General features: G+C 65.0%; 62 protein-coding genes (1 of these 62 only partly in view). 17 read left to right on the top strand and 45 right to left on the bottom strand.

Going from position 1 to position 53,556, the window contains the following annotated elements:
- Nucleotides 1-282, bottom strand: partial view of a DODA-type extradiol aromatic ring-opening family dioxygenase gene (locus B1C78_RS06200; RefSeq protein WP_217698010.1) — the 5' portion only. 525 nt of this gene lie to the left of the window's left edge; the window shows 282 of its 807 coding nt (coding positions 1-282); its start codon is at nt 280-282; the stop codon falls past the left edge of the window.
- A gap of 17 nt (nt 283-299) precedes the next feature.
- Nucleotides 300-1,034: a ParA family protein gene (locus B1C78_RS06195; RefSeq protein WP_077278277.1), complete on the bottom strand. Its 735-nt coding sequence runs from the start codon at nt 1,032-1,034 to the stop codon at nt 300-302.
- Nucleotides 1,035-1,357: 323 nt separating this feature from the next.
- Between B1C78_RS06195 and B1C78_RS06190 the strand changes: the two genes are divergently transcribed.
- Both B1C78_RS06190 and B1C78_RS06185 read left to right on the top strand, forming a co-directional pair.
- Nucleotides 1,358-1,567 (top strand): dodecin, encoded by a 210-nt coding sequence (locus B1C78_RS06190; RefSeq protein WP_077278276.1) that lies wholly within the window; start codon nt 1,358-1,360, stop codon nt 1,565-1,567.
- Nucleotides 1,568-1,836: 269 nt separating this feature from the next.
- Nucleotides 1,837-2,241 (top strand): hypothetical protein, encoded by a 405-nt coding sequence (locus B1C78_RS06185; RefSeq protein WP_077278275.1) that lies wholly within the window; start codon nt 1,837-1,839, stop codon nt 2,239-2,241.
- Between the two features lie 61 nt (nt 2,242-2,302).
- Here B1C78_RS06185 and ccmI read toward each other — a convergent pair whose 3' ends face one another.
- The 18 genes from ccmI to cobA all read right to left on the bottom strand — a co-directional run bounded on the left by ccmI (nt 2,303) and on the right by cobA (nt 16,731).
- Nucleotides 2,303-3,211: a c-type cytochrome biogenesis protein CcmI gene (gene ccmI / locus B1C78_RS06180; protein ID WP_077278274.1), complete on the bottom strand. Its 909-nt coding sequence runs from the start codon at nt 3,209-3,211 to the stop codon at nt 2,303-2,305.
- Nucleotides 3,212-3,229: 18 nt separating this feature from the next.
- Nucleotides 3,230-3,691 carry a cytochrome c-type biogenesis protein gene (locus tag B1C78_RS06175; protein WP_139349824.1) on the bottom strand — a complete coding sequence of 154 codons (462 nt, stop codon included), beginning with the start codon at nt 3,689-3,691 and terminating at the stop codon, nt 3,230-3,232.
- A gap of 62 nt (nt 3,692-3,753) precedes the next feature.
- Nucleotides 3,754-4,290: a DsbE family thiol:disulfide interchange protein gene (locus B1C78_RS06170; RefSeq protein ID WP_077278272.1), complete on the bottom strand. Its 537-nt coding sequence runs from the start codon at nt 4,288-4,290 to the stop codon at nt 3,754-3,756.
- Nucleotides 4,287-6,293: a heme lyase CcmF/NrfE family subunit gene (locus B1C78_RS06165; protein ID WP_077278271.1), complete on the bottom strand. Its 2,007-nt coding sequence runs from the start codon at nt 6,291-6,293 to the stop codon at nt 4,287-4,289. The genes B1C78_RS06170 and B1C78_RS06165 overlap by 4 nt, the downstream gene beginning before the upstream one ends.
- 3 nt (nt 6,294-6,296) lie before the next feature.
- The gene (gene ccmE / locus B1C78_RS06160; protein ID WP_077278270.1) at nt 6,297-6,746 is read right to left on the bottom strand and encodes a cytochrome c maturation protein CcmE; all 450 of its coding nucleotides are present in this window, start codon (nt 6,744-6,746) and stop codon (nt 6,297-6,299) included.
- Nucleotides 6,743-6,910 carry a heme exporter protein CcmD gene (gene ccmD / locus B1C78_RS06155; protein ID WP_245795338.1) on the bottom strand — a complete coding sequence of 56 codons (168 nt, stop codon included), beginning with the start codon at nt 6,908-6,910 and terminating at the stop codon, nt 6,743-6,745. Before ccmD ends, ccmE begins: the two co-directional genes overlap by 4 nt.
- A 29-nt stretch (nt 6,911-6,939) precedes the next feature.
- Nucleotides 6,940-7,749 carry a heme ABC transporter permease gene (locus tag B1C78_RS06150; RefSeq protein ID WP_077278307.1) on the bottom strand — a complete coding sequence of 270 codons (810 nt, stop codon included), beginning with the start codon at nt 7,747-7,749 and terminating at the stop codon, nt 6,940-6,942.
- 46 nt (nt 7,750-7,795) lie between these two features.
- On the bottom strand, nt 7,796-8,464 hold the full coding sequence (gene ccmB / locus B1C78_RS06145; protein ID WP_077278268.1) for a heme exporter protein CcmB: 669 nt from the start codon (nt 8,462-8,464) through the stop codon (nt 7,796-7,798).
- Nucleotides 8,465-8,728: 264 nt separating this feature from the next.
- Entirely contained in the window at nt 8,729-9,340 is a 612-nt protein-coding gene (gene ccmA / locus B1C78_RS06140) for a cytochrome c biogenesis heme-transporting ATPase CcmA (protein ID WP_077278267.1), read from the bottom strand.
- 219 nt (nt 9,341-9,559) lie between these two features.
- Nucleotides 9,560-11,095 carry a nitrite reductase gene (locus B1C78_RS06135; protein WP_077278266.1) on the bottom strand — a complete coding sequence of 512 codons (1,536 nt, stop codon included), beginning with the start codon at nt 11,093-11,095 and terminating at the stop codon, nt 9,560-9,562.
- Between the two features lie 43 nt (nt 11,096-11,138).
- Nucleotides 11,139-12,365 (bottom strand): heme d1 biosynthesis radical SAM protein NirJ, encoded by a 1,227-nt coding sequence (nirJ, locus tag B1C78_RS06130; protein ID WP_077278265.1) that lies wholly within the window; start codon nt 12,363-12,365, stop codon nt 11,139-11,141.
- Between the two features lie 9 nt (nt 12,366-12,374).
- On the bottom strand, nt 12,375-12,914 hold the full coding sequence (ahbB, locus tag B1C78_RS06125; RefSeq protein ID WP_077278264.1) for a siroheme decarboxylase subunit beta: 540 nt from the start codon (nt 12,912-12,914) through the stop codon (nt 12,375-12,377).
- The gene (locus B1C78_RS06120; protein ID WP_077278263.1) at nt 12,911-13,384 is read right to left on the bottom strand and encodes an Lrp/AsnC family transcriptional regulator; all 474 of its coding nucleotides are present in this window, start codon (nt 13,382-13,384) and stop codon (nt 12,911-12,913) included. Before B1C78_RS06120 ends, ahbB (B1C78_RS06125) begins: the two co-directional genes overlap by 4 nt.
- Entirely contained in the window at nt 13,374-13,949 is a 576-nt protein-coding gene (gene ahbB / locus B1C78_RS06115) for a siroheme decarboxylase subunit beta (protein ID WP_077278262.1), read from the bottom strand. The genes B1C78_RS06120 and ahbB (B1C78_RS06115) overlap by 11 nt, the downstream gene beginning before the upstream one ends.
- Nucleotides 13,946-14,401 (bottom strand): AsnC family transcriptional regulator, encoded by a 456-nt coding sequence (locus B1C78_RS06110; protein WP_077278306.1) that lies wholly within the window; start codon nt 14,399-14,401, stop codon nt 13,946-13,948. Before B1C78_RS06110 ends, ahbB (B1C78_RS06115) begins: the two co-directional genes overlap by 4 nt.
- Nucleotides 14,402-14,409: 8 nt before the next feature.
- A complete protein-coding gene (locus tag B1C78_RS06105; RefSeq protein ID WP_139349823.1) occupies nt 14,410-15,600 on the bottom strand; it encodes a cytochrome D1 domain-containing protein in 1,191 nt (396 codons plus the stop codon).
- The gene (locus tag B1C78_RS06100; RefSeq protein WP_281250596.1) at nt 15,600-15,935 is read right to left on the bottom strand and encodes a c-type cytochrome; all 336 of its coding nucleotides are present in this window, start codon (nt 15,933-15,935) and stop codon (nt 15,600-15,602) included. The genes B1C78_RS06105 and B1C78_RS06100 overlap by 1 nt, the downstream gene beginning before the upstream one ends.
- A 4-nt stretch (nt 15,936-15,939) precedes the next feature.
- Complete coding sequence (gene cobA, locus B1C78_RS06095) at nt 15,940-16,731, bottom strand: uroporphyrinogen-III C-methyltransferase (protein WP_077278261.1); 792 nt, start codon at nt 16,729-16,731, stop codon at nt 15,940-15,942.
- Between the two features lie 425 nt (nt 16,732-17,156).
- On the opposite strand from cobA, the gene B1C78_RS06090 reads away from it, so the two are divergent.
- The gene (locus B1C78_RS06090; RefSeq protein WP_077278260.1) at nt 17,157-17,522 is read left to right on the top strand and encodes a hypothetical protein; all 366 of its coding nucleotides are present in this window, start codon (nt 17,157-17,159) and stop codon (nt 17,520-17,522) included.
- A gap of 115 nt (nt 17,523-17,637) precedes the next feature.
- On the opposite strand, the gene B1C78_RS06085 is transcribed toward B1C78_RS06090, so the two are convergent.
- The 7 genes from B1C78_RS06085 to B1C78_RS06055 form a co-directional block, all read right to left on the bottom strand.
- Complete coding sequence (locus tag B1C78_RS06085; protein WP_139349825.1) at nt 17,638-18,087, bottom strand: DUF302 domain-containing protein; 450 nt, start codon at nt 18,085-18,087, stop codon at nt 17,638-17,640.
- A gap of 324 nt (nt 18,088-18,411) precedes the next feature.
- Complete coding sequence (locus tag B1C78_RS06080) at nt 18,412-19,311, bottom strand: mechanosensitive ion channel family protein (protein ID WP_077278258.1); 900 nt, start codon at nt 19,309-19,311, stop codon at nt 18,412-18,414.
- A gap of 128 nt (nt 19,312-19,439) precedes the next feature.
- On the bottom strand, nt 19,440-21,458 hold the full coding sequence (asnB, locus tag B1C78_RS06075) for an asparagine synthase (glutamine-hydrolyzing) (protein ID WP_077278257.1): 2,019 nt from the start codon (nt 21,456-21,458) through the stop codon (nt 19,440-19,442).
- A gap of 248 nt (nt 21,459-21,706) precedes the next feature.
- Complete coding sequence (locus B1C78_RS06070; RefSeq protein WP_077278256.1) at nt 21,707-22,795, bottom strand: aspartate/ornithine carbamoyltransferase family protein; 1,089 nt, start codon at nt 22,793-22,795, stop codon at nt 21,707-21,709.
- Between the two features lie 93 nt (nt 22,796-22,888).
- Entirely contained in the window at nt 22,889-23,635 is a 747-nt protein-coding gene (locus B1C78_RS06065; protein ID WP_077278255.1) for a cysteine hydrolase family protein, read from the bottom strand.
- Nucleotides 23,632-24,918 carry a Zn-dependent hydrolase gene (locus B1C78_RS06060; protein WP_077278254.1) on the bottom strand — a complete coding sequence of 429 codons (1,287 nt, stop codon included), beginning with the start codon at nt 24,916-24,918 and terminating at the stop codon, nt 23,632-23,634. The genes B1C78_RS06065 and B1C78_RS06060 overlap by 4 nt, the downstream gene beginning before the upstream one ends.
- 84 nt (nt 24,919-25,002) lie before the next feature.
- Nucleotides 25,003-25,509 (bottom strand): MarR family winged helix-turn-helix transcriptional regulator, encoded by a 507-nt coding sequence (locus B1C78_RS06055; protein WP_077278253.1) that lies wholly within the window; start codon nt 25,507-25,509, stop codon nt 25,003-25,005.
- A 113-nt stretch (nt 25,510-25,622) separates the two neighbouring features.
- Between B1C78_RS06055 and B1C78_RS06050 the strand changes: the two genes are divergently transcribed.
- From B1C78_RS06050 to B1C78_RS06035, 4 genes are all read left to right on the top strand, one after another.
- On the top strand, nt 25,623-28,001 hold the full coding sequence (locus tag B1C78_RS06050; RefSeq protein ID WP_077278252.1) for a sucrose synthase: 2,379 nt from the start codon (nt 25,623-25,625) through the stop codon (nt 27,999-28,001).
- Nucleotides 28,002-28,694: 693 nt separating this feature from the next.
- Nucleotides 28,695-30,641, top strand: a complete 1,947-nt coding sequence (locus tag B1C78_RS06045; protein WP_077278251.1) for a PrkA family serine protein kinase — start codon at nt 28,695-28,697, stop codon at nt 30,639-30,641.
- Between the two features lie 25 nt (nt 30,642-30,666).
- A complete protein-coding gene (locus B1C78_RS06040) occupies nt 30,667-31,950 on the top strand; it encodes a YeaH/YhbH family protein (protein ID WP_077278250.1) in 1,284 nt (427 codons plus the stop codon).
- A 1-nt stretch (nt 31,951) separates the two neighbouring features.
- Nucleotides 31,952-33,508 carry a SpoVR family protein gene (locus tag B1C78_RS06035; RefSeq protein ID WP_077278249.1) on the top strand — a complete coding sequence of 519 codons (1,557 nt, stop codon included), beginning with the start codon at nt 31,952-31,954 and terminating at the stop codon, nt 33,506-33,508.
- 166 nt (nt 33,509-33,674) lie between these two features.
- On the opposite strand, the gene B1C78_RS06030 is transcribed toward B1C78_RS06035, so the two are convergent.
- Nucleotides 33,675-34,607 (bottom strand): carbohydrate kinase family protein, encoded by a 933-nt coding sequence (locus B1C78_RS06030; protein ID WP_077278248.1) that lies wholly within the window; start codon nt 34,605-34,607, stop codon nt 33,675-33,677.
- Between the two features lie 12 nt (nt 34,608-34,619).
- On the opposite strand from B1C78_RS06030, the gene B1C78_RS17600 reads away from it, so the two are divergent.
- Nucleotides 34,620-34,772, top strand: a complete 153-nt coding sequence (locus tag B1C78_RS17600) for a hypothetical protein (protein ID WP_175628245.1) — start codon at nt 34,620-34,622, stop codon at nt 34,770-34,772.
- Nucleotides 34,773-34,863: 91 nt separating this feature from the next.
- Here the strand turns inward: B1C78_RS17600 and cspE are convergent, their stop codons facing one another.
- Nucleotides 34,864-35,067, bottom strand: coding sequence for a transcription antiterminator/RNA stability regulator CspE (cspE, locus tag B1C78_RS06025; RefSeq protein WP_012636760.1), 204 nt, complete (start codon nt 35,065-35,067; stop codon nt 34,864-34,866).
- Between the two features lie 397 nt (nt 35,068-35,464).
- Between cspE and B1C78_RS06020 the strand changes: the two genes are divergently transcribed.
- On the top strand, nt 35,465-36,667 hold the full coding sequence (locus tag B1C78_RS06020) for an alkaline phosphatase family protein (protein WP_077278247.1): 1,203 nt from the start codon (nt 35,465-35,467) through the stop codon (nt 36,665-36,667).
- Between the two features lie 33 nt (nt 36,668-36,700).
- Nucleotides 36,701-37,000: a hypothetical protein gene (locus B1C78_RS06015; protein ID WP_077278246.1), complete on the top strand. Its 300-nt coding sequence runs from the start codon at nt 36,701-36,703 to the stop codon at nt 36,998-37,000.
- A gap of 161 nt (nt 37,001-37,161) precedes the next feature.
- Here B1C78_RS06015 and B1C78_RS06010 read toward each other — a convergent pair whose 3' ends face one another.
- From B1C78_RS06010 to B1C78_RS05985, 6 genes are all read right to left on the bottom strand, one after another.
- Nucleotides 37,162-37,527, bottom strand: a complete 366-nt coding sequence (locus B1C78_RS06010; protein ID WP_077278245.1) for a hypothetical protein — start codon at nt 37,525-37,527, stop codon at nt 37,162-37,164.
- Nucleotides 37,528-37,686: 159 nt separating this feature from the next.
- The gene (locus tag B1C78_RS06005; RefSeq protein WP_077278244.1) at nt 37,687-38,964 is read right to left on the bottom strand and encodes an ATP-binding protein; all 1,278 of its coding nucleotides are present in this window, start codon (nt 38,962-38,964) and stop codon (nt 37,687-37,689) included.
- Nucleotides 38,961-39,647, bottom strand: a complete 687-nt coding sequence (locus B1C78_RS06000; protein ID WP_077278243.1) for a response regulator transcription factor — start codon at nt 39,645-39,647, stop codon at nt 38,961-38,963. Before B1C78_RS06000 ends, B1C78_RS06005 begins: the two co-directional genes overlap by 4 nt.
- Nucleotides 39,647-39,967, bottom strand: a complete 321-nt coding sequence (locus tag B1C78_RS17795; protein WP_245795335.1) for a PepSY domain-containing protein — start codon at nt 39,965-39,967, stop codon at nt 39,647-39,649. Before B1C78_RS17795 ends, B1C78_RS06000 begins: the two co-directional genes overlap by 1 nt.
- Before the next feature lie 54 nt (nt 39,968-40,021).
- The gene (locus B1C78_RS05990; protein WP_077278242.1) at nt 40,022-40,558 is read right to left on the bottom strand and encodes a glycine zipper 2TM domain-containing protein; all 537 of its coding nucleotides are present in this window, start codon (nt 40,556-40,558) and stop codon (nt 40,022-40,024) included.
- Nucleotides 40,559-40,641: 83 nt separating this feature from the next.
- Nucleotides 40,642-40,986, bottom strand: coding sequence for a hypothetical protein (locus B1C78_RS05985; RefSeq protein WP_077278241.1), 345 nt, complete (start codon nt 40,984-40,986; stop codon nt 40,642-40,644).
- A 156-nt stretch (nt 40,987-41,142) separates the two neighbouring features.
- Between B1C78_RS05985 and B1C78_RS05980 the strand changes: the two genes are divergently transcribed.
- From B1C78_RS05980 to B1C78_RS05970, 3 genes are all read left to right on the top strand, one after another.
- Nucleotides 41,143-41,577 (top strand): thioredoxin family protein, encoded by a 435-nt coding sequence (locus B1C78_RS05980; protein WP_077278240.1) that lies wholly within the window; start codon nt 41,143-41,145, stop codon nt 41,575-41,577.
- A gap of 108 nt (nt 41,578-41,685) precedes the next feature.
- Nucleotides 41,686-41,982 (top strand): DUF2288 domain-containing protein, encoded by a 297-nt coding sequence (locus B1C78_RS05975; protein ID WP_077278239.1) that lies wholly within the window; start codon nt 41,686-41,688, stop codon nt 41,980-41,982.
- Between the two features lie 102 nt (nt 41,983-42,084).
- Nucleotides 42,085-42,471: a DUF3775 domain-containing protein gene (locus tag B1C78_RS05970; RefSeq protein ID WP_077278238.1), complete on the top strand. Its 387-nt coding sequence runs from the start codon at nt 42,085-42,087 to the stop codon at nt 42,469-42,471.
- 271 nt (nt 42,472-42,742) lie between these two features.
- Here B1C78_RS05970 and B1C78_RS05965 read toward each other — a convergent pair whose 3' ends face one another.
- Nucleotides 42,743-43,543, bottom strand: a complete 801-nt coding sequence (locus B1C78_RS05965) for an ABC transporter permease (protein WP_077278237.1) — start codon at nt 43,541-43,543, stop codon at nt 42,743-42,745.
- 314 nt (nt 43,544-43,857) lie between these two features.
- On the opposite strand from B1C78_RS05965, the gene B1C78_RS05960 reads away from it, so the two are divergent.
- Complete coding sequence (locus B1C78_RS05960) at nt 43,858-44,730, top strand: hypothetical protein (RefSeq protein ID WP_077278236.1); 873 nt, start codon at nt 43,858-43,860, stop codon at nt 44,728-44,730.
- Between the two features lie 63 nt (nt 44,731-44,793).
- Here B1C78_RS05960 and B1C78_RS17790 read toward each other — a convergent pair whose 3' ends face one another.
- From B1C78_RS17790 to B1C78_RS05945, 3 genes are all read right to left on the bottom strand, one after another.
- Nucleotides 44,794-45,438, bottom strand: a complete 645-nt coding sequence (locus B1C78_RS17790) for a hypothetical protein (RefSeq protein WP_245795334.1) — start codon at nt 45,436-45,438, stop codon at nt 44,794-44,796.
- A gap of 212 nt (nt 45,439-45,650) precedes the next feature.
- The gene (locus B1C78_RS05950; protein WP_077278235.1) at nt 45,651-46,037 is read right to left on the bottom strand and encodes a cupin domain-containing protein; all 387 of its coding nucleotides are present in this window, start codon (nt 46,035-46,037) and stop codon (nt 45,651-45,653) included.
- A 171-nt stretch (nt 46,038-46,208) separates the two neighbouring features.
- Nucleotides 46,209-46,781, bottom strand: coding sequence for a TetR/AcrR family transcriptional regulator (locus B1C78_RS05945; protein WP_077278301.1), 573 nt, complete (start codon nt 46,779-46,781; stop codon nt 46,209-46,211).
- Nucleotides 46,782-46,955: 174 nt separating this feature from the next.
- Between B1C78_RS05945 and B1C78_RS05940 the strand changes: the two genes are divergently transcribed.
- Nucleotides 46,956-47,558 carry a DUF502 domain-containing protein gene (locus B1C78_RS05940; RefSeq protein ID WP_077278234.1) on the top strand — a complete coding sequence of 201 codons (603 nt, stop codon included), beginning with the start codon at nt 46,956-46,958 and terminating at the stop codon, nt 47,556-47,558.
- 3 nt (nt 47,559-47,561) lie between these two features.
- On the opposite strand, the gene B1C78_RS05935 is transcribed toward B1C78_RS05940, so the two are convergent.
- The 3 genes from B1C78_RS05935 to B1C78_RS05925 form a co-directional block, all read right to left on the bottom strand.
- On the bottom strand, nt 47,562-48,437 hold the full coding sequence (locus tag B1C78_RS05935; protein ID WP_175628244.1) for a TraB/GumN family protein: 876 nt from the start codon (nt 48,435-48,437) through the stop codon (nt 47,562-47,564).
- Nucleotides 48,438-48,563: 126 nt separating this feature from the next.
- Entirely contained in the window at nt 48,564-49,679 is a 1,116-nt protein-coding gene (locus B1C78_RS05930; protein WP_245795333.1) for a hypothetical protein, read from the bottom strand.
- Complete coding sequence (locus B1C78_RS05925) at nt 49,642-50,487, bottom strand: hypothetical protein (RefSeq protein WP_245795332.1); 846 nt, start codon at nt 50,485-50,487, stop codon at nt 49,642-49,644. Before B1C78_RS05925 ends, B1C78_RS05930 begins: the two co-directional genes overlap by 38 nt.
- 115 nt (nt 50,488-50,602) lie before the next feature.
- On the opposite strand from B1C78_RS05925, the gene B1C78_RS05920 reads away from it, so the two are divergent.
- Nucleotides 50,603-51,001: a PA2779 family protein gene (locus B1C78_RS05920; protein ID WP_139349822.1), complete on the top strand. Its 399-nt coding sequence runs from the start codon at nt 50,603-50,605 to the stop codon at nt 50,999-51,001.
- A gap of 25 nt (nt 51,002-51,026) precedes the next feature.
- Nucleotides 51,027-51,737, top strand: coding sequence for a glutathione S-transferase (locus B1C78_RS05915; RefSeq protein ID WP_077278231.1), 711 nt, complete (start codon nt 51,027-51,029; stop codon nt 51,735-51,737).
- Nucleotides 51,738-51,923: 186 nt separating this feature from the next.
- Here the strand turns inward: B1C78_RS05915 and B1C78_RS05910 are convergent, their stop codons facing one another.
- From B1C78_RS05910 to B1C78_RS05900, 3 genes are all read right to left on the bottom strand, one after another.
- Nucleotides 51,924-52,196 carry a DUF4242 domain-containing protein gene (locus tag B1C78_RS05910; protein ID WP_077278230.1) on the bottom strand — a complete coding sequence of 91 codons (273 nt, stop codon included), beginning with the start codon at nt 52,194-52,196 and terminating at the stop codon, nt 51,924-51,926.
- 30 nt (nt 52,197-52,226) lie between these two features.
- Complete coding sequence (locus tag B1C78_RS05905) at nt 52,227-52,589, bottom strand: group I truncated hemoglobin (RefSeq protein WP_077278229.1); 363 nt, start codon at nt 52,587-52,589, stop codon at nt 52,227-52,229.
- Between the two features lie 192 nt (nt 52,590-52,781).
- Nucleotides 52,782-53,556 (bottom strand): tetratricopeptide repeat protein (locus tag B1C78_RS05900; protein WP_217698009.1); only part of this gene is annotated, 775 nt, incomplete at its 5' end.

Raw genomic sequence — 53,556 nt, 5'->3', positions numbered from 1 at the left:
ACCGGCCAGTTGCGGGTCGCCCGGTGCCGGATAGTGGACGCGGTAGGCCTCTTCGGGGAATCCGTAGTAGTCGTAGATCAGTCCGGGTCGCCCGGCACCGGTGAGCATGGGGACATCGGTCTCCCAGTGCGCACTGATCACGACAATGGCGGAGGGCGTTTCCAGCGTGGACGACACGGCGCGCAGGAAGGCCGCCAGCTCGCGATGTCCGGGATCGCCCATCAGGGGCAACGGGCCCCCGCCATGGGGAATGTAGAGGATCGGAGCGGACCGGCGCGACATCCGTACAGCCTGCGGCCTCAGGCGTGCTCAGGCTCTGCCGTACGCCGGTCCGGATCTTCCCAGAGGGCGTCCGCCGGGGGCACGCGGCCCTCCTCCAGCCAGTCCAGCACACTCACCCACTGGTCAACGTCCTTGGCCTGAGTACCGCCGCGCAACTCGTGAACACCCAGACCCGCTTCAAAGGCGCGCACGTAGTTCTGGGAATCCCGCAACACCCCCACCACCGGGATCTCCAGGGAGGTAAGAAAACGCATCAGCGCCCTGAACACCAGGGTGTTGCGCTTGACGCGGTTGGCCACCACGGCGATGCGGTTGTCGGTGCGCGGAATCTTCGCCAGCAGCAGCAGGTCGGCCACGCAGCGGGTGGCCGCATGGATGTCGATGTCCGAGGGCAGGACGGGAATGAGAATGCGATCGGCATCCTTCGTGACCTCGCGCAGGTCCTCCTTGGGCAGCGCCGCCGGCGTGTCCACCACCAGGCGCCGGGTATCCAGCGGCGGCTGCAGCGCGAAACTGCGGGTGACATTGACCGGCAGGTCGAAGGCCTTGATGGGGTGAATGCCGGGCGACTCGTCGTGCCGCTTGCCCAGCCAGCGCAGGCTGGAACCCTGCATGTCCATGTCCATGAGCGCGGGCTGGATGCCCCGAACGGCATAGCAGGCAGCCAGGTTGGTGGCCAGCGTCGTCTTGCCCGACCCGCCCTTTGGATTGAGGATCAGGACCTTGCGCAGACCCGTGTGCTCCCGATGCATGGCCCAAGCATACCCAATTCACGCCTGGCCCGCATATTTCACCAAGGGATCGGCGGCTTGCTCGTGGCTCGTGCCCCGAATAGGGCGCAATCACAGCCGGCAGTCCCAACAGCCTGCACTGGCTGATGCGCTGCGCTTAACTGTCCCACGACGCTTGCAGGGGAAGCGTCCGTAGGTCGGCCTTCAGGCCGACAGCCCGATCTGCCCCGATGGACCGGCGAAACGGCCACGCATCCGCTACGCTCAGGATGTACTGCATCGGTAAAGGCTCCGTCATGCCGGAGCAACAGTTTGAATCCAACAACGTCCTAAGGAGTCCCACAATGGCAGACCACATCTACAAGACCCTGGAACTCACGGGCTCATCCACCACCGGCACCGACGATGCCGTCGCCAAGGCCATCGCCCGGGCCTCGAAGACCGTGCGCAACATGGACTGGTTCGAGGTGGTGGAAACCCGCGGACACATCGAAAACGGCAAGATCGCCCACTGGCAGGTGTCCCTGAAGATCGGCTTCCGTCTCGAGGAGTGAGGCACCGCCGGGCGGCGGCGTCTGCGGGGAACCGGCATGGTGACGGTCAACGCGGGCGAGGCCTGCCCGGGCATGCTCCCATGGCTCCGGCCACGCGTCGCGGGGCATACCGGAACCCTCCGGTGGGCTCCTTGTCTCAGGGACCGGGGTTGCTATAGTTGGCACCACCACGGCCATCTACGGCGGGAAGACCATCATGGAGAAGCAGCATGCCCAAAGGTAAGCAGGCGCCGGCGACGTTCCCACGCTGGGCACGTTGGACACTCTCAATGGGTATTCTGATCGTATCAGCGGTGCTGATCGTGGGGTTCCTGCCACGGGGAGGCATCAGTACGGATCTGTCACAGATTGGCCAGGGCCAGCGTGTGGCCGTCCTGACACATGAAACGGCCAGCCCGGTCAGCATGGCGCTGATGGATCTGGTCAACCAGTTTCGCGCCGAGTCCGACATCGGCATCGAGTTTCTCGTCGCGCATCTGGGCTCACCTGATGGAGACCGGTTCGCACGCGAGCACAACACCTGGGAGCCCGGTCTGCTGATATTCTTCACGCCCGAAGGCGAGCCCTACGCCATGTTGCGCCAACCGCAAACCCAACGCGCCATCCGCGAGGCCGCCGCAGCCACCAGACCGATGCACGACGCCCCGCACGGGGCCGGACAACCACACCACTAGGGTTGTTCCCCGGGGTGAGCTGCTGGCAGNNGCTACGAACGGTGGTGAGATGATATGCGGGCTACCCGTCTCCACCCGCCGCGATCCGCTCGAGGTTGGATCGCACGATGGAGGCAGACTCGGAATCCGGCGGCAGGACGGACAGCAGTCGTTCCCAGTAGTGGCGCGCACCATCGTAATCCGCGGCAAAATAGTCGGCACTGCCGGCCAGCCAGAGAGCCTGCGGATGGTCCGGAGCCAGTTCGAGTGCCTTGTCGATCAGTTCCTTCGGCTCCCCCTCAAGGCCGCCCCTCACCTCGGCGAGCACGTCGGCGTACTGGACGAGCAGGTCCGGATCACGATAGCCGTCCAGGGCAACTGCCGTCGCGAACGCCTCGCTGCTTTCCTCGATACGATCCAGGACCACCAGGGTCCGACCGAGCAGCGCCCAACCCACGCGGTCTTCCGGATTCTCGGCAAGTCGGGCGCGCAGGCGATCGGCAAGGACTGCGAGATTCTCGACGTCGTCCGGACCGGTCGGCATACGGACGGCTCCGTCCGACGGTGACTGTCCACCGCGAGCCATACTCTGTGCCCCGCCTGTGGGCACCGCATCTACGAAGCCGACATTGCCGTACAGGGCAAGGGCCAGCAGCGGCACACCCAGCGCGGCGACCGCCCCGGAGCCGACCAGCAGCAGGCGTTGCCCGGATTTCCTGCCCGACGCATTGTCCTCGGGGTCCAGGGCGCCGCTCTGGACCAACTCCTCCTCCAGGTCAGCCACCGCCGCATCATACTGCTGCCGGGTCAGCGTCCCATGGGCCATGTCGTAGTCCAGTTCCGCCAGTCGATCACGGTAGATGGCTGCGTTCACGTCGCGCCGGGTACGCCGTTTGGCACCCGGACGGGCACTCCTGAGCAGCGGGTAAACCACAAAGCCCACGGCCCCGACAATGAAGGCCGCCAGCGCGATCACAAACGCCGCATTCATTCCTCGAACCTCACTGAATCATTCTCCATGACGAAACCGCTCAAGGGCGGCACGTTCGTCCGCGGTCAACCCCGCACGCGTCAGCGCACGGCGGCGCTGGCGCACCGCCTGCAGCCAGATCAATGTCCCCGCCACCAGGATCAGGAATGGGCTGACCCACAGCAGAGCCGTGTTCGCCTGAAATGCGGGCCGGTAGCGGACGTAGTCGCCGTAGCGTTGGACGAGAAAGTCGATGATCTCCTGTTCAGAGGCACCCGCGACCGTCATCTCATAGACACGCCGGCGCATGTCACCGGCCAGGGCTGCATTCGACTCGTAGATGGTCTCGCTCTGACAGACCGTGCAGCGCAGCTCCCGAACCAGTTTCTGGTACTGCGCCTCCTGCTCCGGCGTTGCAAAGTCCACCGGACTCATCATCGGTTTGGCAGCGCCGGGAGTCGCCGCGAAGGCGGCGAGGACCAGGGTGGCCAGCAAGGCCATGGTCCCAAGTGCACCCGGGCACGTCCAGTGGCGTTGCACGCAATTCTTGAATGCACTCCCCGTCATGGCTTCTCTGCCTCGAGACGGGCGATCAGCGGCAGGACCTCCTCCTCGAGGATTTTCGCGTTGAGTGGGCCAATGCGCTTGTAACGAATCATGCCACGCGCATCGAGCACATACGTTTCCGGGGTGGCGTATACGCCCCACTCCAGCCCCGCGTCGCCATCCGGATCGAAGGCGATCGTTGTATAGGGGTTGTTGTCCCTGGAGAGATAGCGCATGGCGTCGGCGCGCGTATCCCTGTAGTTGAAGCTGTGAATCGTGATGCCCTGCCGGGCCAGTTCCATCAGGAGCGGTTTCTCCCGCAGGCAGGTCACGCACCAGGAGGCCCAGACGTTCACGAGGGCCACCTCGCCGATGAAGTCCGCTTCCGTGATGGTCACCTCGGGATCGAAGAAGGATTCGAGCTCGAAGGCCGGCGCGGGCTTGCCCACCAGCGGAGACGGCAACTCCCGCGCGTCCATGCCCAGCCCCACATAGAACAGCCCGAGTATGGCCAGAACAGCAACCAGCGGAAGCAGGACGCGTCTCAGTTTCATTCCAACACCTCCCGCCCGACGGGCCGCTTCGGCGGTGCGAGCCCTTCCTCGGTGATGAAAGCACGGTCACGCGCAAGACGGTAGCGGCGGTCCGCGGCGGCCAGGAACCCGCCGAAGGCCATCAGCAGGCCGCCGGTCCACATCCAGAACATGTAGGGCTTGTAGTGAAGACGTACCAGCCATGCCTCGCCCTCCAGCCGCTCACCCAGGGACACGTACACATCGCGGGTGGGTCGCCGATTGAGCGAGGCCTGGAGCATGGGGTTTTCGGGCTGAGAATCGTAGTATCGGCGCTGCGGCGTCAGCACGGCCACATGCGCCTCGTTGCGTGTCACGATGATCGTTGCCTGGTCGGCATCGTAGTTGGGGCCCCTGACCGGCTCAACGCCCATCAGGGTGAACTCGAAGCCGCCGGCCGACGCGGTCTCACCGGGTCCCAGCCGCACATCCCGGTCGACCTCGTAGCTGTTCACCATGGAGATGGCCACCACCACGATGGCCAGGCCGGCGTGGGCGAGGTGCATGCCGAAGAAGCTCGGGCGCAGGGACCGCACCATGCTGCCGATCCCCTGGGAGCGCCGGCGCATCATGCGATTGCGGATGTCCAGGGCGGCCGTGAGCAGAATCCACGCGGCCAGCCCCAGCCCCAGTGCGGTCAACGGCTTCCAGAGGCCCATGGTGAGGGGCCAGACGACGCTGATCGCCAGGGCCGCCAGGAACGCCCATCGCAGCTGCCTGGCCGTCTCGACCGGATCCGCCAGCTTCCAGGCCACTTGCGGGGCAATCCCGACCAGAAACAGCAGGGGTATCATCAGGGGCAGGAAGACGGAATCGAAGTAAGGCGGACCCACCGAGATCTTGCCGAGCCCGAACGCATCGAGCGCCAGCGGATAGAACGTGCCGACGAACACCGCCGCACAGGCCACCGCCAGGAGCACGTTGTTGCCCAGCAACAGGGACTCGCGGGAGTACCAGCCGAATCCGCCGCCGAAACCCACGCGCGGGGCGCGCAGGGCGTAGAGCAGGAGCGCGCCCAGCAGCGTCACGGCCAGCATGCCAAGGAGGAAAATGCCGCGGTCCGGATCGGCCGCAAACGAGTGCACCGAGGTGATCACACCCGAGCGCACGATAAAGGCCCCGAGAATGGTCAGGGCGAAGGCCAGTATGGCCAGCATCAGCGTCCAGACCTTGAAGCCGCCGCGCTTTTCCGTGACGGCCAGGGAATGGATCAGTGCGGTGGCGACGAGCCAGGGCATGAACGAGGCGTTTTCCACCGGATCCCAGAACCACCAGCCGCCCCAGCCCAGCTCATAGTAGGCCCACCAGGAACCGACCCCGATGCCGAGCGTCATGAAGCACCAGGCCACGGTGGTCCAGGGCCGGGACCAGCGGGCCCAGGCCGCATCGAGCCGCCCGCTGATCAGGGCGGCAATGGCGAAGGCGAAGACGACCGACATACCCACATAACCCATGTAGAGCAGCGGCGGATGGACGATCATCCCGGGGTCTTGCAGGAGCGGGTTGAGGTCGGCTCCGTCGGCGGGGACCCGAAGCAACCGGTTGAACGGGTTGGAGGTCAGCACCGTGAAAGCCAGAAAGCCGACCGACACCATGCCCAGCACGCCCATCACGCGCGCCAGCATCTCCCGGGGCAGCGCCTTGCTGAAGGCGGCCACCGCCACGCCCCAGGCAGCGAGGATCGTGACCCACATGAGCAGGGATCCCTCGTGGCCGCCCCAGACGGCCGTGATCTTGTACTGCATGGGGAGGGCGAGATTGGAGTTACGGGCCACGTACTCCACGGAGAAGTCGCTCACCACAAACGCCCAGGTGAGGGCGAAATAGGAGAACACGAGGAAGACGAACTGGCCTACGGCGAGCGAGCGCCCCGTGCGCATCAGGGGTTCATTGCCGGTACTTGCACCGATCAGTGGCAGCACGCTCTGGGCAATGGCCAGACAGAGGGCGAGGACGAGTGCGAAATTTCCAAGTTCCGGCAACATGATTCAGTACCCCTTCCCGGCGCCCGGGGGATGTCCCGCCCGCTCGATGGCCGCCTGGGCCTCGGCCGGCATGTACTCTTCATCGTGGCGCGCCAGCACCTTGTCGGCGTGGAAGACGCCCTGCGAATCGATCCGGCCCTCGGCGACCACACCCTGACCCTCCCGGAACAGATCGGGCAGGATTCCTTCGAAAGTGACGGGGACACTGACAGCGGTATCGGTGACCCGAAACGTGACCTGGACGGTTTGCTGGTCGCGCACGACACTGCCGGCCTCCACCAGCCCGCCGATGCGGAATTTGCGTTCCGGCATCTCGGTCATGGCCATCACCTCCGAGGGTGTCACAAAGAACACCATGGCATCGCGAAAGGCGTTGAGGATCAGCCCTGTGGCGATGGCCACCCCCGCCAGCACCCCGAGCACCAGAGTGAGCCGTTTCTGTCGCTTCGTCATGTCCCCGTCCCTTGATGTGTTCGTGTGGAGCCTGTGCGTCGGAACCGCCGGTTCAGGACGGTCCGGGTTCGGCGGTGGCGATGGCGTTGCAACAGCAACTCCGCAGCGAGCAGGAGGGCAAACAGCCCGTAAGACCCCCACACGTAGGGCCAATGGCCGCCCATCGCAAGAAAGTCACCGATTCCATCCCACATTACGAATGCCCCTCTTCACGAATAGTTCCCGCCGGATCCTCCGCCGTGCGCGCGGACTCCGCTGTCGGCGGCTGCAGCAGATCCCGAACCCACTGGGCATCCGCCTCATCTTCCAGAACCTGCACCTGGGCGCGGCGCAACGTGATTGCAGCGCAATAGAGCCAGCAGGCACCCGTCATCAGGAGCAATGCGGCGAACATGGATGGCGCCATGGTGGGGGCGCTGGTCAGGGTCACCGACATGCCCTGGTGCAGGGTGTGCCACCACTCCACGGAAAAGTAGATGATGGGTACATTGATCGCTCCGACCAGGGCCAGCAACGAGGCGGCCCGCCCTCCGCTCTCACGATCATCGACGGTCGCCCGCAGGGCCATGTAGCCGAGGTACAGAAACAGCAGAATCAGTGTGGATGTGAGGCGCGCATCCCAGACCCAGTAGGTGCCCCAGGTGGGCGCTCCCCAGAGGGCCCCGGTCCAGAGGGCCATGAAGGTCATCAGCGCGCCGGTGGGGGCGAGGCTGCGCGCCATCACGTCGGCGAGCCTGATCCGCCAGACCAGGTGGATGACCGCGTACATGGCCATCAGCAGGTAGAGGAACATCCCCATCCAGGCCGCGGGGACATGGATGAACATGATCCTGTAACTGTTGCCCTGCTGGTAATCCGGCGGGGCGACGAAGAACCCGGTGTACAGGCCCGCGATCGCGAGCAGGACGGCCACGCCCGCGAGCCATGGCACCAGCACCTGCACCAGGAGATGGAAATTCCGCGGTGCAGCGAACGTGAGCCAGGGTATGCGGCGAGAAGACATCTTGGAAAACTCCTTGCAGGACAATAGCCGACCGGGAACACTCCGGCTAATCAAGGCTGATGCGCAATGCTCCGGCCACTGCCAGCGGCGCAAGCGGGAGGGCGATCGCCAGCATGGCGCCGAGCAGCGAGAGGTGCGCGTAGGGGCCGGCCTGATGCATGGCCTCGTTCACGGCCCCGGAACCGATGACCAGTACGGGCACGTACAGGGGCAGTACCAGCAACGCCATCAGGGCACCGCCCGCCCTGACCCCGAGCATCAAGGCGGCGCCCGTGGCGCCGAGCAGGCTCAGCACCGGCGTACCCAGGGCAAGCGACCACGCAAGGACCGCCAGCTCGAAGCCGCGCAGGCCCAGAGAGTAGCCGAGCAACGGGGAAATGACGACCAGGGGCAGCCCCAGCGACAGCCAGTGGGCGGTGATCTTGCCCAGTGCAACCAACGGCAGAGGCTGGCGGCCCAGCACGATCTGTTCCAGCGTGCCGTCGCGCCAGTCGTCCGCGAACAGCCGGTCCAGCGATATGAGACTGGCCAGCGCCGCCGCCACCCAGACGCCGCCCGGCGCGAGTGCGCGCAGGATCTCCGGCTCCGGTCCCACGGCAAGCGGGAACAGCGTCGTCACGATGACGAAGAAGGCCACGACGGTCAGCACATCCTGCCGCCGCATGACGATCAACGAGATATCGCGTCGTACCAGTGTCCAAAGCGATCTCCACATGGGACCCTAGCCCGGATATCTCGCCGGGATCGCGGGAGCAGGCGAAGGATTCGCGTCAGTAGGCGCCGCTCTGGAGCGAAACCCATAGCCGTAGCTATGGGTTGAGTGAAGAGCAAGCATACGGACGCGAAGAAAAGCCTGAACCGCGATAGGACTCCGGCGGGAACAGTCCGTCATGCTAAGGTTTGCGACCATTTCAACGTATTCCGCTTATGTTTCAGGCTGTTGTGCACCAGCCGGTGTCCGCCCGGTGAGATATGCGGGCTAGCTCAGGTCCAGGCAGTTTGCCTCGTGCAAACCGTCGAAGGTCTGGTGGCTGGTAGTCACCGCCAGCCCTCCCTGAGCAAGGTGTTTGTTCAGGCGATCCAGAAGCCAGTCAACTGCCCCTGTATCCAGGGCGGTCAACGGTTCGTCCAGCACCCAAAGTGGACTTGAGGACAGCAGCAGTCGGGCCAGGGCGGTACGCCGACGCTGGCCCTGGGACAGGAAACGCACGGGCACATCCTCGTAACCTGCAAGGCCGACCTCTTCCAGGGTATCGAGACAGCGTGTCTCATCATGACGTTCGCCCCGCAGGCCCTGGTGGACGGCAAGATTTTCCAGGGGCGTGAACTCGTCCTTGACCGCATCGCGGTGACCCACGTAAACGATGTCCGCGCGCGCTGAATCATCCAGCTTCCGGATGTCCTCGCCATTCAGATAGACATGGCCCGACTCGAGTTCCGTGAGCCCGCAGATCGCCCGCAGCAGGGTCGTCTTGCCGCAGCCGTTGCGCCCACGCACGAACAGCAACTGGCCGGGTTCGACGCTGAACCCGATTCCGGCAAACAGCGGCCGACCCCCTCTCCGGCAACTCAGATCCCGGGCACTCAACATAGACGGCTACCTCATTAGCATGGACGAGCCGGCGGCAGGGGTGTAAACGCTCATTCCCGACTCATGACCTGATCTCAATATACCCCCGTACCGACCCGCCCGTGAGGCCCCCGTCTTGACATGCATCAAGCAATTCATGCCGCCAGGATACATGATTGGCGCCACTGCTGCGTCACGTCAACCGGGGCCTCTGCACGCCTGCCGGCACCATCGCCAGAGTCAGTGGCTCGTGCCCGGATCCAGCCGCGTCTTGTTGTACACGTTGTACTTGCCCGACGGCCGCTTCATGGGGATGCGCTTGACCTCCTCCAGGGTATCCCCGTCGTATATCACGATCGCGCCGTCGTCGTCCCAGATGCTCAGTACGGCATAACGTCCGTGGCGGTCGTACTCCACGTGCGCGGCGGTCTTGCCGGGCGCAGGGCGCAGGGTACGCACAATCTCCAGGGTGTCCTTGTCGATGATGTGCACCGCATCACGGTCGGGCCCGAAGAAGACATCCACCCAGGCGTAGGGCGAGTCACCGTGGCTCCGCATGAAGAAGCCCGGGCCCAGGGTGTCGATGCGCTTGATGATCTTCCACTCCTCCATGTCGATGACGCTGACCTGGCCTTCCCGCAGGTTGGGGGTCGCCAGCACGGGCCGGCCCCGGTACTCCCAGCTGATCCCCGAACCCAGGTGCGGCAGCCCGGTAAGATCCAGTTCGGCCACCTTGCGCCCCTCGTCCAGGTTGACCACCTGGGCATTGTTGGCGTTGCGCGCCGCGCCGATCAGGTGCCGGTAACCGGGGTCGAAGAAGAAGTCATCCAGGTAATCGTCCAGCTCGATGCGGCGCAGGGGAAACGCGGGCGTCTCCACCTCGCCGTCGGCATCGGCCAGGTAGCTGATCTCCCACACCTCGGCCACGTCGCGCAGCGCCACCACGAAACTGCCGCGGGGCGCGGCGGTGTACACGGCGCTCACCCGGGACGACGTGCCGGCCGCATCGGTGGCATCAAAGATCTTGATGGGCGTCAGATCGGCGGCGTCCAGCAGCACGGCGCTGTGGGGCAGGTAGTTGCCCACCAGGAGATAGCGCCCGTCGCCGGAGACGGCCACATTGCGGGTGTTGATGCCGGCACGGATCTCGGTGACGGTCTTCATGTTGTAGACGTCGAACTTGCTGATCCAGCCGTCACGGGACGCGAAGTAGACGAAGCGCCCGTCGGGTGAATACTTGGGTCCGCCGTGCAGGGCATACCGGGTGGGGAAGCGCGTCAGGACCTCCAGACGGTCGCCGTCCAGGAGGCTTGCGTGGTGATCGCCCAGCTCCACCACAATGAACAGGTTGAGCGGGTCGGCATCAAAGCGCGGCTGGTCGCCCAGCTCCCGGAGGTCGTGGTGCACCAGCCGGGATTCACGCATCTCGTCCATGCCCCAGACCGGCATCTCGGGCAGCGGCTGGTAGATGTAGTCCACCAGTTTCGCGATCTGCTCATCGCTGAGCTGTTCGGCAAAGCCGGGCATCTGGGTGGCGGCGCGGCCATGGCCGATCACCTTTGTCGCCTCGTCCTGGCGCAGCCGCCTGAGGTTCTCCGGCAGCAGGGCGGGACCCATACCCCCCAGGCGGTCGCCGGAGTGGCAGCTGGCGCAGAACTCCTGGTAGAGGCGCTTGACCTCTGCGTCGGCGCTCGCGGAGCCGGGCAGCCACGCGAGCAGGAACACGAGCGCGCACACGATGCCGGTGCCGCCGTGACGTTGGACATATCTGAACATGGGGATCAATCCACGGGTTGCGCGCCCCTTGCGGGGCGCGATTTCACTGGAAGTCGTATTTCTCCGGGATGCTGCGGCGCGAATAGGGGAACATGCGCAGCCGTTCGCTGGTCCCCTCGACGCCGATCTCCTCGTCGGTCAGGTAGCAGGCGGGATCCTCCTGCCACGGGTCGCCGGTCAGCTGCCAGGCGCGCACGCGGGTGTTGCCGCCGCACACCGACTGGTGATGGCACTCGGCGCAGCGCCCCTTGAGGGGCCTCGGCCGGGCCTTGAGGCCGGCCATGAGGGGATCGCGGGTATCCTGCCAGATCTCTGAGAAGGGGCGTTCGCGGACATTGCCCAGGTGGTAGTCCCACCAGAAGGTGTCCGGGTGCACGTTGCCCAGGTTGTCGATGTTGGCGATGTTCACGCCGCTGGAATTGCCGCCCCACTGTTCGAGACGTGCGCGCATGTACTCCACATGCTCCGGGAAGCGGCGGGCGATCCAGAACAGCAGGTAGACGCCGTCGGCATCGTTGTTGCCCGTGACGAACTCCCGGTGGCGCCCAGCCTGGACATCGTCCCAGCAGGCGTCGAACAGCAGGTCCATGGCGTCGCGGGACACCTGGTGATAGGCATCGTCCTTGCGGTTCCTGTTACCGCGCCCGGCATAGTTGAGATGCGACAGGTAGAACTTGTCCACGTCCTCCCGCTCCATGAGCTTGAGCATCTCCGGAAGTTCGTGGGCGTTGTCCATGGTGATGGTGAAGCGCATGCCGATCTTGATGCCGTTCTCGCGGCACAGGCGGATGCCGTTCATGGATTCCTCGAACGCCCCCTGCCTGCGGCGGAAGTAATCGTGGGTCTCCTTGAGCCCATCGATGCTGACGCCCACGTAGTCGTAGCCGATGTCGGCGATCCGGTGGATGTTGTCGCGGGTGATCAGGGTGCCGTTGGTGGACAGGCCCACGTAGAAGCCCATCTCCTTGGCGCGCCGTGAGATGTCGAAGATATCGCTGCGCAGCAGCGGCTCGCCGCCCGAGAGGATCAGCACGGGGACCCCGAACTGCCTGAGATCGTCCATCACCCCGTAGACCTCGGTGGTGTCCAGCTCTCCCGGGAAATCCTTGTCCGCCGAAATGGAGTAGCAATGCTTGCAGGTCAGGTTGCAGCGCCGGATCAGGTTCCAGATCACCACCGGCCCGGGCGGCTGGCGGTGCGGCGGCAGGACGGCGTCGGCGCCCTTGACCAGCTTGTCGAGTTCCCGCATGTACTGGCTGATTCTGAACATGGTGTTACCTCACGCAGTCAGGCGCAGGCCCGTTTTCTTGAGAATGCGCTGACTGAACAGCACTTCGTGGCCGTGGTCGTCCTCGCCCAGGAGTTGGGAGATCATCTGCACCTTCCGGTGCGCCTCCTCGCGGCTGCCCGCATGCACCATGGCGAACAGGTTGTAGGGCCAGTCCGGCAGATGACGCGGGCGATGGTAGCAGTGGCTGACGAACTCGAGCGCCCCGACACGCGGCCCCAGCTCGCCGATCCTGTCGTCGGGCACGTTCCAGACGCTCATGCCGTTGGCGGTGAATCCCAGCCGGTAGTGATTCGGCACGGCCGCGATCCGGCGGATGATCCCCCGATCCTGCATGCGGCGCAGCCGCTGCATGACCTCCTGCACATCGATACCGACTTCCGCGGCGATGTGCGCGTAGGGCTCCGGCACCAGCGGCAGCCCCGCCTGGGTGGCGACGATCAGGGCGCGATCCAGGCTGTCGATGGCCGCCGGCCCGTCGGCGCGCGCTTCCTCGATCCCCTGGCTTGTGGCACTCGTGACGATGCTCATACCGGCAGCCTCAGCCTGACGTAATACTCTTCCAGCTTGGGCATGTTGTAGCAGGGATAACCGCTCGCCTGCTCGATGCGGCGCAGGACGTCCGTGATGGCCTCGGGCGTTTCGGTGGCGAGCACGAACCACATGTTGAAGGCATGCTCGCGCTGGTAGTTGTGGGCCACCTCGGTAAAACCGTTGACGATCTCCGCCACACGATCGAAATCCTCGGGCGGTACCTTCATGGCCACCAGGGAAAAGGCGCCGCCCAGGCGCTCCGCCTGGTACATGGGACCGAAGCGGGTGAGGATACGTTCATCCAGCAGCCGCTTCAGACGCGCCAGCAGCGTGTCCTCGTCGGTGCCCAGTTGCCGCGCCACCTCCGCATAGGGCCGCTCGCTGACGGGAAAGCCGTCCTGCAGGGTATTGATGATGCGCCGGTCCAGGCTGTCCAGGGCATCCGGGCGGGCGGCATCAGGTCGCATAGTCGGCCTCCCGCGCGTCGGCAAGTGCGGGGCACGTCGTCACGCCATGGTAACGGGCGCCGCACTGCTTGAATCGGCGACGGCTGAACAGCACCTGATGCTGCACCGACTCGAGCCCGCATTCCTGCACCAGCTGCGCGATACGCGCCTGCACCTCGTCCCGGGTCTTGCCGTGTATCATGCAGAACAGGTTGTACGGCCACTGTGGCAACTGCCGGGGCCTGCGGTAGCACAGGGTGACGAAGTCGTAGCCGCTGAAGCAGCGGCCCAGCTCGCCCACCGTGTCGTCCGGTACATCCCAGACCACCATGGCGTTGGCGCGATAGCCCAGCTCGCGGTGGCGCACCACGACGCCCAAGCGCTTGATGACGCCGCGGTTGCGCAGCGCCGCCAGCCGCCGCAGCACCTCCTGCTCGCTGATGCCGAGCCCGGCCGCGACCTCCGCGTAGGGCCGGGGCGAGAGCGGCAGGCCCTTTTCGATGGCACCGATCAGGGCCAGGTCGGTGTCCTCCAGGAAACCGACCCGGCTGCGGATCTGCCGCAGATGTTCCCTGAAGGCGCTCATGTCCATTGCAGGTCAAACCCCAGGTCGATGTGATAGTCCTCGAGCAGCGGCAGCGCCAGGACGGAAAGCCCCGTGCTGCGCTCCATGTCCTCCAGCACGCCGCACAGTTCGGATTCATCCTTCGCGGTCACCACGAACCAGAGGTTGTACTCGTGCTCACGCTCGTAGTTGTGATTGACGTGCGGGTAAGCGGTAATGGCCTCGGCCACCCGCTCCAGCTCGGCCTCGGGCACCGCCATGGCGGCCAGCGTGCTGACACCCACGCTGTGGGGCCGGAACACCGCGCCCACGCGGCTCACCACGCCCCGCTCCCGGAGCCGTTCCAGCGTATCGATCACCTCCTGTTCGCTCACCCCCAGTTGCTCGGCCATATCCGCATACGGCCTTTGGCTCAGCGGCAGGTCACGCTGAAAGTCGTTGAGCAGCCGCTTTTCCAGGTGGGTGAGTTCCATGACCATGCTCAGAGTCCGATCCGGTGGGCGCGGGCGGTGAGGAAGATGCCGCTGGGGCTTTCCACGGGCAGCTGTCCGAGCTTCTCCAGGGAATAGCTGTCGTAGATGTGCACCTCGTTGGCGTCACGCACCGACACCCAGATGTGCTCGCCCCGGGGCGTGAACTCCATGTGCAGCACGGCGGGCCCGGGCTTCAGGGATGCCTTGATCTCGAGGGTATCCACGTCGATCACCTGCAGCGTGTCATTGTCCGGGTAGGCGAAATTGACCCACACCGCGTGCTGGTCGGGGCTGGCCATGACGAAGATGGGCTGCCCGTGGACCGGAATGCGCTTGACCTCGCTCCAGTCGCGCCGGTCCACCACCAGGACCGAGTGGTGCCCCACCGCCGGCATGAAGGCATAGTCACCGGCCATGGCCCAGCCCTCCAGGTGCGGCATCTTGAACACCGGCAGCGGCTCGTCGCCGCGCCCGTAACCGTCCATGATGCGCTGCACGCCGTCCTGCGGCCGGCGCAGGTCCAGCATGGCCATGCCGTCCTCGCCGAACAGCCCGGCGATGTAGTAGCGGCCGTCAGGGGTGATCAGCGCATCGTAGGGCTGGCGCCCCACGTCCCGGTGGCGGGTGATCTCCGGGGTATCGCCCCCGCTGAAATCCGCCACCCAGATCTCGCCGGCCTCGAACAGGCTGAACACAAAACGCTGGCGCGGCGCGTCCACGAGGCCCACCACCTTGGAGCGCTCGCCTCCGTCGTCCTTGGCGGGGATGTCGGCCACCAGTTCCAGGGTGCGGGCATCAAACACCTTCACGCCGCCGGGATCGTAGTTGGCCACGGCCAGCAGCCGCCCGTCCTGGGAGATCGCACCCCCGATGCTGTTGCCCGACTGGATGATGCGGTTGGTGATCTTGCGCCTGAGCATGTCCACCTGGGTGAGCCCGCCGTCGCGGCCGAAGATGTAGGCATAGCGCTCGTCCCGGGAATACTTCACCGAGGCATGGGAGAGATCGCCGAGCCCGGTGATCCGGGCCAGGCTGGTGCGCGAGGTGGTCTCGATGATCTGGATGCTGCCGGTGGCCCGCTCGATGATCACGCCCAGATCGCCCGTGGCGCGCAGGCCGTCGGACTGACCGGCAAGCGCCAGGGGGCAGGCGAGCAGCAGCACCCACAGCAGGCATCCGGCAAGTTTCGTGCGCCTCACTACAGGTCTCCTTCGTATAACAGGTCCACAATCCACCGGGCTTCCTGCTCAGTCAGGATACTAGACCAGGGCGGCATGGGCGTGCCGGGGCGTCCGTACAGGACGGTGTACACCATTGTCTCCCGGTCGCGCTGCGCCAGTGCCTCGGGCGTGATCGGCGGGCCCAGCCCGCCGCGCATGGTCAGGCCGTGGCAGGAACCGCAGTCCTGCTTGACCAGGTGGCGCAAGTGAGCCTTGCGCTCGTCGTCGATGGGCGCCTCTCCGGCCATGGCTGCCGGTCCGGCCCCCATGGCCAGCAGCACGGCGAGCGGTATTGCGATTACGAATCTATCCACTGCTCTATGCACTGCGCTCTCGCGCCGTGGGGCACGCCTCCGCCTGCTCGGGCCGATACCAGTCCAGGGTATCCGCCATGCTCACCACCCGCCCGATGACGAACAGCACCGGCGGACGCAGATCGGCCTCGCGGGTCTCGCGGCCCAGCTGGGCCAGCGTGGTCACCAGGCGCCGCTGCCGGCTTGTGGCGCCGTCCTGGATCGCCGCTGCGGGGGTATCACCCGACAGGCCGGCCTCCATGAGCCGGGCGCTGATTTCGTCGATGTTCGACACGCCCATGTAGATGACCAGCGTCTGATCGGGGTTGGCCAGCCGCGCCCAGTCGTGCTCGAGGGGGCCGTTGGCACGGCTGTGGCCCGTGATGATCTGCACCCCCGTGGACAGGCCCCGATGGGTCAGGGGGATACCGGCATAGGTGGTCACGGCCGTAGCCGCCGTGACCCCGGGGACCACTTCGAAGCGCACGTTGTGCCGGCGCAGAAACTCCGCTTCCTCGCCACCCCGGCCGAAAACGAACGGATCCCCGCCCTTGAGCCGTACCACGACCCGGGCGCGGCCGGCCACCTTGAGCAGCAGCCGGTTGATCTCGTCCTGTGGCAGGGTGTGGCGATCGGTGGCCTTGCCCACGTAGATGCGGCTGGCGCCGGCGGGGACCAGGTCCAGCACCCCGGGGGCCACGAGGCGGTCATAGACCACCACGTCGGCCTGCTCGATCAGGCGCAGGGCCCTGACGGTCAGAAGGTCGGGATCACCCGGCCCGGTTCCCACCAGGTACACGCAGGGATCGTCGTTCATCGTTGCACCAGCCTTGTCTCATGGCCCTTGCCGGCATGCTTGGCAGCGTCTGGCAGCGGTTCGGGCGTCATATAGTCAGTTCTTGTCAGCACTGGGCTTTCCGATCGAATGGCGGGCGTGTCCCTCCCCTGGAATCATGGCCTCGGGGCGCATGGACGAGAGCTAGCCCGGCCCGGCCTTCCCTGATGCAGCAAGGCGTCGAGAAAACGGGCTCCGGCCCCCATATTCCCTATCCTTGACCCTATTATTGACTGTCCACCGGTATCATACGCCTTGATTTCGATCAAACTTTGCATTCTTGGCACATCTTTAGAATGACCGCCGGGCAGGCCCAAGGCCGCTTCCCGGCCCCCGGTTCGCTGCAATAATCCGGGCTTGGTTGCGCTATGCTGACAGGCCATTCTGACACACGACGACCACAGCCGATGACGAAAACGATCGCCCGCGCGACTGCCCTGACCCTGGCCCTGCTGGCAGGCGCGGCCGCGGCCCAAGACTACCTCCGTGACCAGACCGAGGTCCGGGCGCTGCTTGAAGGCGCCACCCTGTCGGGGGTCTATCTGCGCAGCCAGTCGGCCTACACGCTGGAGTTCCGCGCGGACGGATCCCTCGTGGACCAGCGCGGCGAATCCGCGCGCTGGTGGGTGAGCGACACCGGCCAGTACTGCCGTGAATGGCTCACCGGCCGCCTGGCCGGCAACAAGGCCTGCATGGACCTGGTCCTCGACGGCAACCGCATCCACATGTATTCCAACGGAAACAGGGTGGCCGAGGGGGAGTTGAGCCGGTGAGCGGAGGTGAATCAGCGGGGCTGGCTTGAAAGGCAATGGACAGGATGAACAGGATGTTTCTGGATTAACAGGATTAACCCGGACATTGCACCAAGGCGGCCACGTAATCCCCGGATCAGCGCACCGTTCGGGCAATGATCTGCGCGATCTCCTCGTCAGAAGCCGCCATCACCTCGGCGACCTCCGGGGGCATCATCTCCAGAAATGCGCTGGTATTCATGCGCGAGATGAACACGTCCCCGCCCGAGGTCTGGTAGATGCTGACACGACAGGGCATGAAGGCGGACACGGGACGATAATCGTCGTTGGCCAGAATGCGTGCGCTGTAGCGTCCACTGCACACATCAATGATCACCACCGGTTCCAGGGTGAAGCCCCGCATGGAGAGCACACCGGCCATGTTGTTGACGTTGAGCACGCTCCAGCCTGCAGCCTTCGCCTCTTCCTTGAAGACCTGCAGAGTCTCCGGGAAAGACTTGTTGCTCTTGACCACCTCCACCAGCTGCGGCTGGTCCCCGCTCTGGGCGAGCGCAGCCCCTGGGAGGATCCACGCAACCAGCAACATGAAGCCGAACCCGAACGCGGCGAGCCGGTGGCACGAACGAGAGGTGAACGGTATCGCAGGAATATGATTCATGTGAACAACTCCTTAATGTTGCCAAAGTGGCCCGGTTTTGGGTCGGCAAGCCGAAGCCTGACCAGCCCGAGCGGCAAAGTGAAAGGCCTTCCCACCGAGGGGCGGCGAGCAAGATTAATGGACAGGATCAAAGGCTTTCAAGAACAACCCTGTAAATCATGTTAATCCTGTCCAAATGTCTTTTGTCTTTCGTCCTTTATCTCTAGTCCTTAATCCTGTCAATCCCAAACAATCCTGTTCATCCTGTCCATTTCATTCGCGGTTGATCATACGCGCCAGCACAGGCGGACTGGCGTCGCCGAAGTAGAAGGTGCGGTGCGGGAACGGGATCTCCACGCCCTGGGCGTCGAAGGCATACTTCACCCGGCGCAGGAACTCGCGGCCCACGTACCACTGCTTGATGGGCAGGGTCTTGATGCGTCCCTTGATGACCACGGCGGAATCATCGAACTTGTCCACCCCGAAGATCTCCATGTCCTCGATGATGTTCGGTCCGTACTCCGGGTCGGCCTTCATCTCCTCGCCCACCGACTTCAGGATACCCACTACCTTGTCGGTGTCCTCCTTGTAGGCCACGCCGATGTCGAACACATAGGCGGACCACTCGCGGGTCAGGTTCGTTACGGAGTCGATGGTCCCGTTCGGGAAGATGTGCACCTTGCCCTCCAGGTCGCGTAGCACCAGGGTCCTGAAGTTGATGGCCTCCACCAGCCCGCCGGTACCGTTGACCACCGCCACGTCGCCCACGCGGACCTGATTCTCGAGGATGAAGAAGAACCCGCTGATGACATCACGCACCAGGTTCTGCGCGCCGAAGCCCACCGCCAGTCCCAGCACGCCGGCCGAGGCCAGGATCGGGGCAACGGACACACCCAGTTCGTTGAGGATCACCAGCAGCGCCATGACCCAGACGACGATCATCACCGCCTGGCGCAGCAGCCGCACCAGGGTCTCGGCGCGCTTGCTGGCCTCCGAAGGGACGTCCCCCTGGCGCTTGCCGCTCTCCACCAGCCGGCGCTGCATCCGCCCCAGGGCGTTGCGCACCACGCTCATGATCACCCAGGCCATGACCAGGATGAGCAGGATGCGCAGCGTGGAAAAGATCAGGTCATCCCATTGGACCTCCTGGAAATATTCGAGGACGAGTTCCATATTGGGGGCTCCTTTCGAGTCCGGTGATCGCGCTGGCAAAGGAAGAAGGTTGAAGGATGAAGGATGAATGAAAACCGGATCCGGCCTGATTCATCCTTCATCCTTCGTCCTTCATCCTTCGGCGGCGGCTACGCCGCCGCCGTCCACCCCAGTTCCTTCGCTTTCGCACGCGCCAGCGCGGGCACGTCCTGCGCCACGAAGTGGCTGTGCAGCACCTGCACACCGATCATGTGGTTGATGACCGCATCCAGCTGCACCTGGGTGGAGGCGGTGGTGTCCTCGGCGTCGTGCAGCTCGAACAGCGCTTTCACGCCGGCCGGATCCAGCAGCCCCGCGGCCTCGATGGCCTCGTCGGAGAGGTACTGGTCTGCCAGTGCCTTCATGGCCGCCCATTTCTTGGGGTCCGTATGCGCCGGCGGCGCCATGAACGCGAACTTCTCGCGCTCGTAGAGCACCTTCGGCAGCAACCCCTTCATGGATTCGCGCAGCACGTACTTTTCCGTGCGGCCCCGGATGCGCATGGAGGGCGGGATCTTCGTGGCCAGCTCCGCCAGGTGATGATCGAGGAAGGGCGGACGCGCCTCCATGGAGTTGGCCATGTCCACCCGATCACCGCCCCAGGTGAGGATCTGGCCTTCCAGCATGGTCTTGATCCACACGTACTGCGCCTTGTCCAGGGGATGGCGCCCCTCGATCATGTCGCCGTCCAGCGCCTCGGCAATGGCGCGGCCCGGCTCGTAACCCTCCACCTGGGCGCGCATGTCCTTGGACATGAGACCCGGAACATGAGCGGCAGTGGCAAGCCACGGCTGCAGGCAGGAGGGCGTGAAGCCCACCAGATCGTTGAGCGCCGGGTCGTTGAGCTCGTTCTCTGCGAGCATGGCGCCGGAGAACAGCTTGTTGCTCTCGGACAGCAGCTGCTCCCAGCTGGCGCGCTCGGCCCGATCCATGGTGTCGAGACCGTGCAGGAACATGTCCCGGCGGAACGCCGGGTAGCCGGCGAACAGTTCGTCCGAGCCCTCGCCGGTCACCACCACCCGATAGCCGGCCTTGTTCACGTGCCGGCTCATGAGGAGCTTCGCCACACCGAGCGTGTTGTAGATGGTGCGTTCGGCATGCCAGAGCGTCTCTACGAGATTGTCGTAGAGATGGTCAGCGTTGAGACGCATGACGTCCTGGTCCGCGCCCACGGACTCGGCCATCTCGGTGGCGATGGCCGTCTCGTCGTAGTCGGCGTTGTCGAAGCCGATGGTGAAGGCCTTGACCGGCGACTGCTGGTTCGCCGCGGACAGACCCAGCGTGATGCAGGAATCGATGCCCCCGGAGAGGTAACAGGCCACCGGCACGTCCGCCTCCAGGCGCAGCTGCACGGCCTGCATCAGCTCCCGGCGCACAGCCTCGATGTAGACCTCGTCGTCTTCGGGCTCGCCGCGTTCCTCGAGCAGCGGGAAGTCCATGTCCCAGTAGCGATCGTCACGGATCTCGAACTTGCCGTGGCGGCGCTCGATGGTCACCACGTGACCCGGCTTGACCTGGTGGATGCCGTCAAACGCCGTGGTGCCGGGTACCACGGTCTGCATGAGCTGATGGTAGAGGCCCTTGGCGTTGAACCGGCGCGGCACATCCGGATGCGCGAACAGCACCTTGATCTCGGAGCCGAACACGATCCTGCCGTTGACCTCGGTCCAGTAGAGGGGCTTCACACCGAAGCGATCCCGGATCAGCATGAGCCGGTCGTGAGCGCGGTCGTAGAGCGCCACGCCGAACTCGCCGCGCATGTGTTTGAGCGTCTCCTCCAACCCGAGGCGCTCGTAAAGATGCAACACGATCTCCGAGTCGCTCTTGGTGCGGAACTTGTGGCCCCGCGACGTAAGCTCAGTGCGGATGCGCTTGTAGTCGTAGAGTTCGCCGTTGACCGCCAGCATGAGGTTCCCGTCATGGGAGACGAACGGCTGGCGGCCGCGGTTCTCGTCCAGGTCAATGATGGTCAGTCGGGCATGGGAAAACCCCACACCGCGGCCCTTCTCCACCCGGTAACCGAACCCGTCCGGCCCGCGGTGATACTGAATGGCCGCCATGGCCACCAGGGTCTCGGGATCGACGGGTTGCTTGGGATCGGCGTTCATCACGCCAGCTATTCCACACATGTGTGTTTTCTCCTGCGAATGTGAACCAACTCAGTTGCAGCGCCGCGGAGCGCGCAACGAAAATTCTTAATGGACAGGATTTACAGGATTTTTGAGGATGAACAGGAAGAAGTCTTTTCAGACAAGATCAACGTGGGCAACGGGGTCGGATTCAATCGAGAATCACGTAGATGCCGTTGATGCAGTTGGATCAATTCTTCTTCCTGTTAATCCCCAACAATCCTGTTCATCCTGTCGTTCATTTCTTCTCAACCCCGGGACGTATCCGGGACATCCATGACCTCGCCGATGCGCCGCACCATGCAGGTGAGCAGTGCCATGCGGATGAATACGGCGCCGCGGGCCTGGGCGAAGTACCAGTTGTGGGATGTCTTGTCCAGGTCGGTGGACAGCTCCTCGCCGCGTGCCAGCGGGTGAAGGATGATGGCGTCTTTCTTCAGCGGCGACGCCGCGCTCAGGCGCATGTCCATGCCCATGGCCTCGAAGGTGTCGCCCACCCACGCGATGGCGTTGATGTACACCACATCCAGATTCGGCAACTCGCCGTCCAGATCCGTGGCCACACGCACTGAAAGGCCGGCCTTGGTCAGCTCCTCGTGCTGACCCTCGTCGAAGAGGTTGTCTTCGTGGCTCAGGATGGCCACTTCCTCGATGGACGAGGCAAAGTACGCCAGCATCAGCAACAGGCTGCGCACCGTGCGCATGCGGCTCGGCACGCCGATGATGCCGATGCGGATGCGCTTGCCGGCCGGCAGATCCGGGCTGGTCAGTTCCGGACGCCACTTGAAGATGGTGTAGACATCGGCCATGGCCTGGGTGGGGTGCTCGTCGATGCCGTTGCCCGCATTGATGATCGGGATACGCAGCGAGTCCAGCATCTCGTAGATCGCCTCGGCCTCCGTATTGCGCAGCACGATCACGTCCCCGTAGTTGTTGAACATCTCGGCGATGTCGGGCAGGGATTCGCCCTTGGCGATGCCGGTGCTCCTGGCGTCGGTGATGGACATGATGTCTCCGCCCAGGCGATGCCACGCGCTTTCGAACGACAGACGCGTGCGCGTACTGGGTTCATAAAAGGCGCTGATCAGGATCTTTCCTGCCAGTGGCGGATGCAGCAGCGCAGGGGTACTCTCGTACTGCGCGGCGAGCCGGAACAGTTGCAGCAGCGTGTCGCGGTCGAACTGACGCGATGAAACCACGTGCCGACTCGACAGCGACATGAGCGGACGCGGGTCCTCGGGCAGGGAATCCAGCAACGCCCTGGGGCGCTCGATGCCGGCGGTGCCGTCCTTGGGCTTGAGCGGGCGCTCAAGCTGCGGATCGTTGGGAACTGCCATGGCGTGCCTCTCCTCGGGTCACGGGTGGGCTTGGGGATGGAACATCAGGGGGAATCCTCTTTATATAGTCCGTGCGCTCAGGCTGAGCGGGGTTTACGAGGCTTCTTCAACCTTGGCGATCTCCGCCAGTGCCTCGTCGGTGGTCATGACCCGGGCATAGCGGTCCTTGATGGTGGTCAGGGTCGCCCGCTGCATCTCCGGCGTCACCGTCGCGCAGCCGTCCTCGATGAGCGTGACGTAAAAACCCAGGTCGCAGGCGTCACGGATGGCGGTGGAGACGCACTCATTGCTGTAGACGCCCACCACGAACAGAGAGGTGACCTCCAGATTACGCAGGACGTATTCCAGGTTGGTGGAGGTGAACACGCCGCTGGCGGTCTTGTTGATGACGATCTCGTCACCCTGCGGTGCCACGATCTCCAGAAATTCCGCTTCCTTGGAGCCCGGCGCGGCATGCAGGTTGAGCCGCTTGTGACCCGGCCCCCGGTCGCGCCCGTCCCGGGTCAGAGACTGGATGCGCGTATGGATCACTTCCAGCCCCACGGCGCGGAACGCGTCCTGCAGGCGCCGCACGTTGGGCAGGACCAGGTCCTCCAGACGGCTGAAGTAATAGTCCTGCGCCTCGGTGGGCACGCCGGAACGTTCCGCGTCTGCGAATACGCCGTGACCACGCGCGGCGTCCAGGTATTGCAGGTCGATGCTCAGCAGCGCCGTGTGGTGCGCGCCCAGCTCTCGCTTCAGTATCCGGTTGGTGATCAGGGTTTCACGATACTGCTCGCGCAACGGGTCGACATTGTCGTACCTGGTCAGATCGGTGACATTGTCGGGCTTGTCGTTCATGCCTTTTTCCTCTTCGCCGGCTGCTCCTTGATGGTCACGCCGGCATCCGCAGCGGCCAGTTGCAGTATCGCCTGCAGGGCCAGGTTCGCCCCTTTCTCGATGTCCTCCCACGGCGTCCACTCGGATGCCGAATGGCTCTTGCCCTCGATGCTGGGCACGAAGATCATGCCGGTGCGGGTGACGGACCCCATGATCTGGGCGTCATGGGCCGCACCGCTGGGCATGCGCAGATGCTCCAGCCCCAGGCGGTCGGCAGTCTCCGTGAGCAACTGAACCAGCCCGGGGTCGCAGCGCATGGGCGGGATCTCCGACAGCACGTCGAACTCGAACATCAGGTCCCGGCGCCGCGCCAGTGCCGAGAGCGTGCGTCGGAAGGCATCCGAGAGATTCTTCAGTGTCTCGGCATCGGTGTCGCGCACGTCCAGGGAAAAGCTGGTCTGCCCGGGGATGGTGTTCGCGGCACCCGGCTTGAGTTCCACCCGGCCGATGGTGGCCCGGCTGTGAGGGCTGCCGTGCTCTTCCAGAATGCGGGTGATCTCGCCGGAAAATTCCGCGAGCCCCTGAAAACTGTCGGCGCGCATATCCATGGGCGTTGTGCCCGCATGGTTGGTCTGCCCCATCAGGCGCACGTCCCACTTGAACAGGCCCGTAATGGCATCCACCACGCCAATGGACACATTGTTGCGGTCCAGCACCGGCCCCTGCTCGATATGAAGCTCCAGATAGGCGTGTATGGATTCCGGGGAGCGGCGTGCGAACAGGGCCGCGTTGGCATCCAGCCCCCAGGCGGCCATGGCCTCGGTAAGCGTGACGCCGTCCAGGTCATGGGCGTTGTGAATGATGGCCGGTGTGAGCTGCCCGGCGATGGCCTGGGAACCGAACAGGCCGCCGAAACGACCCTCCTCGTCGGTGAAGTCCACCACCTCCAGCGGATGCCTGAGTTTGACGCCCGCCTCGCTGATGGTGCGCATCACCTCGAGGCCCACCAGAACCCCCAGCGCCCCGTCCAGCGGGCCGCCGCCGGGCACCGTGTCCAGGTGCGAACCCATCATCACGGCGGGACGCTTTCCGTCCCAGTCCAGGCGTGCGTGCAGATTGGCGGCACCATCCTCGTAGACCTCGAGGCCGGCGGCTTCGGCGCGCGAACGAAACCAGCGCCGTCCCTCCAGATCGCCCTCACTGAAAGCCATGCGGTGGATACCCTGATCCTCCTGCTGACCGATGCGTGACAGGCTCTGCACATCGTCGCGCAGACGTTCGAAGTTGACTCTGATCTCGTTCATGGTCTGGTTGCTCCTTCCGGACATTCCGGACGGATGACACCGGCAGGGCCCGACGGAGCACGGTGCGCGGCGTCATGCGTGAATTCAGTCATCCCCGGCGATGGGTCGCAGGGCGGCCTGTTCGTCATGGGCCTGCATGTGTTCCAGCAGGGCCGCCAGACCCGACTCGAGCGCCGCCAACTGTTGACCGGGCAGGGCCTGCAGGGCACGGTTGAGTTCGCCCTCGGCCGGCGCGGGGGCCGCCCGGAGCAGGTCCTCTCCGCGCGGGGTGAGAAACAGGCTGACCACCCTTTGGTCCATACCTGTCCTGCGCCGTTCCACCAGATGCTTGCTCTCCAGCTTGTCCAGCATGTTGGAAGCCGTGGAAGGATGAATCAACAGCCTGTGCGAGAGATCGCCCACTCTGAGACCGGGCGCGTTGTGCAGCTCCCACAGGGCCCACAACTGGGCCGCGCTGACCCCGCAGGCCTTCTCGATGCTGCGCGAATGGTTCTGCAGGGCGCGGAACACCACCCGCAGCTGACGGATGATGGATTGCGCTGCGTTGGCGCTGCCGGATTCGCCGGACAGGCTGGAACGGGGTGTGGACATGGCAATAGGGTCTTTTTGTCGCAAATATTTTTGTACAATAGCATTTCACGAACAAGAAACTCAACGCGGGGGCGGGAGTCAATTGGCTCTCAGGCCGCCGCCAGGAGACCGCCATGACCCACCAGCTCGAGGAAAGCCTGCAGGCCCAACGGGAGGCCGCGTACCTGCTGCTGCGGCGTTACCTGGCCCTGGGACGCCCCTTCCTGCTGAAATCACAGCTGCACGACGAGTTCGACGCCCTGTGTCAGGACATCGACGATGCCTCGCTGGCGGACAGCCCGCTGGCGCACATGGTGGAACACTGCCAGGAGGCGGTGCTTGCGGCGCCTTGGGTGTGCCTGGCGCTGCGCCAGCGCATCGGGCGCTGGAGCTTCGTGCGCATCCATGCCGACGACCTGAGTGTGGAGCCGCTCACCGTGGGTCACTTTCTGGAGGTGAAGGAGCGCCTGGTCTGCCCGAACCCGCGCCATGAACGGCCGCTGGAGTTCGACATCGAGCCCTTCAACCGGGAGTTCCCGCAGATGCGCGAGACACGCTCCATCGGCCGGGGCGTGGAGTTTCTCAACCGCAAGCTCTCCAGCCAGCTGTTCGATCGCGCCAACGGCGGCCTGAGCAAGCTGTTCCTGTTTCTGCGCGAGCACCGCTGCGACGGTCGTCCCCTGATGATCAACGACCGCATCGACGGCGTGGATGCCTTGCGCACCGCCATCCGCGATGCGGAAAAGCGCCTGGCGCGGCGCGACCGCGACACCCCCTGGACGGAGATTGCCCATGAACTCCAGCACCTGGGCTTTGAGCCCGGCTGGGGACGCGACGCGGGCCGGGTGCTGGACAGCATGCGTCTGCTCTCGGAACTGCTGGAAGCGCCGTCACCCGAGAGCCTCGAGCGGTTTCTGGCGCGTATTCCCATGATCTTCAGCCTGCTGATCCTTTCGCCCCACGGCTTCTTCGGGCAGGCGGGCGTGCTGGGTCTGCCGGACACGGGCGGGCAGGTCGTCTACATCCTGGACCAGGTGCGCGCACTGGAACGCGAGATGCGTGATCGCCTCTCCGAGCAGGGCCTCGAGATCGAGCCCCGCATACGCGTTGTCACGCGGCTGATCCCCGAGGCCCGGGGCACCACCTGTGACCAGGCCGAGGAGGCTATTTCCGGGACCGAGGACGCACGCATCCTGCGCGTGCCGTTTCGCGGCGACGACGGCGAGATCGTGTCCCACTGGATCTCACGCTTCGAGATCTGGCCGTACCTGGAGCGTTTCGCCGACGAGGTGGAACGTACGATCCTCGCGGACCTGGGCGGGCGGCCGGACCTGATCATCGGCAACTACTCCGACGGCAACCTGGTGGCCTCGCTGCTGTCCGCGCGCATGCACGTGACGCAATGCAACATCGCCCATGCCCTGGAGAAGACCAAGTACCTGTATTCCGACCTGTACTGGAAGGACAACGACGCCCAGTATCACTTCGCCACCCAGTTTACCGCCGACCTGATCGCCATGAACTCGGCCGACTTCATCATCACCAGCACCTACCAGGAGATCGCGGGCACAGACGACGAGATCGGTCAGTACGAGAGCTACATGCATTTCTCCATGCCGGACCTGTACCGGGTTGTGCAGGGCATCAATGTATTTGACCCCAAGTTCAACATCGTGTCTCCCGGTGCGGACGAACGCGTGTATTTCCCCTACACGGATACCGGGCAGCGCATCACCGGCTTGCACACCGAGATCGACGACCTGCTCTATGGTGGTGCACGGGACGATGCCCGGGGCGTGCTGGCCGACCCCGGCCGACCGGTGATCTTCACCATGGCCCGCCTGGACCGCATCAAGAACATCACCGGGCTGGTGTCGTGGTACGCGGAACACCCCACGCTGCGCGAGCTCGCCAACCTGGTGGTGGTGGCCGGCGCCGTGGACCCCCGCCACTCCGACGACCACGAGGAACAGGCGCAGATCGAGCGTATGCACGCCCTGTTCGATGACCACGACCTCGACAGGTGCGTACGCTGGCTGGGCGTGCGCCTGGACAAGACCCTGTCCGGGGAACTGTACCGCTGCATTGCGGACCGGCGCGGGGTATTCGTGCAGCCCGCGCTGTTCGAGGCCTTCGGCCTGACGGTGATCGAGGCCATGGCCTCCGGCCTGCCCACCTTCGCCACACGCTACGGCGGACCGCTGGAGATCATCCGCCACGGGACCAGCGGCTTTCACATCGACCCCAACCACGGGGAGACCGCCAGCGCGGAGTTAGCAGCCTTCCTGGAGCGCTGCCAGAAGGACCCGGCACACTGGGATGCGATCTCCCGGGGCGCCATCGCCCGGGTCGAAGAGCGCTACACTTGGCGGCTGTATGCCGAACGCATGATGACGCTGTCTCGCATCTACGGCTTCTGGAAGTACGTCACCAACCTGGAACGCGCGGAAACCCGGCGTTACCTGGAGATGTTCCACGCCCTGCAGTACCGGCCGCTGGCGCTCTTGAAGTAGGAAGGGGGAATTGGGAAGTGGGAAATCGGGGGTTAATCAGCGTCTTGCGCGGCGCTCGACAGGTTGCCGCGCCATAAACGGCCTTGTTCCGACTTCCCAGTTCTCACTTCCCACCTCCGATCTCCCACTTCCCAATTCACACTTCCCACTTCCAACCGCGTGTCCTCCTCTCCGGTTTCTCCGCTCGTTCATCGGTTGTGTCGTTTGTCACTCTCTCTGGTCTTTAAGCTGTACTAAGCTTTACCATGAAAGGGCAACGCTTCGGCTGTTCGGAGTGTTGCCGGTCCATGCATCGTTTCAGCGCACGGGTGTCGGCCGGTTGATGACGTGATCCAGCGTTTCCAGTCAGGTTTTGTGACACACGACCCGACGCCCCGCCGCCGGAAACCCGACATTCTCCCCTGCAACCGGGCGTCAAACGCCGGAATGCCGTCACCGCGCGCCATTATCGGGTGTATCGGACACACCGCCGGAACTGCACGCGTGCCGGCGCGTCCAACAAGAGTGATGAAGTCCCGGGAATCCGGTCGCGCAGCCCGCGCGCCGATGCCACACCGCTTACCGGAACACATCGGATACACGCCGTCCGTCGGCGTCCGAGGGGAGAACGCGCGGTCTGCACCCTGCCGTGGCCCCCAAATTGCATGGATGTACATGCGCACCACTGCGTCCTGACGAGGAGGTGAAGACGTTATGGATTCCGCAGAAACCCTGATCGCCCAGTACGCACGGGAATACCAGCAGCGCCAGGAGTCGGAAATGCCCCTGAGTGCCTACCTGGAGGCCTGCGCGGACGATCCCATGATGTACGCGACCGCCGGCGAGCGGCTCGTGGCCGCCATCGGGGACCCCAAGGTACTCGATACTGCCAAGGACGAGCGCCTCGGACGCATCTTTCTCAATCGAACCATCAAGATCTACCCGGCCTTTGAGGATTTCTATGGCATGGAGGAGACCGTCGAGCGCATCGTCGGCTTCTTCCGCTACGCGGCGCAGGGCCTGGAGGAGCGCAAGCAGATCCTCTACCTGCTCGGTCCGGTGGGCGGCGGCAAGTCCTCGCTGGCAGAACGGCTCAAGAGCCTGATGGAGAAACTCCCCATCTACGTGCTCAAGGCCAACGACGAGATCTCGCCCGTGTTCGAAAGCCCCCTGGGCCTGTTCGACCCGGAAACCCACGGGGCCGACATCGAGGCGCGTTTCGGCATTCCGAAGCGCCGGCTCACCGGTCTGATCTCCCCCTGGGCGGTCAAGCGGCTGGACGAGTTCGGCGGCGACCTGTCGCGCTTCTCCGTGGTGCGCATCTATCCGTCCAAGCTGCGCCAGATCGCCATCGCCAAGACCGAACCCGGCGACGAGAACAACCAGGACATCTCCTCGCTGGTCGGGAAGGTGGACATCCGCAAGCTGGAGCTCTACAGCCAGAACGATACCGACGCCTACAGCTACTCGGGCGGCCTCAACCGCGCCAACCAGGGCATCCTGGAATTCGTGGAGATGTTCAAGGCGCCCATCAAGATGCTGCACCCGCTGCTGACCGCCACCCAGGAAAGCAACTATGTGGGCACGGAAAACATCGGCGCCATCCCCTTCAACGGGATCATCATGGCGCACTCCAACGAGGCCGAGTGGCAGACATTCAGAAACAACAAGAACAACGAGGCCTTCCTGGACCGTATCTCGGTGATCAAGGTGCCCTACTGCCTGCGAGCCACGGAGGAACAGCTCATCTACGACAAGCTCATCCGCACGAGCGAGCTGAGCGATGCGCCCTGCGCCCCGGCCACCCTGGACCTGCTGGCGAAGTTCTCGGTGCTCACCCGGCTCAAGGAGCACGAGAACTCGAGCCTGTACTCCAAGATGCGGGTGTACGACGGCGAGAGCCTCAAGGACACCGATCCCAAGGCCAAGTCCATGCAGGAGTACCGTGACGTGGCCGGGGTGGACGAGGGCATGACCGGCGTCTCCACGCGCTTTGCGTTCAAGGTGCTTTCCGAGACCTTCAACTACGACAACCGCGAGGTGGCCGCCGATCCGGTGCACCTGCTCTACATGCTGGAGCAGTCCATCCGCCGCGAGCAGTTCCCGGAGGAGACGGAGCGACGCTACCTCGAATTCATCAAGGCGGAACTGGCGCCGCGCTACGCGGACTTCATCGGCAACGAAATCCAGAAGGCGTATCTGGAGTCCTACCACGACTTCGGCCAGAACCTGTTCGAGCGCTACGTGACCTATGCCGACGCCTGGATCGAGGACCACGATTTCAAGGATCCGGATACCGGGCAAATGCTCGACCGTCCTGCGCTCAACCAGGAGCTGTCCAAGATCGAGAAGGCCGCCGGCATTGCAAACCCCAAGGACTTCCGCAACGAGGTGGTGAAATTCGCGTTGCGCTCCCAGGCGGCACAGGGCGGCAAGATGCCGTCGTGGACCTCCTACGAGAAGATCCGCGAGGTGATCGAGAAGCGCATGTTCAGCCAGGTGGAGGACCTGTTGCCGGTGATCAGCTTCGGCACCAAGGCCGACTCCGAACTGGAGCGCAAGCACAGCGACTTTGTGCAGCGCATGGTGGAACGCGGTTACACCGAGCGCCAGGTGCGCCGGCTGGTGGAGTGGTACATGCGCGTGAAACAGGCGGGCTGAGCGCCCGCCGGAGGGAATCAGGGCTGTGGTCAATATCGTCGATCGGCGCCTCAACCCCAAGGACAAGAGCCTGGCCAACCGCCAGCGCTTCATCCGGCGGGCCAAGCGACAGATCCTGGACGCGGTGCGCGACGTGTCGGCGAAGCGCAAGGTTACCGAGGTGGGTCACGGGGAGGAACAGATCCGCATTCCCTCCGACGGCCTGCAGGAACCCTCGTTTCGCAAGGACAGGGACACCGGCACGCGCCGTCACGTGGTGCCCGGTAACAAGGAGTATCACGCGGGCGATCGCATCCCGCGGCCTGATGGCGGAGGGGGCGGACGCGGCTCGGGCGGCAGTCCGGACGGCGAGGGCGAGGACGAGTTCCAGTTCACCGTCAGCCGCGACGAGTTTCTGGATCTGTTCTTCGAGAACCTGGAATTGCCGGAACTGGCCCGCACCCAGCTCTCCAAGGTGGAACAGCAGGGCATCCAGCGCGCCGGGTTCTCCGTCACCGGATCACCGGCGAGTCTCAATCTCACGCGCACCATGCGCAACTCGCTGTCGCGGCGGCTTGCCCTGCGCCGCCCCAAGCGCGAGGAGATTCTGGCCCTGGACCGGGAGATCGACCGCCTGGAGCGTACCGGAAAAGATCCCGAGGGACTGCGCGAACTCATCCGTCAGCGTGAGGCGCTGACCCGACGCTCCCGGCTGATCCCCTACATCGATCCCATCGATCTGCGCTTCAACCGCTTCGTGCCCGTGCCGCGACCCATTTCCCAGGCGGTGATGTTCTGCCTGATGGATGTATCCGGCTCCATGACCGAGGACATGAAGGACCTGGCCAAGCGCTTCTTCATGCTGCTGTACCTGTTCCTGGAACGGCGCTACCGGCACGTGGATATCGTGTTCATCCGCCATACCCACATCGCCCAGGAGGTGGACGAGGAGACCTTTTTCTACTCCCGGGAGACGGGCGGCACACTGGTCTCGCCGGCGCTTCGGGAGATGGAGCGGGTGGTGCGCGAACGCTACTCCCCGGCGGAATGGAACATCTACGCCGCGCAGGCCTCGGACGGTGACAACACCCCGGCCGACAACCCCGCGGTGGTGCAGATGTTGGAAGAGGTGATCCTCCCCGTGTGCCGCTACTTCGCCTACATCGAGGTGGCGGAGGAACGCGGCTGGGAGTCGGCCAGCGACCTGTGGGAGGTCTACGAGCAACTGGTGGCGGCGGGGCATCCCATGGCGATGCGCAAGGTCAAGAAGCGCGCGGACATCTTTCCGGTGTTCCAGGATCTGTTCACCCCGGCGGAGCTGAGGGCCTGAGATGATCAGCCATTTCGAATCCGACGCCCGCCTCCTCTACACCGGCCCGGACTGGGACTACCGGCTGGTGCGCAAGGCCTTCGACGCCATCGAGCGCATCGCGGTCGACGAGATGGGCCTGAACCCCTACCCCAGCCAGGTGGAAGTGATCAGTTCCGAGCAGATGCTCGATGCCTATTCCTCCATGGGCATGCCGCTGTTCTACCGCCACTGGTCCTTCGGCAAGCACTTCGCCCGCGACGAGATGCTGTATCGCAAGGGCATGACGGGGCTCGCCTACGAGATCGTCATCAACTCCAACCCGTGCCTGTGCTACATCATGGAGGAGAACACCATGACCATGCAGACGCTGGTCATGGCCCATGCGGCGTTCGGCCACAGCCATTTCTTTCGGAACAACCAGCTCTTCAAGGCCTGGACCGATGCCGACTCCATCCTCGACTACCTGGACTTCGCCAAACGCTACGTGAGCGAGTGCGAGGAGCGCTACGGTGCCGGCGAGGTCGAGAAGATCCTCGACGCGGCCCACGCGCTCATGAGCCACGGCGTGCATCGCTACCCGCGGCGCCAGCCCATGAATCTCAAGCGGGAGATGGAGCGCGAGCGCGAGCGGCGGCGTTTCGAGGAGCAGACCTTCAGCGACATCTGGCGCACCCTGCCCAAGCGTGCCGACGAGGACGGAGACGAGGATCCCAACGGTGACGCGCGCAGGCGCAGCCTCGGTCTGCCGGAAGAGAACCTGCTGTATTTTCTGGAGAAGCGGGCGCCGAAGCTTGCGCACTGGCAGCGGGAGATCCTGCGCATCGTGCGGGTGGTGTCCCAGTACTTCTATCCGCAGAAACAGACCAAGGTGATGAACGAGGGCTGCGCCACAACGGTGCACTACGCCATCATGAACCGCCTGCACGAGACCGGGCAGATCACCGACGGATCATTCATGGAATTCCTGCACGCCCACACCAACGTGGTGTTTCAGCCGGAGTTCGACGACCGGCGCTTCTCGGGGATCAACCCCTATGCGCTGGGCTTCGGCATCCTGCAGGACATGAAGCGCATCTGCGAGAAGCCCACCGACGAGGACCGGCGCTGGTTCCCCGATTTTGCCGGCAACCAGGATGCACTCGGCACCTGGAAGACCGCCTGGGCGGAATATCGGGACGAGAGTTTCATCCTTCAGTTCCTGAGCCCGCGCATGATGCGCGAATGGCGCCTGTTCTCCGTGCTGGACGACGCCGACGACGACGAACTGGAAGTGGAGGCGATCCACGACGAGTCCGGGTACCGGGAGGTTCGCCGCGCGCTGGCCGCCCAGTACGACCTGGCTCGCCACGAGCCGGACATCCAGGTGGTGGACGTGGACCTCACCGGCGACCGTCGGCTGATCCTGGAGCACCGTGTGCTGGACGGCCGCCTGCTGGAGGAGCGCAACACGCTCATGGTGCTTCGCCACCTGGCCAACCTATGGGGCTATCCGGTCAGTCTCGTCGAAGTCGACCCCAGGAGCGAGGACCTCCTCAACGCCTACGAAGACGTGGAGCCGGATCTGCGTCTGGCCTGAGAAGGATTTTAAAGACTCAACGCAAAGGCGCAAAGACGCAAAGGGCCGCAAGATCTTTCAAGAAAAACAGATAAGGCCGGCGAAGCCGGCCTTATCTGCGCTCAGGATTCTTTGCGTTCCTTTGCGTCTTTGCGCCTTTGCGTTGGATTTTCTCCACACACCGTAATCAAAACCGATAGCCGAACTCGCGCTGGAAGCGCTCCGCGAAGCCGTCCTGGTTGAAGCGGTGGTTCTGGGTGCCGTGGTGTTCGATCTTGAGGGCGCCCATGAGGGAGGCAATCCGCCCGGTGGTTTCCCAGTCCATGTCGTGCATGAGGCCGTGCAGCAGGCCGGCGCGGTAGGCGTCGCCGCAGCCGGTCGGATCCTTGATCTCCCGTGCCCTGGCGGCCGGGATGTCCAGACACTTGCCGTCGGTGTAGACCAGTGAACCCTCGCCGCCGCGGGTCACCACCAGGGCCTTCACCCGCTCCGCCATCTGCTCCACGCTCAGACCGGTGCGCTCGCTCATGAGCTGGGCCTCGTAGTCGTTGAGGGTGACCCAGGTGGCCTGCTCGACGAAACGCTTGAGGTCATCACCGTCGAACATGGGCATGCCCTGGCCGGGATCGAAGATGAACGGGATGCCGCTGTCGGCAAACTGCTCCGCGTGCTGGATCATGCCGTCGCGCCCGTCGGGAGAGACAATGCCGATGCTGATGCCATTGGCATCCGTGACCTTGTTGCGATGCGACTCACCCATGGCCCCCGGGTGAAACGCCGTGATCTGGTTGTCGTCCTGGTCCGTGGTGATAAAGGCCTGGCCGGTGTAGATGTCATCCAGCACCTTGACGTGCTTGCGGCTGATCCCGTTCTCGTCCAGCCAGTTGGCGTAGGGTGCAAAGTCGCCGCCCACCGTCGCCATGAGCACGGGTTCGTCGCCCAGGAGCTTGAGATTGTAGGCGATGTTGCCCGCGCAGCCGCCGTACTCCCTGCGCATCTGCGGCACCAGGAACGACACGTTCAGGATATGCACCTTGTCCGGCAGGATGTGGTTCCTGAACCGGTCTGGAAAAACCATGATGGTGTCGTAGGCGATGGAACCGCAGATCAGTGCAGACATGGATGCTCCCTGGTGAAAATCGAGGCGTTAAAGGCCATCGACCTTACCGAAGGCACCCGTGACCTGCAAGGCAGCGGGGAAGCGATTCAAAGTTCAAGATTCAATATTCAACATTCAAAGGGGCGGGCATCCGGCATGGGCCTCAGCGCCCCCTTTGAATCTTGAATCTTGAACTTTGAATCGCATTAAAAAAGCCCCGCTGGGAGGCGGGGCTCACGCGGGAGGTTCGGTTGCCTCCCGGGTACGATTTCCGGTCTTACTGTGCGACGACGTTGGCCGCCTGTGGTCCCTTGGGACCATCCTGCACATCGAAGCTGACCTTCTGGTTTTCGGCCAGGGTCTTGAATCCGGAACCGCTGATGGCGCTGAAATGGACGAATACGTCCTTGCCACCGTCATCGGGAGTAATGAAACCGAATCCCTTGGATTCGTTGAACCACTTCACAGTACCAGTTGCCATGGACTCCTACCTCAAAAGCAAAAAATTGAACACTCACGGTTGATGCGCAGGTCATTTCAGGGCCCCTGGGCGCGGCCGCCTACCCGGCCGCCACGCGAAAGGTGGCCAAACGAACGATCCGCCACCGCTACAACCTACGCAACTTTTCGGTGGCGCGCCACTTTTTTTTTGTCGTTGTCACGCAGTGTTCACGCGCCCGGTGCGCGACCTTGTGCACAGATGCACACTTCAGTCGCACACTCGGCTCTAATCAGGCCGCTGCGAATGATGGGCGTCATGGCCCTATGCATATTCCACGCCCGGGTCACGAAAACGCACCGCTCACCTGCCTGATTCCACGTTCAGGTGACGATCCGGGTACTGGTGAAACGGGGGTCGTGGCGTTACCCTCCCCGGCATGTCCACAACGCAGGCCAGTAGTCCCGTGCCCCTTCAGCCCGGTTGGTCACCGCCGAATTTCACCGGCGAGGGGATCGCCAACCTGATGACCAGCATCGGTCTGGGGCTGGGGATGGACACCGATGACGGCCCCTCCCGGTGCCCCCCGCTCAAGGCCCTCCCACCGGACGCGGTCCGGGGCCACCGCCACGTACTGTTGATGGTGATCGATGGCCTGGGCGAGATCATGCTGCGTGATGGCCACTGCCCCACGTTTGCGGCGCACCAAACCGCCACGCTGTCGTCCGTATTCCCCACCACCACCGCTGCAGGGATTACGTGCTTTCTGACCGGACAGCCGCCGGCCTGTCACGGACTCACCGGCTGGTACGTTTACCTGGACACGCTGGACACGGTCATGGCGGTGCTGCCGGGAAGACCCCGGGGTGAGGGTCCGAGCTATACGGACCTGGAGGTGACACCCAGGGATCTGCTGCGCCTGGAGCCGCTGTTCGAACGCGTGCCGGTGCCGAGCCACTGCATCAGCCCGGCCAACATTGCCGACTCGCCCTTCAATCGCAGCGTCACCGGCGCCGCCCGCGGCTATGTCTTCGACGATCTGCCCGGCTTCTTTCACGAGACCCGTTGCGCAGTGCTGGACGGGCCCGGGTTCACATACGCCTACTGGCCCGAGCTGGACAGCCTGGGTCATCGCCACGGCGCGCAGAGCGCGGAACTGTACGCGCATCTGGCTGAACTTGACGCGGGCTTCGGCCAATTGCTCGGGGAGATCGCCGGCAGCGACACCCTGGTGCTGCTGACCGCGGACCACGGCATGATCGATGCACCGAAACGTCTCGACCTGAATGCGCACCCCGAGGTGATCGAGTGCCTGTCGCATCCCCTGTGCGGTGAACCCCGCGTTGCCTTTGCCTATGTGCGCCCCGACCGTGCCGAGCGCTTTTCCGCGCTCGTTCGCGAGTGGTTCGGGCACTGCCTGATACTGGTGGAGAGCAGCGTCCTGCTGGATGCGGGCTGGTTCGGCCCCGGCACGCCGCACCCCGCGCTGTCCGGGCGGATCGGCGATTTCACGCTGCTCATGCACGACGGCTGGATGATCATGGACCCGCTGCCCCAGGAGGCCCCGCCCGGCATGGTGGGCGTGCACGGCGGTCTGAGCGCGCAGGAACGCCTGGTGCCGCTGATCACCGCGCACGTCTGATAGAATGGAGGCTCCTGCACGAGGTCACCCCCCATGAACGACATCCCGGACATCTACGAGACCGCCGCCACGGAAACGGTGGAACTGGCCAACCGGCTGGCGGCCGACACCCCGGACAACCACCCGTGGGACGTGGCCGACGGCATGCTCGCCGGCGCAGTGCACTACTGGCTCTACAGCCGCCAACCCTGCGGCGACCCCATGTGCGAGGACTGCGCCCCCATCGCCACCGCCGAACAGCGCCTCGCGGAACTCAAGCGGGTGATCGAGGAGATGGCCCGGGACAGCGACTACTACCACTCGCCGACGGACTCGAATGTCGGTCGCGCGTGACGCGCGACCGACAGTGGCAAGTCTCAAGTCTCAAGTGGCAAGGCCCCTCTCCAACCCCCGCGATGCGGGGGGAGGGGCGTTACTCCCTCTCCCTCAGGGAGAGGGCCGGGGTGAGGGTGGTTTCCCTCGCCACTTGAGACTTGCCACTTGCCACTGAGCCGTCAGGCTCTAACATCCAGCCTTCGCAACGACCCGCTCCCGCTGTCTCCCAGCAAGGCGCTGATGCGCTGATCCAGCGCGTCGGCGGGGGTGCGCGGCAGGGCAACCTGGGACCCCCGCCGCATCACGTTGGCCGGCCGCGTCTCCGGTTCGGCGAGCGCCACGCGCAGGCGGCCCAGCATTTCACGCTCGCGCCGGTCCCGGCGCTGCTCGGCCGTGTGTTCGCCCCCGGTGGGCGCGGTCGGCCGGCGCACCGGCTCCTCGCCGCCCCGCTGCGCCTCGCCCCGCACGGGCGCATGCCAGGCCGGATCGGTGTCGATCCGGATCGGCGGGGGCAGCAGGGCGGCCTGGATGGGCGAGAGGGACACGTTTGGAAGTGAGAAGGGTGAATTGGGAAGTGGGAATGTGAGTTTAGTCCAAGTAACAGGGGTGTGAATCGAGATTCAAGATTCAAGATTCAAAGAGAGGCTGAACGTGGGCAATGAGCCTCCTCCTTTGAATCTTGAATCTTGAATCTTGAATCACTCTCACCCATCGGGGAGGCGGATTCGTACGCGGGCGCCGCCGAGGGGAGACTGGTCGATCTCGATCTCGCCCTCGTAGGCGGCCACGATGTCGGCCACCACGGCCAGGCCGATGCCCTGCCCAGGGACCTGCTCGTCCAGGCGGCCGCCGCGGGTGAGAATGGTGGGCACCTGGCCGGGCGGGATGCCGGGGCCGTCGTCGCTCACCGTCAGTTCCAGGCCCCGGTCGTCCTGCCGGGCGTCCACCCGCACCCGGCTGCCGCCGTGCTTCCAGGCGTTGTCCATGAGATTCCCGAGCAGTTCCATCAGGTCGCCCTCGTTGCCGCGAAACTGCAGGTCATCGGGCACGTCGACCTCCAGGTCCACCCGTCGGTCGCCATACACCTTGGCCAACGTGACGCCAAGGCGTTTCACCAGTGGTGCAACTGCCACGGGTGCGCTAAGGGCAGTCCGCCCGGACGTCGCGGCACGTTGAAGCTGGTAGGCCACAATGCGCTCCATGCGTTCCAGTTGCTCCACGGACTGCCTGCGGTCCGGCTCACGGCTGTCGAGACTGCCACGCAGGACGGCCAGCGGCGTCTTCAGGCTGTGAGCCAGGTTGGAGAGGGCGTCACGGTAGCGCGCCAGCTGGGCGCGTTCGTGGTGAACGAGTGTATTGAGATTGTCGGTCAGACCCCGAAGCTCCACCGGGTAGCGCCCCTGCAGGCCCGGCTGCCGGCCTTGCTCCACCGCGCGCAGTTCCCGCGCCACCCGGCGCAGGGGCTTGAGCCCCTGGTGAAGCGCCAGCGCCTGGGCCGCCAGGAGCAGCACCGCCATGGCCGCCAGCCAGCCCCACAGGCTGCGCCGGTACTGCGCGATCTGCGCCTCGAAGGCGGCGCGATCCTCGCGAATGTGAAACTCCAGCGGGTACAGGCGTTCCTCCAATTCCCAGTTCACCGTGAGGTTCACGGAAAACGGCAGGGCATCCGCGTCCGGGTCGCGGCCCAGGGCCGAGGGCGAGGTCCAGAGGGGCTCGCCGTCGGGCGTGCGCACCTCGGCCACCAGCCCCGAACCGGGCAGCATGAGACGCGCTTCCGGCAGCCGTTCCGGCAGATTGACGCGGCCCGCGGCATCCACCTCGGTGATACCCATGAGCAGGTAAAGCTGGGCATGGAGGCGCTCGTCCAGTGCCTGGGCGGCACTGTCGCGGAACGCGCGCTCCAGCGCGAGCGCCGTCAGGACGGCGAACACGGCGACCACCAGGGCCGCGATCAGCCCCACCCGAAGGCTGAGGGAACTCATGAATCCCCGGCGTCCACCAGGTTCAGCCGGTATCCGCGTCCGCGCAGGGTCTCGATGGGGGTCAGGGTGCCGTCCGGGTCCAGCTTGCGGCGCAATCGGCCGATGAGCACCTCGAGCACGTTGGAGTCCCGGTCGTCATCGTGGGCGTAGAGGTAGTCGGTGAGGGTCTGCTTGGAGACCACCTGTCCCGCGTGGCGGGCGAGATACTCGAGGACCCGGTATTCGAAGGTGGTCAGGGAGACCGGCGTGCCGTCCCGGGTGACCGTCTGGGCACCGGTGTCCAGCACCAGGGGACCGAGGGTCAGTCGACCGTCGGTGCTGCCCGCAGCGCGCCGGGCCAGCGCCCGGATCCTCGCCACCAGTTCCTCCATGTGAAACGGCTTTGCCAGGTAGTCGTCCGCGCCCGCCTCCAGGCCTTCCACCTTCTCCTGCCACTGGCTGCGGGCCGTGAGGATCAGTACCGGCACCTTGCCGCCCCCGGCGCGCAGGCGGCGGATGACCTCCAGCCCCGGCAGGCGCGGCAGACCCAGGTCCACCACCGCCACGTCCACCGGGTACTCGGTAAGCTGGTACAGGCCGTCCTCACCGTCGGCGCTGGTGTCCACCATCCAGCCTTCCGCCTCCAGCCGCTCGCGCAACTGTTCGCGCAGGGGGGCTTCGTCCTCGATCACCACGACCCGCATCAGAGCCACTCCCCGGTATGGCCGTGCACGCGGATGGTGCGCACCCGGTTATTGTCCGTCAGCACCCGGATGTGGTGCACGGGTTCGCCGTTCTCCATGCGCGTCTCGGCGGACAGCACACGCCCCCCGGTACGCCGCTGCACCTGGGCCACCGCCTGATCCAGGGAGACCCCGTTGGCCTGTGCCAGCTCCATGGCGTGCCCGCCGGGGGGCTCAAGCACCGTGCCCGCAACGCCCGGCACCGCGAAGGCGCCGAAAGCGAGGAGCAGCACCGCCAGTGCGGCGGGCCGAAGCACGGCAGACGGAACGGATGTCATCATGTGTCCCAGTTTACCGCCTCAGCCCCGGCGTGGAAGTGGCGCGGTGTTGCTTTCTCAGTCCGCCGGCGCCACCGAGACCCTCACCCTGACCGTGGAGCCGGGGTTGTAGGACATGTTGCGGGTGTACTCCCGGCCCTGGTAGCGGTAGGTCACCCGGTAACCCGCATGACGCTCCTCCTCGTAGTAGCGGTCCACCACCCGGCAGTGCTGCTCGTGGGTCGTGTACACCTGCGTCTGCTGGCGGTTGCGGGCCATATCGGCACCGATCATGGCACCGGCCACGGTACCGATGGCCGTAGCGGCCCGGCGCGTGTCGCCCTTGCCGACCTGGTTGCCCAGCACGCCGCCGATGATGGTGCCGGTCAGCGCGTAGGTGCCCGTATCGGGACCGGTGCGATGCACATGGCGCACGGGCTCGGTCCAGCACTCCTCCTGGGGGCTCGCCACGCGCACGATCTCCTTGATGGGCCGCACGTCAACCACCCGTGCCTGGTCATAGAACACACCGCCCGGCCGGTCGTAGGCCTGGGCCGTTCCGCCCAGGACAAGCCCCGTCAGGGCCAGGGAGGTCAACAGAATTCGGGATTTCATGGCTGTGTCTCCTCGCTATGGGGGATGGTCCGTGCCCAGCATGCCGGAGACCCGCTGAACACGGACTGAACCCCCGGGTCGCGTCAGAACTGCGTGCTGTAGCGCACCGTGAAGTCCAGTGTGCTGCGGCTCGGGGGCGCGTGATACACCGTTCTGGGCGCCCGGTGGTAGACCGGCGGCTGGTGCACGACCACCGGCTTGCGGTAGCCCCGGTAGTGGCGCGAGTGGTGTCGGGGGCTATGCTTGTGTCGATAGCCGTGCGCCGGGGCCCAGGCCGGCGGCCCGCCGCGCACGTGGGTCGTATGGTAAGTGATGGTGGTCACGCTGCTCGGGCCGCCGTAACCGTAGTGTCCGGCCATGGCCATGCCCGGCAGCAGCAGGGCGGCGCCCAGTACGCCGGCGCCGAGGCGGATGATGGATTTTCGCATGACGGCTTCTCCTCGTTCGCTTGCGGGCACATCGCCCGGCAGTGTCAGGGTGCCTGCAGGGCACTGAACTCAACCTGAACGGGATTCTTGCGTGAGGAGCGAGGCGAGAGGGGTAAGGCGAAAGCGCTTCCTTACGTCTATGCGTAAACGACTGCCATGACGCGATTCGGCTGGTACACATTCCTGTTCATCGCCCTGTTGGTGGCGTCACAGTTCTGGCTGTTGTGGCGCACCCGCAACCAGCGCGGGCGGGCTGCGCCGCGGCTGGATGACGTGCTGGCGCCGCGTCACCTCGACCAACCGCGGCTGATCCTGTACTTCTGGCGGCCCGGCTGCCACGTGTGCGGACCCACGTCCATGGTCATCAATCCCCTGCTGGACAAGCGCAATGACATCGTCAAGATCAACGCGCTGGAGGAACGCGAACTGGTGCGCCGGCTCGGTGTGATAGGCACGCCCACGCTGGTGGTCATCAGCGAGGGGCGCATCGAGCGCATGCTGACCGGTTCTCGCAACGAACAGCAGATCCGCGATCTGGTGGGCGCCTGGGATACGGACGACGACGACAGGGACCAGGGCGTACCCATGTAGGGCCTTGGCACAGCCGGCATGGATCGGATCGGACTGGAACAAAACCCTACCCGTTCCGGTGTTTTGGCTGTATCTTCTAACCTGTCTCTCGCAACCGGTGCGCTGCTGATGGCCGACAGCCCGGAACAACTGCGTGCAAGACTCGAGGCCGAGACCGGCCCTATCTCCTGGTCCGAACTGGAGCGCCATTTCGCGCGCGGCGTGGTCATCCACGTGGCCCGTGAACTGGACCTGGTGGAAGTGGCCGCCCGCATGGTGGAGGATGACAAGGACACCATGACCAGCTGGCTCGACACGGGTCAGGTCAACCCCGCCACGGACGAGCAGGCGCGGGATTGGCAGGACCGCAGCGCCAGGTTCCGGGCGGTGGTGGCCGCGCCCTGGGTGGTGGTACAGGAGCAATAGGCACGGGTCGGCGCCGCTCGGGTGATCTATGATCCCGGTCAGGGCCCGGAGGGTGTTGTGCCGCCGGGTGTTCGGTCTGGCCACACACTCCGGAGGCTGCCCATGCTGGAGATGAATCCCGAGATCGTTTGCGACGTCATTGCGCGTTCCCGCGAGTTTCACGCCAAGGAGGAGGTGGTGATCCCCGAGGAGCCGGGCAACCCCGGCGACGACTGGGCCATGCAGATCCTGGCCGATCACGCCGACGACCTCACCTATCTGGACCTGAAGACCCAGATCGACGACCTGGACCCCGAGCAGCAGGTGCAGCTGGTGGCGCTGATGTGGCTGGGCCGCGGCGACTACGAGGCCGACGAATGGGACATGGCCGTCGAGGACGCCAAGGACAACTGGACCCCCACCACTGCCGAATACCTCATCGCCACCCCCCTGGTGTCCGACTACCTCACCGAAGGCCTCGCACTGCTGGGGTACAGCTGCGAGGATTAGCGGCTCTTGTTCTTTGAACCACGAAGCTCACGAAGAACACGAAGAAAAGCATTTCTCTCGCAAAGCCGCGAAGCCCGCCAAGGAAAAATTGGGCTGTCGGGCTGTATGGCTTTTCCGCACGCTCGCAATCTTTGCGGGCTTCGCGGCTTCGCGAGAGTCATAACGACCAATCCCGCCAGTGCCCCTCATGTCAATGATCTGTGCACCATCCAATGCGGGCAACGCAGTCCCATTCCAGGAATCCTTCGTGAGCTTCGTGGTTAACAAACGGTCACTCCCCCATCTGCAACAAGGCCCCCCGTCGTCGCGCCGACTGGAATGACCATAGAAAGACCGCCACGCCGAAGGCGATGTAGACGCCGTTGAGGAGCAGGGCGGCGAGGAAGTGACCGGTGTCGAAGACGCCGTCGATCAGCACCGCGCGCATGCCCTCGAAGACGTGCGCCGAGGGCAGGGCCAGCGCCACCGGCTCGAGCCAGTCGGGTAGCGTCTCCACCGGATAGTAGATGCCCGAAAGCGGCGCGAGCGCGAACACACCCACCCACGCCAGGCTCTCCGCCCCCATCCCGAGGCGCAGCACCAGCGCGCTGATCATCAGTCCCAGCGCCCATCCCATCACCAGCAGTTGCGTGAAGAATGCGAGCAGCGGCAAACCCATCTCGAAGATGGAGTAGTGATACAGCGGAATGGCCAGCAGCGCCGCCGCCAGCACGCCGATCAGGGTGCGCACCAGGCTGATCCCGAGCAGCGCCACCACCAGTTCCCAGGGCCGAAGCGGACTCACGAACAGGTGCCCCAGGTTGCGCGAGTACATTTCCTCGTAGAAGGGCAGCGTCACGCCCAGCTGGGCCCGGAACAGCACGTCCCACAACAGCACTGCAGCGATCAGGATCCCGGCCGCCTGCGCCACCCACTCGCTGTGGCCCGTGAAGAACTGCGTGATCAGGCCCCAGAGGATCATCTGCACCGTCGGCCAGTACGCCAGCTCCAGGATGCGCGGCCACGACCCGCGCAACAGGTACAGGTAGCGCAGGATCATGGCGTAAATGCGGATGGGAGAGACGGGGGACATCAGTGGCAACAGGGTGGAGGGGTGTCCAGTGTGGTGTCCGTTCCGGGCATCCGAACAGGATGTCCAACGTGGATGGATCTATCGGTCGACGATGCGCCGGCAACAAATCGCCGGCCGTCCTGATCGAATCAGCCGGCAACATGCATTGTAATGGGTGCCGAACGTTTCCCGCAGCAGGCTGACCGTGAAATGCACGGAAGCCTCTTCCCACTGGGGGAAATGGCAATCCCCGGGGCGGGTGTTTATTCTACGAGTCTGTCTGAAGTTATGGCGTCCGCTGTCGGCGGTCGAGCCGGGAGATGGGCTGAAAAGTCATGGATCTGGTGCGCAAGTACCTGCTGGTCGGGTTATTGTGGGGAATCATCCTCGGCTACGGCGCGGTGGCTATTGCCACCGGTCTCGGCGTGACTGTCCTGTTTCTGATTGTTTACGGCGAAGGCCCGTGGGGAGAGGGTACAGGCACCCTCCTCTACGGGCTGGCCATCGCCGGCTTCACGGCCGCTGTCCTGATTTGCAGCACAGTCGGCTATCTGTTTGGCCGGAGGATGCAGTCCCTGTCACTCGAGGCCAGTGAGCTGGCCATCGAGCACCGCCGGGCCCACATTCTGATTGCGACGGCCATAGTCGCTGCCTTTCTGGGCGCGTATCAACTCTACGCTCAACACACGGCGCTCACGGTTCGTCAGGGCTATCTCGAGCAGATGCTTGACGCCCGTCAGACGGTTGCGGACGTTCGTGCCACGCACCGGCGTGACGGCCGGGGCATCGACATCGCCCTGATCACGCGAGGCGAACGCGCAGGAATGCACGCCCTCGAACTGCTGGTCCGGGACAGTGAAGATCGCCTGCTGGAGCGCCAGCGCCACGAACTGGAACTGCCGGATCGTGAGGCCTATCGCGTGTTGACGGTGGACTACGCGGACCTGATCCGCGCGGTGGTGGAGCGCGAATATCGCGGCCAGGAGCCCGTCGTCCATCGCGGCACACTGTCTGTCATCGCACGGCTGGCACCCCTGCTTGAGCCGCAAGAATTGCGCACCCTGCCGCGCCATGCCGCGACGCATTACCTCGCGCCCGACTCCCCTTTCTACAGCGAACGACGCTTCGACTACCCCATTGAGTTCCGGTTCGAGGAAGGCCGGCACTGGGTGGTTGTGGAGGGTGAGCGTCACCCCGTGGCAAGGTAGCCGTTGCCACGCCGGACACCGCCGCAGGGGCGTTGTGGCGGGGCAGGCACCAACCCGCAGATCTCAGAAGCGGTAACGGAGCCCCGCGGTAACGAAATTGGACCCGGCCGACCTGCTGACCACGTCATACGCCCCCGAGCGATGGTGAATGCGGACGAAGCCTTCCCAGGGCGTACTGTGTGGAGGCGCCGTGGTCACTTCGGTCACCATGAACACGAGCACACGGGTGGCACGCCGGTCCTCACGCGTCTCGATGGGCGGACGCTCGAAGGCATAGGACGGCCCGAAGCCGTGGGCAATCGAGGTGTTCAGGAAGCGATCCCACGGAAACGTGGTCCAGCGCAGGCTGGCGGCGGCATTGAGCTCGAAGTGGTGCTGCTTTCCCCAGTGACGGGCCGCGTTGATCTCGCCCTCCAGGTGCAGGTGCTCGTTGAAACGATGCAGAACGCGCGAGGCGCCCGCCGCGGCCAGATACGAGCTGCGGAAATTCGACCGCAAGCCCACGATCTCCCCGAAGCGGTTTGCGCTCCACTGACCGGCATATATGAAGACAGCCGCGTCGCTCTCACTGACACCACGCACGGTTTGCGTGGAGGGCGGCGACACCTCGCCGGGCGCCTCTGCCGCAATAGCAGGGGACAGGAGCACTAAGGCGAGCAGCACCTGCACCACGCCCGGGGCCGAGAAGGTTGCGCGCCTGTGATTCATCACGGCTCATTTTAGCCCGGATATTGCGCCAGGGATCGTGAGTGATTGTGGTCTCCCGGCCTGTCTCGCGCCGTCTCTGGAAGGAGAAACACAGGGCGGGCCGTGCCCGCCGTCGAATTGGAGGCCATGGGCCGCCCTATGAGCAAGCGAGACAGGCCGATCGACCGCAAGCATCGCGATAGGCCACCGGCCAGCGCCGGGCAACCGGTTGTTCAGCTGGTCAGTTGCCCCTTCAGGTGGTTCAGCGTGGCGCAGTGCTCCACCTGTGGACTGAACAGGATGATCTCGGCGTCCTCGTCCACCTTGAGCGTGTGACCCGGGGGCCAGTAAAAAAGGTCGCCGGCGCGTACGGTCTCCTGCTCGCCGTCGCTGTAGGTGACGGTCAGACGCCCCTGGATCATGTAACCCCAGTGCGGCGACTGGCACAGGTCTTCCCTCAGGCCTTTCAGCAGGGGCGTGATGTCGGTGCCGGCAGCCAGCGAGAAATACTCGCCGGTCATGGCGCCATAGTCGGTCGCGTCGCCGAAGCCAAGCACCTGGCGCGCCACGGCGCCGGTGACGTTGAATACTTCGGGTACCTCGGATCTCGCGATGCGCATGGTTTCCTCCCGTGTTGGACAGGTGTCCGCGGGCCCATCCCTGGCCGCCTGGACAAACAGGGCAGGACGCCTGACGGACAATCACAGAATTAGACCAATCGGTCTAGTCTGGAGTGTAGTTGCCCATGCCGGGACGTCAAGGGGATCGGCCCATCCATGTGGGGCGGGGGTTCAGGACACGGCAGCACGGAAATAGAAGTCGAGCATGGCCTCGAGCGGCGCGGGATCGCGGCGCAGGCGACTGCGCAGGGCCGCACCCTCCCAGCAGTCCAGCAGCAGGCCCGCCAGGTGATGCACGTCGGTCTCCGCGGGCAGATCCCCGCACTGACGGGCCTCCTCCAGGGATACGGCGATTCGCCCGGCGATCTCGGAGAAACACCATTCGATCTTGTAGCGAAAAGCCTCGCTCACGCCGGACAGTTCCTGCCCAAGCCCGCCCAGCAGACAGCCCATGTAGCCTTCGCGGCGGTACTTTTCCCGGGAGAGTTCAAAGAAATCGCGCACGCGCTCCAGCGGCGCCCGCGACCGGTCTCCCAGGCAGGCGTCGAGGCCGGCATGCACTTCGGCCATGTAGTGATCCACCACCTGCAGGGCAAAGTCCTCCTTACTGCGGAAGTGGTGGTAGAAGGAACCCTTGGGAATGCCTGTGGCGTCCAGCAGGGCCTGGATGCCGAGATCGTTGTAACCGTGGCGCAGGAGCAGGGCCAGACCCTCTTCCAGCAGCCGTTGTCTGGTAGTACGCATCGTCATCCCATAATAGACCGATTGGTCCATTCATAAGCATACGTGAAGCGCCATCGGCGTCAAGTGACGGGCGCGCGGGGAATGCGAAGCGGTGCACAGGCATGCGGCTTCGGCGCGATTCCCGGAGGGCGGATGGGTTAGCATCGGTTCACCTCGACCTGCCTGGAGCCCGCGATGCCAAACCTAGCCCGCACATTCCTCACCGGCCTCGCCGCGATTCTGCCCATCATGATCACCCTGGCACTGCTGTGGTGGATCGGCAGCACACTGGAACAGGTGCTCGGCGGCATCTTGCAGGCCATCCTGCCCGAACTGCTGTACTTTCCGGGCCTGGGGATCTTCGCGGGGCTCGTGCTCATCCTCGCCCTCGGTTTTCTCCTGCGGGCATATCTGGTGCGAGGGCTGTTCGACTGGCTGGAAGGCCTGATGGAGCGCATCCCCGTGGTGAAGACCATCCACGGTACGGTGCGCGACGTGACGCGTCTGCTTTCGGGCGACATCCACGAGCGCTTCGGTCAGGCGGTGCTGGTGAGCTTTCCGGGCACCGACTTCAAGCTGGTGGGCTTCATCACCCGGGAAGACTTCACCGGCCTGCCGGACAATCTCGGCGGTGACGACACGATCGCCGTCTACACACCCATGAGCTACCAGATCGGCGGCTACACGCTGATGCTGCCGCGCAAACGGGTGGAGAAGCTGGACCTCTCGCTGGAGGACGCCATGCGCTATGCGCTCACGGCGGGCGTATCGGCACGCAAGGAGAACGGTCGAAGCTGATGATTACCGGCGAACGACCGTGTAGCCCCGGGCATCCAGCAGGTCCAGCACATTGTCCGGTCCCACCAGGTGGGCGGCGCCCACCACCACGAACTCGCTGCCCGGCGTCTCGAGCATGTGCCCGATCTCGACGACCCAGTTTCGATTGCGTTGCGCGATGAGCACCTCCCAGGCCTCCGGGTAATCCGCGAAGGCCTCGCGCATGAGCCGGTCCAGGACCTCCATGTCGCCTTCCAGCCAGGCGGTGACCAGGGCGTCGATGTAATCCCGGTCCTCCAGCTGCGTCAGGGTTTGCTCGATGATCATTTCGGCGTCCTCACCCAGGCCGTGGATGAGGATCTCCATCTGCTCCTGCGCGCTCTCCAGACCGATCACCGGCTTGCCGGTACGCGCGGCGCGCTGATTCAGCACCATGTCCACGCCGAAACCGGGATCGTAGCCATGACTGGCCGCCCAGAGTTGCGTCAGGATGATGCCGGCGAGCCAGGGGCGCATCTGTGCGAATTCGGCACGCGCGGCGCCGAGGGATTCCGCCAGGGCCAGCGCCCTTTCGAAGGTGGCCGGCTCCAGTTCGTCGGCCAGGCTCTGCCCGGGCGGGTAGAACCCCTTCTCGTGGATGAAGCGCATCATCACGGCCTCGGCGGCCTGCAGGTCTCCCACCTCCAGCACCAGCCGCGAGGCGGCATCAAAGCGCCGCTCAAGCTCCGGGTTCAGCCAGTGGATGTCCGGCCGGAGCAAATGTACCGAGCCCATGATGACCAGCGTGGCATCCCCGTCGCGCACCTCCCAGAGCGCCGGTCCCTGCGCCTGTACCGCGCCGGAGGCGGCACCGATGAGAAAAAGCAGAAAAATGTTCCGTATGATCCGTTTCACGTCCATGCCGCGGCTCCCTTGTGCGTGGTGAGACATCAATGCTGCGCGCATGATACATCGGCGACGCGGCGCACCCCGCCGGGACAGGCGAAACTGAGCGCTTCGTCGCAGTACCCCCGGCAGAGCCCGGGGTCAGTCGCCCGGCACCGGTTCCGGCGTGGCGGGCGAGGCGGCGCGGATCCGGTCGATGGGGCGCAGGCTCCCCTGCACGCTCGCATTGAGATCGGTGAGGCTTGCACGGAACAGGGCCAACAGCGGTTCCCCGTACTCGTTCAGCATGGATTCGTGCAGGGCGTCGACGCTGCGGTGCAGGGCCGCTTCCAGTTCGTCCCGGTGCAGTGCTTCGTCCATCCGAAGCAGCGCCCACTCGGTGCCTAGAATGACCCCGCTGAACACCAGTACGCCGCAACCGACGGCCAGGGGACCGGTGAGACCGCATGCCGCGGCACTGGCGCCCGCAGTACCCCGGGAACTGAGCCGGGTGGCGGCCCGGGCACTGGCCGCACGCGCGTTCACCCGGCCTATGGCGGCGCGGGCCAGCAGCGCACCGCCACCCAGCCCGGCCGCCGCCTGGATGCCGATGTGGTCGTTGTGCGGGAGTTGCGCCAGATGCGCCTGCAGGCGCCGGTTGAAGTCCACGGTCTCCCGGTCCGGGGACAGCGGGTGGTCCTGGCGGTAGGACGCCAGTTCGCGGGCCAACCAGGCCAGCCACTGGGCCTCCAGTGCAGCCAGCTCGCGCCGGTACGCCTCGCCCAGCGCCCGATCCACGGCCTCCAGATCCGTCTCCCAGGTATCCTCCGGGAACAAACGCGAGCCGATGGCGGTGGTGATGAACTCCGTGCGGTTGCGCCAGAACGGGTTCGGCATCGCCGCGACCAGGCGGAGCGTGGCGCCGGGGACGGAGTAGTACCAGTCCACGAACCCGGGCACCCGGTCATGAACACCGACGAAAAGCCCATCGAGCTCGTCGTGCACAGCGGCTTCCATGCGATCCAGCGCCCGGCTCTCGGCATCGGTGAGCCATTCGGGCCGGGTGGCCGACAGACGGGCCAGCTGGCGCTCGGGCACCAGATAGACCTCTTCGCCGATCGCCACGCCCACGCGCTCGGGCAGGACCCAATCCCAGGGATCGTCCGCTGTCAGTGTCCACAGGAGCCCGGCCATGAGCAGGCCCACCGCCAGCAGGTAGGCCAGGTGATGGCGTTGCGCATCAGGGGCCGGAATGGCCGGGTTCGTGTCGGTGTTCATGTCGATAGACCATATGTGAGACGGCCGCGCACAGCAGCAGCAAGGGCCACACGAAAAGCCACTCCCGCACCAGCACCACCATCCAGGCGATCACCTTCAGACCCAGACCCGGCAGGCCATCGAACCAGTGCTGCGCCAGCCAGTGGGGCACACCCTCCAGCACGGCAAAAACGGACAGCAGTCCCCCCAGCACGGTGCTGCGGACGTCCTGTTCCGCGGCGTAATGGCGGACCGTGTCGTACAGAGTCACCTCACCCAGGTCCGGCACCGGCTGCCAGAGGCTGCGAATGCCCAGGCCCAGCACGAGCACGATTCCGGATGCCCAGACCACGGCCCGCCCCGCCGTCACGGGCAGGAACTCGGGGCTGGCATGTCGCTGAAGACCGCGTCCCGCCAGCGTCCAGACCTTGGACCACAACGGCACGGAAAGGATCAGCACGACCCAGACGGAAGGCGCGATACCCCGGGCCAGGGAGAGGAGCAGCGCCAGGGCGAACACCGCCGCCAGCAGGGCCTGGCCGAGCAGCATCAGGACCCCGCCGCGCAACCTGGCGGACCACGGACTGGTGTCCCTCAGGTAGACCCGAAGCCAGGCGCGGCGCGCCAGGCGGCGGCGCCAGAACAGCAGCCCCAGCAGCGGCAGCCAGAGCAACACCCACACCAGCACGACTGGACCGTCGCTGAGTCGCGGCAGCACGCCGCCGATCGCCAGCAGCACGACGAGCAGCACCAGCAGCGCCAGCATAAGCCGCAATTCCTCCTGGCTGACCAGCCGGCCCACCCAGTGCCTGTAGGACAGGGTTTGCATCCGTCACTGCTCCCTCGTGGTTGCCGGAGCGAAAGCAATCGGCAACGGGTCACATTACATTCGAAACTTCGTTGACTTTACGCAAATCGCCCCGATAGCGTCACGGGGAGGGCGTATGCCGGCCTCTGCCGCGATACGCCTGAAACCCGTTCGAGTCACGACGATATTCGAGGGTCACGCCATGTCCTGGAGAAGAATAACGGGGTTGATGGTCGGCCTGCTGGCCATGCTGCTCATACCAATCGTACCGCTGCAGGCGGGCATGGTGGGCACCAACGAACTGCTGCGTGAAGGAGAACGCGCACAACTGATCGAGCAGCTGCAGCGCCAGGATGTGCAGCAGGAACTGGTGCAGCTGGGCGTGGACCCGGCGGCGGCCCACAAGCGCGTGGATCAGATGACCGATGAGGAGGTCGCACAACTCGCCGGGCAGATCACCGAGCTACCCGCGGGCGGCAGCCTGTCGACGATCCAGCTGCTGCTGATCATCATCATCATTATCCTGCTGGTCTGATTGGTCGCGGTCCCCGGGCGGCGGGATGCGCTACGAACTCTATTACTGGCCGACGATCCAGGGCCGGGGTGAATTCGTGCGCCTGGCACTGGAGGCGGCGGGCGCGGACTACGTGGACGTCGCCCGCAAGAACATGCAGGCCATGCTGGATGTGCTGGAGGACCCGAAACTTGCGCGACCGCCCTTCGCGCCGCCGTTCCTTCGCGCCGGACGCCTGCTGATCGCCCAGACCGCGAACATCCTGCATTTTCTCGGTCCCCGCCTTGGCCTGTCGCCGCGGGCCGAGTCCTCGCGGTTGTGGCTGCATCAGCTCCAGCTCACGGTGGAGGACCTGATCGTGGACGTGCACGACACGCACCATCCCGTCGGCGCGCACCTCTATTACGAGGACCAGCAACGGGAGGCGAAGCGGCGCTCGGCGTATTTCACCGGCGAACGCGCCGCCGAACTGCTCGGTTACTTCGAGCGGGTACTCGCCGCCAACACTACGGGCCGGGGCCACATGGCGGGCCGCGCCCTCACCTACGTGGATCTGTCCATGTTCCAGGTGATCGCGGGGCTGCGCTACGCCTTCCCGCGCATGATGCGGCGCCTGGAGCCATCGATACCCGGGCTGATCACCCTGCACGATCGCATCGCCCGTCGCCCGGAGATCGCTGCCTACCTGGACTCGGACCGGCGCATCCCGTTCAACGAGGACGGCATCTTCCGCCACTACCCCGGGCTGGACGGCTGACCCCGGGGAAACCGTAATCGCCAGGCAGATTTTTCACAGGCAAGCCGAGAGACGCAGGGCGGACAAACGAAGCGCATCCGCCATGCCTCAGCCGGGCATGGCGGATGCGGCTGCGCCGGATCCGGCCTACGCACTGACCGCCGGGTACCGGAACCGCCAACCCGGAAGCGGCCCCGGTACCTCGGATTACAGCGCCTCGGGGTCCACGACCATGACCACCTCGTGAATCCTGTCGGCGGGCAGGTTTGCGGCCCGGGCATGTTCAAGTACCCGTTCCGGACTCTCGGCCTCGTAGATGCAGAATGTGAGCAGGCCCGAGTCGGTCTTCACGACGTAGGAGCGGTCCCATCCCACGTCCGGGAACCTTTCGTTGCGTACCTGCTTTGAGTACGCAGCCGCTTCCTGCAACTGCGCGTCGCTGACCTGCCCCAGGTTTCTTTCGATCACATATGTGGTCATGGCTTCTTGTCCTCCCGTAGAGCGATCCAGTCAGTGATTCAGGACATCGTCCCGACCGGTGGCGGCGATATCCAGAATCTCCCGGATCTTGGGGCCGGGGACACCGAGTTCCTCCAGCGTGTCCCGGAAATGGCCCATGAACACTTCATACTCGCCCTCCCGAAGTCCCTGGGAGACCGCCCGCTCGTGCGCCGTTCTCAGGTCGCGGCCGTCGTAGTTCTGCGGTCCGCCAAACGCCATGGACAGAAAGGCCTTCTGCTTGCCCTTGATACGCTCGACGTCGAGACCGTCAAAGAATCTGCTCACGCGTCGATCGCCCATGACCTTTTCGTAAAAGCGGTCCAGCGCCGCCTGGATGGACTGCTCACCGCCGATTTCTTCATACAGAGACATGGCTGACCTCCTCTCTCTGCCGGGGCCGGGCGCGAAACCGCGGCCCGTGATAAGCACAGGACGCAAGGCTGTCGTGCCTTGCGCAGGCCATGCTCCCCGTGAGGCGTGTGAACCCGCGTGTGATCAGCATGCGTCCACCAGCGCTTGCCACCCCGCTGCTGAGCAACCCCTATCCGGTGGAGCGCGAACCACTCAATGCACCATGCGCTGCAGCCGCGGACTATCGATGTCCGCGGCCAGCAGGCGGGCGGCGGGCATGGCATCCGCGTCGCCCAGCCGATGGCGATGCAGGCAGGCCCGTACCATGAACTCACGCATCACGCCACGCATGGCAAGCGCTTCCAGGGCATGTGCCCACGCGACCGCACGGTTGGCGTCGCGCGGCGGTGACGCCTCCGCGAGGCCGTCCAGGATCCAGCCGTGCACCCACTGGTAGGGCGATGCCGGACGCAGGCAGCGCCTTCGGGCATCTTCGAGCCAGACGAGTGCGAGGTCGTGATGGCCGAGCCTCGCCTCCACCAGCCCCAGCCCGCGCGCCGTCACCCCCTCCCAGCAGGGATCGCCCAGTTGGCAGGCCAGGGCAAAGGCCTGTTCCAGCCGGCCGTGGGCGGCATCGACCCGACCTTCCTCCATGTCGACCTCTGCCAGCAGGGCCTCCGGCCAGGGGCGAAAGGCGAGCCATCGGGCCTGATCCACGGCCTCAACCGCCTTGTTCAGATGCTCGCGGGCGGCGTCATGGCGCCCGGCAAGCAGGTGCACCCGGCCCAGCAGCGAGTGGGCCAGCGCGCGCTGGTGCTGCGCCCGCACACCTGCCTGTGCCAGCGACGCCTGCAGGCTTGCGATGGCCTGTGCGTAATCGGCCGCGTCGGATTGGTTCATCCCCCGCACACCGTGTATGGCGGCCAGTTCATCGGGACAGCCGATGGCAGCCTTCTCGGCCCTGTCCAGCCATACCAGCGCGCGCTGG

The sequence above is a fragment of the Thioalkalivibrio denitrificans genome (assembly GCF_002000365.1).
Classification (GTDB): Bacteria; Pseudomonadota; Gammaproteobacteria; order Ectothiorhodospirales; family Ectothiorhodospiraceae; genus Thioalkalivibrio_A; species Thioalkalivibrio_A denitrificans.
This window is presented reverse-complemented; position numbering and strand designations above follow the sequence as displayed.

Excerpts from the sequence above, each read along its gene's own strand:
- B1C78_RS06035 (WP_077278249.1), top strand. The coding sequence starts at position 31,952 with ATGATCAGCCATTTCGAATCCGACGCCCGCCTCCTCTACACCGGCCCG.
- cobA (WP_077278261.1), bottom strand. The coding sequence starts at position 16,731 with ATGAACGACGATCCCTGCGTGTACCTGGTGGGAACCGGGCCGGGTGAT.
- B1C78_RS06175 (WP_139349824.1), bottom strand. The coding sequence starts at position 3,691 with ATGGCCTTGCTGGCCACCCTGGTCCTCGCCGCCTTCGCGGCGACTCCC.
- B1C78_RS05925 (WP_245795332.1), bottom strand. The coding sequence starts at position 50,487 with ATGCAAACCCTGTCCTACAGGCACTGGGTGGGCCGGCTGGTCAGCCAG.
- B1C78_RS06165 (WP_077278271.1), bottom strand. The coding sequence starts at position 6,293 with ATGTTGCCGGAACTTGGAAATTTCGCACTCGTCCTCGCCCTCTGTCTG.
- B1C78_RS06135 (WP_077278266.1), bottom strand. The coding sequence starts at position 11,095 with ATGTTCAGATATGTCCAACGTCACGGCGGCACCGGCATCGTGTGCGCG.
- B1C78_RS05950 (WP_077278235.1), bottom strand. The coding sequence starts at position 46,037 with ATGCGCATCGCGAGATCCGAGGTACCCGAAGTATTCAACGTCACCGGC.
- B1C78_RS05970 (WP_077278238.1), top strand. The coding sequence starts at position 42,085 with ATGCTGGAGATGAATCCCGAGATCGTTTGCGACGTCATTGCGCGTTCC.
- B1C78_RS05910 (WP_077278230.1), bottom strand. The coding sequence starts at position 52,196 with ATGACCACATATGTGATCGAAAGAAACCTGGGGCAGGTCAGCGACGCG.
- B1C78_RS05960 (WP_077278236.1), top strand. The coding sequence starts at position 43,858 with ATGGATCTGGTGCGCAAGTACCTGCTGGTCGGGTTATTGTGGGGAATC.
- B1C78_RS05980 (WP_077278240.1), top strand. The coding sequence starts at position 41,143 with ATGACGCGATTCGGCTGGTACACATTCCTGTTCATCGCCCTGTTGGTG.
- B1C78_RS06015 (WP_077278246.1), top strand. The coding sequence starts at position 36,701 with ATGAACGACATCCCGGACATCTACGAGACCGCCGCCACGGAAACGGTG.
- B1C78_RS06020 (WP_077278247.1), top strand. The coding sequence starts at position 35,465 with ATGTCCACAACGCAGGCCAGTAGTCCCGTGCCCCTTCAGCCCGGTTGG.
- B1C78_RS06080 (WP_077278258.1), bottom strand. The coding sequence starts at position 19,311 with ATGGAACTCGTCCTCGAATATTTCCAGGAGGTCCAATGGGATGACCTG.
- B1C78_RS05930 (WP_245795333.1), bottom strand. The coding sequence starts at position 49,679 with ATGAACACCGACACGAACCCGGCCATTCCGGCCCCTGATGCGCAACGC.
- B1C78_RS06190 (WP_077278276.1), top strand. The coding sequence starts at position 1,358 with ATGGCAGACCACATCTACAAGACCCTGGAACTCACGGGCTCATCCACC.
- ahbB (WP_077278264.1), bottom strand. The coding sequence starts at position 12,914 with ATGAGCATCGTCACGAGTGCCACAAGCCAGGGGATCGAGGAAGCGCGC.
- B1C78_RS06000 (WP_077278243.1), bottom strand. The coding sequence starts at position 39,647 with ATGCGGGTCGTGGTGATCGAGGACGAAGCCCCCCTGCGCGAACAGTTG.
- cspE (WP_012636760.1), bottom strand. The coding sequence starts at position 35,067 with ATGGCAACTGGTACTGTGAAGTGGTTCAACGAATCCAAGGGATTCGGT.
- B1C78_RS05920 (WP_139349822.1), top strand. The coding sequence starts at position 50,603 with ATGCCGGCCTCTGCCGCGATACGCCTGAAACCCGTTCGAGTCACGACG.
- B1C78_RS06120 (WP_077278263.1), bottom strand. The coding sequence starts at position 13,384 with ATGCGACCTGATGCCGCCCGCCCGGATGCCCTGGACAGCCTGGACCGG.
- B1C78_RS06185 (WP_077278275.1), top strand. The coding sequence starts at position 1,837 with ATGGGTATTCTGATCGTATCAGCGGTGCTGATCGTGGGGTTCCTGCCA.
- B1C78_RS06195 (WP_077278277.1), bottom strand. The coding sequence starts at position 1,034 with ATGCATCGGGAGCACACGGGTCTGCGCAAGGTCCTGATCCTCAATCCA.
- B1C78_RS05985 (WP_077278241.1), bottom strand. The coding sequence starts at position 40,986 with ATGCGAAAATCCATCATCCGCCTCGGCGCCGGCGTACTGGGCGCCGCC.
- B1C78_RS05990 (WP_077278242.1), bottom strand. The coding sequence starts at position 40,558 with ATGAAATCCCGAATTCTGTTGACCTCCCTGGCCCTGACGGGGCTTGTC.
- B1C78_RS06085 (WP_139349825.1), bottom strand. The coding sequence starts at position 18,087 with ATGTTGCTGGTTGCGTGGATCCTCCCAGGGGCTGCGCTCGCCCAGAGC.
- B1C78_RS06030 (WP_077278248.1), bottom strand. The coding sequence starts at position 34,607 with ATGTCTGCACTGATCTGCGGTTCCATCGCCTACGACACCATCATGGTT.
- B1C78_RS06170 (WP_077278272.1), bottom strand. The coding sequence starts at position 4,290 with ATGAAACTGAGACGCGTCCTGCTTCCGCTGGTTGCTGTTCTGGCCATA.
- ccmB (WP_077278268.1), bottom strand. The coding sequence starts at position 8,464 with ATGTGGAGATCGCTTTGGACACTGGTACGACGCGATATCTCGTTGATC.
- B1C78_RS06110 (WP_077278306.1), bottom strand. The coding sequence starts at position 14,401 with ATGGAACTCACCCACCTGGAAAAGCGGCTGCTCAACGACTTTCAGCGT.
- B1C78_RS06070 (WP_077278256.1), bottom strand. The coding sequence starts at position 22,795 with ATGGCAGTTCCCAACGATCCGCAGCTTGAGCGCCCGCTCAAGCCCAAG.
- B1C78_RS06060 (WP_077278254.1), bottom strand. The coding sequence starts at position 24,918 with ATGAACGAGATCAGAGTCAACTTCGAACGTCTGCGCGACGATGTGCAG.
- ahbB (WP_077278262.1), bottom strand. The coding sequence starts at position 13,949 with ATGAGCGCCTTCAGGGAACATCTGCGGCAGATCCGCAGCCGGGTCGGT.
- B1C78_RS05935 (WP_175628244.1), bottom strand. The coding sequence starts at position 48,437 with ATGGACGTGAAACGGATCATACGGAACATTTTTCTGCTTTTTCTCATC.
- B1C78_RS05975 (WP_077278239.1), top strand. The coding sequence starts at position 41,686 with ATGGCCGACAGCCCGGAACAACTGCGTGCAAGACTCGAGGCCGAGACC.
- ccmE (WP_077278270.1), bottom strand. The coding sequence starts at position 6,746 with ATGACGAAGCGACAGAAACGGCTCACTCTGGTGCTCGGGGTGCTGGCG.
- B1C78_RS17795 (WP_245795335.1), bottom strand. The coding sequence starts at position 39,967 with ATGATGACATCCGTTCCGTCTGCCGTGCTTCGGCCCGCCGCACTGGCG.
- ccmD (WP_245795338.1), bottom strand. The coding sequence starts at position 6,910 with ATGGGCGGCCATTGGCCCTACGTGTGGGGGTCTTACGGGCTGTTTGCC.
- B1C78_RS06005 (WP_077278244.1), bottom strand. The coding sequence starts at position 38,964 with ATGAGTTCCCTCAGCCTTCGGGTGGGGCTGATCGCGGCCCTGGTGGTC.
- B1C78_RS06055 (WP_077278253.1), bottom strand. The coding sequence starts at position 25,509 with ATGTCCACACCCCGTTCCAGCCTGTCCGGCGAATCCGGCAGCGCCAAC.
- B1C78_RS05945 (WP_077278301.1), bottom strand. The coding sequence starts at position 46,781 with ATGCGTACTACCAGACAACGGCTGCTGGAAGAGGGTCTGGCCCTGCTC.
- asnB (WP_077278257.1), bottom strand. The coding sequence starts at position 21,458 with ATGTGTGGAATAGCTGGCGTGATGAACGCCGATCCCAAGCAACCCGTC.
- B1C78_RS17790 (WP_245795334.1), bottom strand. The coding sequence starts at position 45,438 with ATGAATCACAGGCGCGCAACCTTCTCGGCCCCGGGCGTGGTGCAGGTG.
- B1C78_RS05915 (WP_077278231.1), top strand. The coding sequence starts at position 51,027 with ATGCGCTACGAACTCTATTACTGGCCGACGATCCAGGGCCGGGGTGAA.
- B1C78_RS06090 (WP_077278260.1), top strand. The coding sequence starts at position 17,157 with ATGACGAAAACGATCGCCCGCGCGACTGCCCTGACCCTGGCCCTGCTG.
- B1C78_RS06150 (WP_077278307.1), bottom strand. The coding sequence starts at position 7,749 with ATGTCTTCTCGCCGCATACCCTGGCTCACGTTCGCTGCACCGCGGAAT.
- B1C78_RS05905 (WP_077278229.1), bottom strand. The coding sequence starts at position 52,589 with ATGTCTCTGTATGAAGAAATCGGCGGTGAGCAGTCCATCCAGGCGGCG.
- B1C78_RS06045 (WP_077278251.1), top strand. The coding sequence starts at position 28,695 with ATGGATTCCGCAGAAACCCTGATCGCCCAGTACGCACGGGAATACCAG.
- nirJ (WP_077278265.1), bottom strand. The coding sequence starts at position 12,365 with ATGTTCAGAATCAGCCAGTACATGCGGGAACTCGACAAGCTGGTCAAG.
- B1C78_RS05940 (WP_077278234.1), top strand. The coding sequence starts at position 46,956 with ATGCCAAACCTAGCCCGCACATTCCTCACCGGCCTCGCCGCGATTCTG.
- B1C78_RS06065 (WP_077278255.1), bottom strand. The coding sequence starts at position 23,635 with ATGAACGACAAGCCCGACAATGTCACCGATCTGACCAGGTACGACAAT.
- ccmI (WP_077278274.1), bottom strand. The coding sequence starts at position 3,211 with ATGAATGCGGCGTTTGTGATCGCGCTGGCGGCCTTCATTGTCGGGGCC.
- ccmA (WP_077278267.1), bottom strand. The coding sequence starts at position 9,340 with ATGTTGAGTGCCCGGGATCTGAGTTGCCGGAGAGGGGGTCGGCCGCTG.
- B1C78_RS05965 (WP_077278237.1), bottom strand. The coding sequence starts at position 43,543 with ATGTCCCCCGTCTCTCCCATCCGCATTTACGCCATGATCCTGCGCTAC.
- B1C78_RS06050 (WP_077278252.1), top strand. The coding sequence starts at position 25,623 with ATGACCCACCAGCTCGAGGAAAGCCTGCAGGCCCAACGGGAGGCCGCG.